The organism is Burkholderia sp. Bp9016 (assembly GCF_003857765.1).
Lineage (GTDB): Bacteria > Pseudomonadota > Gammaproteobacteria > Burkholderiales > Burkholderiaceae > Burkholderia.
In genome coordinates, this window is record NZ_QTPY01000002.1 from 226,703 (window position 1) to 284,373 (window position 57,671).

General features: G+C 64.6%; 48 protein-coding genes, 2 tRNA genes and 1 pseudogene (2 of these 51 running past the window's edge). 14 read left to right on the plus strand and 37 right to left on the minus strand.

Features of this window, described 5'->3' with window-relative positions; genetic code table 11:
* Together DIE13_RS03485 and typA are read right to left on the minus strand one after the other, a co-directional pair.
* Positions 1-2,697, minus strand: the 5' portion of a protein-coding gene (locus tag DIE13_RS03485) for a 2-oxoglutarate dehydrogenase E1 component (protein WP_124825843.1). Its footprint begins 168 nt before the window's first position; 2,697 of the gene's 2,865 nt are visible here — the first part of the coding sequence; its start codon is at positions 2,695-2,697; its stop codon lies beyond the left edge, outside the window.
* Positions 2,698-3,013: 316 nt separating this feature from the next.
* Complete coding sequence (gene typA, locus DIE13_RS03495; RefSeq protein WP_124825845.1) at positions 3,014-4,840, minus strand: translational GTPase TypA; 1,827 nt, start codon at positions 4,838-4,840, stop codon at positions 3,014-3,016.
* Between the two features lie 326 nt (positions 4,841-5,166).
* Between typA and DIE13_RS03505 the strand changes: the two genes are divergently transcribed.
* The 4 genes from DIE13_RS03505 to DIE13_RS03520 all read left to right on the plus strand — a co-directional run bounded on the left by DIE13_RS03505 (position 5,167) and on the right by DIE13_RS03520 (position 10,099).
* The gene (locus DIE13_RS03505; protein ID WP_124825846.1) at positions 5,167-5,661 is read left to right on the plus strand and encodes a MarR family winged helix-turn-helix transcriptional regulator; all 495 of its coding nucleotides are present in this window, start codon (positions 5,167-5,169) and stop codon (positions 5,659-5,661) included.
* Between the two features lie 84 nt (positions 5,662-5,745).
* On the plus strand, positions 5,746-7,242 hold the full coding sequence (locus tag DIE13_RS03510) for an efflux transporter outer membrane subunit (RefSeq protein ID WP_124825847.1): 1,497 nt from the start codon (positions 5,746-5,748) through the stop codon (positions 7,240-7,242).
* Between the two features lie 52 nt (positions 7,243-7,294).
* On the plus strand, positions 7,295-8,512 hold the full coding sequence (locus DIE13_RS03515; protein ID WP_124825848.1) for an efflux RND transporter periplasmic adaptor subunit: 1,218 nt from the start codon (positions 7,295-7,297) through the stop codon (positions 8,510-8,512).
* 27 nt (positions 8,513-8,539) lie between these two features.
* Positions 8,540-10,099 carry a DHA2 family efflux MFS transporter permease subunit gene (locus DIE13_RS03520; protein WP_124825849.1) on the plus strand — a complete coding sequence of 520 codons (1,560 nt, stop codon included), beginning with the start codon at positions 8,540-8,542 and terminating at the stop codon, positions 10,097-10,099.
* Between the two features lie 92 nt (positions 10,100-10,191).
* Here DIE13_RS03520 and truB read toward each other — a convergent pair whose 3' ends face one another.
* The 9 genes from truB to DIE13_RS03565 form a co-directional block, all read right to left on the minus strand.
* Positions 10,192-11,124, minus strand: coding sequence for a tRNA pseudouridine(55) synthase TruB (gene truB, locus DIE13_RS03525; protein WP_124825850.1), 933 nt, complete (start codon positions 11,122-11,124; stop codon positions 10,192-10,194).
* A gap of 13 nt (positions 11,125-11,137) precedes the next feature.
* Positions 11,138-11,536, minus strand: coding sequence for a 30S ribosome-binding factor RbfA (gene rbfA, locus DIE13_RS03530; protein ID WP_006495346.1), 399 nt, complete (start codon positions 11,534-11,536; stop codon positions 11,138-11,140).
* 113 nt (positions 11,537-11,649) lie between these two features.
* Positions 11,650-14,571 carry a translation initiation factor IF-2 gene (gene infB, locus DIE13_RS03535; RefSeq protein WP_124825851.1) on the minus strand — a complete coding sequence of 974 codons (2,922 nt, stop codon included), beginning with the start codon at positions 14,569-14,571 and terminating at the stop codon, positions 11,650-11,652.
* Between the two features lie 91 nt (positions 14,572-14,662).
* Positions 14,663-16,138, minus strand: coding sequence for a transcription termination factor NusA (nusA, locus tag DIE13_RS03540; RefSeq protein WP_096506826.1), 1,476 nt, complete (start codon positions 16,136-16,138; stop codon positions 14,663-14,665).
* Positions 16,138-16,596: a ribosome maturation factor RimP gene (gene rimP / locus DIE13_RS03545; protein WP_096506827.1), complete on the minus strand. Its 459-nt coding sequence runs from the start codon at positions 16,594-16,596 to the stop codon at positions 16,138-16,140. The genes nusA and rimP overlap by 1 nt, the downstream gene beginning before the upstream one ends.
* A gap of 400 nt (positions 16,597-16,996) precedes the next feature.
* Positions 16,997-18,727 carry a 23S rRNA pseudouridine(2605) synthase RluB gene (gene rluB, locus DIE13_RS03550; RefSeq protein WP_124825852.1) on the minus strand — a complete coding sequence of 577 codons (1,731 nt, stop codon included), beginning with the start codon at positions 18,725-18,727 and terminating at the stop codon, positions 16,997-16,999.
* 59 nt (positions 18,728-18,786) lie between these two features.
* Positions 18,787-19,791, minus strand: coding sequence for an SMC-Scp complex subunit ScpB (gene scpB, locus DIE13_RS03555; RefSeq protein WP_124825853.1), 1,005 nt, complete (start codon positions 19,789-19,791; stop codon positions 18,787-18,789).
* 272 nt (positions 19,792-20,063) lie between these two features.
* The gene (locus DIE13_RS03560; protein WP_124825854.1) at positions 20,064-21,266 is read right to left on the minus strand and encodes a pyridoxal phosphate-dependent aminotransferase; all 1,203 of its coding nucleotides are present in this window, start codon (positions 21,264-21,266) and stop codon (positions 20,064-20,066) included.
* 64 nt (positions 21,267-21,330) lie between these two features.
* Positions 21,331-22,233 (minus strand): LysR family transcriptional regulator, encoded by a 903-nt coding sequence (locus DIE13_RS03565; protein WP_124825855.1) that lies wholly within the window; start codon positions 22,231-22,233, stop codon positions 21,331-21,333.
* Positions 22,234-22,663: 430 nt separating this feature from the next.
* Between DIE13_RS03565 and DIE13_RS03570 the strand changes: the two are divergent.
* Both DIE13_RS03570 and DIE13_RS03575 read left to right on the plus strand, forming a co-directional pair.
* Positions 22,664-23,059 (plus strand): annotated as a pseudogene (locus tag DIE13_RS03570) (transposase); the annotation flags it as partial.
* 201 nt (positions 23,060-23,260) lie between these two features.
* Complete coding sequence (locus DIE13_RS03575) at positions 23,261-23,512, plus strand: hypothetical protein (protein ID WP_124825856.1); 252 nt, start codon at positions 23,261-23,263, stop codon at positions 23,510-23,512.
* A gap of 190 nt (positions 23,513-23,702) precedes the next feature.
* Here DIE13_RS03575 and DIE13_RS03580 read toward each other — a convergent pair whose 3' ends face one another.
* Positions 23,703-24,020, minus strand: coding sequence for a hypothetical protein (locus DIE13_RS03580; RefSeq protein WP_096506834.1), 318 nt, complete (start codon positions 24,018-24,020; stop codon positions 23,703-23,705).
* A gap of 157 nt (positions 24,021-24,177) precedes the next feature.
* Here DIE13_RS03580 and DIE13_RS03585 point away from each other — a divergent pair, with 157 nt between their 5' ends.
* From DIE13_RS03585 to DIE13_RS03595, 3 genes are all read left to right on the plus strand, one after another.
* Positions 24,178-24,894, plus strand: coding sequence for a YdcF family protein (locus DIE13_RS03585; RefSeq protein ID WP_124825985.1), 717 nt, complete (start codon positions 24,178-24,180; stop codon positions 24,892-24,894).
* A gap of 220 nt (positions 24,895-25,114) precedes the next feature.
* A complete protein-coding gene (locus DIE13_RS03590; protein ID WP_124825857.1) occupies positions 25,115-25,393 on the plus strand; it encodes a hypothetical protein in 279 nt (92 codons plus the stop codon).
* Positions 25,394-25,529: 136 nt separating this feature from the next.
* Positions 25,530-25,787 carry a DNA-binding protein gene (locus DIE13_RS03595; RefSeq protein WP_096506837.1) on the plus strand — a complete coding sequence of 86 codons (258 nt, stop codon included), beginning with the start codon at positions 25,530-25,532 and terminating at the stop codon, positions 25,785-25,787.
* A gap of 43 nt (positions 25,788-25,830) precedes the next feature.
* Here DIE13_RS03595 and DIE13_RS03600 read toward each other — a convergent pair whose 3' ends face one another.
* The 3 genes from DIE13_RS03600 to DIE13_RS03610 form a co-directional block, all read right to left on the minus strand.
* The gene (locus DIE13_RS03600; protein WP_124825858.1) at positions 25,831-26,121 is read right to left on the minus strand and encodes a putative quinol monooxygenase; all 291 of its coding nucleotides are present in this window, start codon (positions 26,119-26,121) and stop codon (positions 25,831-25,833) included.
* A 529-nt stretch (positions 26,122-26,650) separates the two neighbouring features.
* Complete coding sequence (bamC, locus tag DIE13_RS03605) at positions 26,651-27,862, minus strand: outer membrane protein assembly factor BamC (RefSeq protein WP_124825859.1); 1,212 nt, start codon at positions 27,860-27,862, stop codon at positions 26,651-26,653.
* A gap of 140 nt (positions 27,863-28,002) precedes the next feature.
* Positions 28,003-28,079: transfer RNA gene (locus DIE13_RS03610), tRNA-Pro, on the minus strand.
* A 419-nt stretch (positions 28,080-28,498) separates the two neighbouring features.
* On the opposite strand from DIE13_RS03610, the gene DIE13_RS03615 reads away from it, so the two are divergent.
* Positions 28,499-29,311: a tyrosine-protein phosphatase gene (locus DIE13_RS03615; RefSeq protein ID WP_233409972.1), complete on the plus strand. Its 813-nt coding sequence runs from the start codon at positions 28,499-28,501 to the stop codon at positions 29,309-29,311.
* Positions 29,312-29,649: 338 nt separating this feature from the next.
* Entirely contained in the window at positions 29,650-31,860 is a 2,211-nt protein-coding gene (locus tag DIE13_RS03620; RefSeq protein ID WP_124825861.1) for a hypothetical protein, read from the plus strand.
* Between the two features lie 78 nt (positions 31,861-31,938).
* On the opposite strand, the gene DIE13_RS03625 is transcribed toward DIE13_RS03620, so the two are convergent.
* From DIE13_RS03625 to DIE13_RS03695, 14 genes are all read right to left on the minus strand, one after another.
* Positions 31,939-32,352, minus strand: a complete 414-nt coding sequence (locus tag DIE13_RS03625) for a MerR family transcriptional regulator (protein WP_124825862.1) — start codon at positions 32,350-32,352, stop codon at positions 31,939-31,941.
* Positions 32,353-32,412: 60 nt separating this feature from the next.
* Positions 32,413-32,799, minus strand: coding sequence for an integration host factor subunit alpha (locus DIE13_RS03630; RefSeq protein WP_006486093.1), 387 nt, complete (start codon positions 32,797-32,799; stop codon positions 32,413-32,415).
* A 69-nt stretch (positions 32,800-32,868) separates the two neighbouring features.
* Positions 32,869-35,298, minus strand: a complete 2,430-nt coding sequence (gene pheT / locus DIE13_RS03635; RefSeq protein WP_124825863.1) for a phenylalanine--tRNA ligase subunit beta — start codon at positions 35,296-35,298, stop codon at positions 32,869-32,871.
* A gap of 95 nt (positions 35,299-35,393) precedes the next feature.
* Entirely contained in the window at positions 35,394-36,407 is a 1,014-nt protein-coding gene (gene pheS / locus DIE13_RS03640) for a phenylalanine--tRNA ligase subunit alpha (protein ID WP_006753318.1), read from the minus strand.
* A 149-nt stretch (positions 36,408-36,556) separates the two neighbouring features.
* Positions 36,557-36,916, minus strand: coding sequence for a 50S ribosomal protein L20 (gene rplT, locus DIE13_RS03645; RefSeq protein ID WP_004192938.1), 360 nt, complete (start codon positions 36,914-36,916; stop codon positions 36,557-36,559).
* A 30-nt stretch (positions 36,917-36,946) separates the two neighbouring features.
* The gene (gene rpmI / locus DIE13_RS03650) at positions 36,947-37,144 is read right to left on the minus strand and encodes a 50S ribosomal protein L35 (RefSeq protein ID WP_004191477.1); all 198 of its coding nucleotides are present in this window, start codon (positions 37,142-37,144) and stop codon (positions 36,947-36,949) included.
* Positions 37,145-37,334: 190 nt separating this feature from the next.
* Positions 37,335-37,859 carry a translation initiation factor IF-3 gene (gene infC, locus DIE13_RS03655; protein WP_080599380.1) on the minus strand — a complete coding sequence of 175 codons (525 nt, stop codon included), beginning with the start codon at positions 37,857-37,859 and terminating at the stop codon, positions 37,335-37,337.
* A gap of 49 nt (positions 37,860-37,908) precedes the next feature.
* Positions 37,909-39,816, minus strand: a complete 1,908-nt coding sequence (gene thrS / locus DIE13_RS03660; protein ID WP_124825864.1) for a threonine--tRNA ligase — start codon at positions 39,814-39,816, stop codon at positions 37,909-37,911.
* Between the two features lie 269 nt (positions 39,817-40,085).
* A tRNA-Val gene (locus DIE13_RS03670) sits at positions 40,086-40,162 on the minus strand.
* Between the two features lie 95 nt (positions 40,163-40,257).
* Positions 40,258-42,492, minus strand: a complete 2,235-nt coding sequence (locus DIE13_RS03675) for a bifunctional (p)ppGpp synthetase/guanosine-3',5'-bis(diphosphate) 3'-pyrophosphohydrolase (protein ID WP_124825865.1) — start codon at positions 42,490-42,492, stop codon at positions 40,258-40,260.
* Between the two features lie 40 nt (positions 42,493-42,532).
* Positions 42,533-42,886: a RidA family protein gene (locus DIE13_RS03680; RefSeq protein ID WP_027784253.1), complete on the minus strand. Its 354-nt coding sequence runs from the start codon at positions 42,884-42,886 to the stop codon at positions 42,533-42,535.
* Between the two features lie 81 nt (positions 42,887-42,967).
* Entirely contained in the window at positions 42,968-43,864 is an 897-nt protein-coding gene (locus DIE13_RS03685; protein WP_124825866.1) for an alpha/beta fold hydrolase, read from the minus strand.
* 196 nt (positions 43,865-44,060) lie between these two features.
* The gene (locus tag DIE13_RS03690) at positions 44,061-44,702 is read right to left on the minus strand and encodes a CoA transferase subunit B (protein WP_124825867.1); all 642 of its coding nucleotides are present in this window, start codon (positions 44,700-44,702) and stop codon (positions 44,061-44,063) included.
* A 1-nt stretch (position 44,703) separates the two neighbouring features.
* Complete coding sequence (locus DIE13_RS03695; RefSeq protein WP_012328363.1) at positions 44,704-45,408, minus strand: CoA transferase subunit A; 705 nt, start codon at positions 45,406-45,408, stop codon at positions 44,704-44,706.
* A gap of 224 nt (positions 45,409-45,632) precedes the next feature.
* Here DIE13_RS03695 and DIE13_RS03705 point away from each other — a divergent pair, with 224 nt between their 5' ends.
* Positions 45,633-46,178 carry a LuxR C-terminal-related transcriptional regulator gene (locus tag DIE13_RS03705; RefSeq protein WP_124825869.1) on the plus strand — a complete coding sequence of 182 codons (546 nt, stop codon included), beginning with the start codon at positions 45,633-45,635 and terminating at the stop codon, positions 46,176-46,178.
* 105 nt (positions 46,179-46,283) lie between these two features.
* On the opposite strand, the gene DIE13_RS03710 is transcribed toward DIE13_RS03705, so the two are convergent.
* Both DIE13_RS03710 and DIE13_RS03715 read right to left on the minus strand, forming a co-directional pair.
* A complete protein-coding gene (locus DIE13_RS03710; protein ID WP_124825870.1) occupies positions 46,284-46,715 on the minus strand; it encodes a thioesterase family protein in 432 nt (143 codons plus the stop codon).
* Positions 46,716-46,747: 32 nt separating this feature from the next.
* Positions 46,748-47,524, minus strand: a complete 777-nt coding sequence (locus DIE13_RS03715; protein WP_124825871.1) for an SDR family oxidoreductase — start codon at positions 47,522-47,524, stop codon at positions 46,748-46,750.
* Positions 47,525-47,702: 178 nt separating this feature from the next.
* Here DIE13_RS03715 and DIE13_RS03720 point away from each other — a divergent pair, with 178 nt between their 5' ends.
* Complete coding sequence (locus DIE13_RS03720; protein ID WP_124825872.1) at positions 47,703-49,376, plus strand: electron transfer flavoprotein-ubiquinone oxidoreductase; 1,674 nt, start codon at positions 47,703-47,705, stop codon at positions 49,374-49,376.
* A gap of 99 nt (positions 49,377-49,475) precedes the next feature.
* Here the strand turns inward: DIE13_RS03720 and DIE13_RS03725 are convergent, their stop codons facing one another.
* The 3 genes from DIE13_RS03725 to rbsK are packed head-to-tail and all read right to left on the minus strand — an operon-like array spanning position 49,476 to position 52,780.
* Positions 49,476-50,429: a dihydrodipicolinate synthase family protein gene (locus DIE13_RS03725; RefSeq protein WP_261323477.1), complete on the minus strand. Its 954-nt coding sequence runs from the start codon at positions 50,427-50,429 to the stop codon at positions 49,476-49,478.
* 44 nt (positions 50,430-50,473) lie between these two features.
* Positions 50,474-51,793: an MFS transporter gene (locus DIE13_RS03730; protein ID WP_124825873.1), complete on the minus strand. Its 1,320-nt coding sequence runs from the start codon at positions 51,791-51,793 to the stop codon at positions 50,474-50,476.
* 60 nt (positions 51,794-51,853) lie between these two features.
* Positions 51,854-52,780, minus strand: coding sequence for a ribokinase (rbsK, locus tag DIE13_RS03735; protein WP_124825874.1), 927 nt, complete (start codon positions 52,778-52,780; stop codon positions 51,854-51,856).
* A gap of 243 nt (positions 52,781-53,023) precedes the next feature.
* On the opposite strand from rbsK, the gene DIE13_RS03740 reads away from it, so the two are divergent.
* A complete protein-coding gene (locus DIE13_RS03740) occupies positions 53,024-54,103 on the plus strand; it encodes a LacI family DNA-binding transcriptional regulator (RefSeq protein ID WP_124825875.1) in 1,080 nt (359 codons plus the stop codon).
* An 84-nt stretch (positions 54,104-54,187) separates the two neighbouring features.
* Here the strand turns inward: DIE13_RS03740 and aroC are convergent, their stop codons facing one another.
* The 3 genes from aroC to DIE13_RS03755 form a co-directional block, all read right to left on the minus strand.
* Positions 54,188-55,288 carry a chorismate synthase gene (gene aroC, locus DIE13_RS03745; RefSeq protein WP_124825876.1) on the minus strand — a complete coding sequence of 367 codons (1,101 nt, stop codon included), beginning with the start codon at positions 55,286-55,288 and terminating at the stop codon, positions 54,188-54,190.
* A gap of 265 nt (positions 55,289-55,553) precedes the next feature.
* Entirely contained in the window at positions 55,554-57,488 is a 1,935-nt protein-coding gene (locus DIE13_RS03750; protein WP_124825877.1) for an MFS transporter, read from the minus strand.
* Positions 57,489-57,627: 139 nt separating this feature from the next.
* Positions 57,628-57,671, minus strand: the final stretch of a protein-coding gene (locus DIE13_RS03755) for a CBS domain-containing protein (protein ID WP_124825878.1). The gene runs 418 nt beyond the window's last position; the window shows 44 of its 462 coding nt (coding positions 419-462); its start codon lies beyond the right edge, outside the window — the gene reads right to left on this strand; the stop codon is at positions 57,628-57,630.

Genomic DNA, 57,671 nt, shown 5'->3' on the forward strand with positions numbered 1-57,671 from the left:
GACGTAGAACCAGGGGCCCTGGTTCTGCGGCTCGTCCTGCACCCAGACCACTTCAGTCGCGTTCTCGTACTTCTTCATCTCGGCTTCGAACTGCTTGTGCGCGAACGGATACAGCTGCTCGATACGGATGATCGCGACGTCGTTCGCCTTCGCTTCGCGGCGGTGCGCGACGAGGTCGTAGTACACGCGGCCCGAGCAAGCCAGCACGCGCTTGACCTTCTTCGCGTCGATGCCGCCGTCGGTTTCGCCCAGCACCGGCTGGAACGAACCCTTCGCGAGTTCCGACAGGTCCGACACCGCTTCCTTGTGGCGCAGCAGCGACTTCGGCGTAGCGACGATCAGCGGCTTGCGGAACAGGCGGATCATCTGGCGGCGCAGCAGGTGGAAAATCTGCGCCGGGGTCGTCGGCTGAACGACCTGCATGTTGTGGTCAGCACACAATTGCAGGAAACGCTCGATACGGGTCGACGAGTGCTCCGGACCCTGGCCTTCGTAGCCGTGCGGCAGCAGCATCGTGAGACCCGACACGCGGCCCCACTTCACTTCGCCCGACGAGATGAACTGGTCGATCACGACCTGCGCGCCGTTCACGAAGTCGCCGAACTGCGCTTCCCACAGCACGAGCGTGTTCGGCTCGGCGGTCGAGTAACCGTATTCGAAGCCCAGCACCGCTTCTTCCGACAGCACCGAGTCGATCACCGTGAACTTCGCCTGACCTTCGGCGATGTTCTGCAGCGGCACGTACGTGCCGTCGTTCCAGCGCTCGCGGTTCTGGTCATGCAGCACCGCGTGACGGTGCGTGAACGTGCCGCGGCCCGAGTCCTGGCCCGTCAGGCGCACCGAGTAGCCCGATGCAACGAGCGACGCGAATGCGAGGTGTTCGCCCATGCCCCAGTCGAGCGGCTGGTCGCCACGCGCCATGTTGCGGCGGTCGTTGATCACGCGCTCGACGAGCGGGTGAACCTTGAAGTTTTCCGGGACCGTCGTGATGCGTTCGCCTAGGCGCTTCAGTTCGGCGAGCGGCACGGCCGTATCGGCTGCGTCCGTCCACTTGCGGTTCAGGAACGGAACCCAGTCGACCGCGTATTTGCTCTTGTAGTTCGACAGGACCGGATCGACGGTGTGGTGGCCGTCGTCCATCGCCTTGCGGTACGCCTTCACGTAGTTGTCGGCGTCTTCCGCGGTGATCACACCCTGCTGCACGAGCTTCTCGGCGTACAGCGCACGGGTGCCCGGGTGCTGCGCGATCTTCTTGTACATCAGCGGCTGCGTGACCGCCGGCGTGTCCTGCTCGTTGTGACCCAGCTTGCGGAAGCAGACGATGTCGATCACGACATCCTTGTGGAACTGCATCCGGTAGTCGATTGCGATCTGGATCGCGAGAACGACAGCTTCCGGATCGTCGCCGTTCACATGCAGCACCGGCGCTTCGATCATCTTGACCACGTCGGTACAGTACAGCGTCGAGCGCGCATCGCGCGGGTCCGACGTCGTGAAGCCGATCTGGTTGTTGATGACGATGTGCAGCGTGCCGTGCGTGCCGTAACCGCGCGTCTGTGCGAGGTTCAGCGTTTCCATCACGACGCCCTGGCCAGCGAAGGCCGCGTCGCCGTGGATCTGCACCGGCAGCACTTGCAGGCCGTCTTCGTCGCCGCGACGGTCCATCCGCGCCTTCGCGGAACCTTCGACCACCGGGTTCACGATTTCGAGGTGCGACGGGTTGAACGCAAGCGACAGGTGGACCGGGCCGCCTTCGGTCGACACGTCCGACGAGAAGCCCTTGTGGTACTTCACGTCACCGGCCGGCAGGTCGTCGACGTGCTTGCCTTCGAATTCGGCAAACAGGTCGGCCGGCATCTTGCCCAGCGTGTTGACCAGCACGTTCAGGCGACCGCGGTGAGCCATGCCGATGATGATTTCCTGCACGCCGCTCTTGCCCGCGTGCTGGACGACTTCGTCCATTGCCGCGATGAAGCTCTCGCCGCCTTCGAGCGAGAAACGCTTCTGGCCGACGTACTTGGTGTGCAGGTAACGCTCGAGGCCTTCGGCGGCCGTCAGGCGATTCAGGATGTGCTTCTTCTTGTCGGCCGAGAAAGCCGGCGTCGCGCGGGTCGATTCCAGGCGCTCCTGCCACCAGCGCTTCTGCTCCGGATCGCTGATGTACATGTACTCGGCGCCGATCGTGCCGCAGTACGTGTCACGCAGGCCCTTGACGATATCGCGCAACGAAGCCTGGTCGAAACCGAAATACAGGTTGCTCGCGCTGTACGTCTGGTCGAGATCGCCTTCCGAGAAGTCGTAGAAAGCCGGTTCGAGTTCGGGAATGGCGGGACGTTCGCGACGCTTCAGCGGATCCAGATTGGCCCATTGCGAGCCGAGGAAGCGATATGCGCTGATCAGGGACTGGACGTGAACCTGCTTGCGCGCGGTTGCCAGATTGCTGGTGCTTTCGCGCGGGATGAAGGCATTGGCCTTCGCACGCTCGGCGAACGATTCGACGATCGGGAAATGAGCGACGTCATTGGCGTTCGACCCGTCGGTTGCAGGGACGTTCTGCAACGCGTCGAAATACTCACGCCAGTTCTCCGGCACCGATGCCGGATTGTTGAGGTATGCATCGTACAGTTCTTCAACGTACGAAGCATTGCCGCCGAACAGATAGGAGTTCAGCTGAAACTGCTTCATTACATCTGACATTTTACGCTCACCTTTCTTCGAGCTTCTCGAGAAATAGCGGGTTACTCAACCTTCCGCGACACGGCCTGACCGTTTAGCGGATTGCGAATCAAGTCTTGCTTGGAAGGACCTAAAACTTGCGTGCGCGCAGCATATCACAGAACCGATACCGAAGTTCACGACGAAATGTGCCTGAAAGCACCGCGCGACGGGGTTTTGCCCGATTGCAACGACCCGCGGGAACAGTGTTTTGCAGGCTATCCGGTTGCGCATTGCGCAGATGCGAAAAAGGCCGCCCGAAGGCAGCCTTTTTTGTCATGCACGGGAGCGATCGAGCTTAGTCGACCGCACCTTCGCGGCTCGCGCGACGACGCTCGTGCTCCTTAAGGAAGCGCTTGCGCAGACGGATCGACTGCGGCGTCACTTCGACGAGTTCGTCGTCGTCGATGAATTCGACCGCGTATTCGAGCGACATCTGGACCGGCGGCACGAGACGCACGGCCTCGTCGGTACCCGACGCGCGCACGTTCGTCAGCTGCTTGCCCTTGATCGGGTTCACGACGAGGTCGTTGTCGCGGCTGTGGATGCCGATGATCATGCCCTCATACAGCGCATCACCCGGCTTCACGAACATGCGGCCGCGATCCTGCAGCTTCCACAGTGCGTATGCGACCGCTGCGCCGTCGTCCTGCGAGATCAGCACGCCGTTGCGGCGCTCGAAGACCGAGCCGTCCTTGACCGGTGCGTACGAGTCGAAGATGTGGCTCATCAGGCCCGTACCGCGCGTGAGCGTCAGGAATTCGCTCTGGAAGCCGATCAGGCCACGCGCCGAGATCTTGTACTCCAGACGCGTGCGGCCGCGGCCGTCCGACGCCATGTCGAGCATCTCGCCCTTACGGCGACCGAGCTCTTCCATCACGCCACCCTGGTGCTCGTCTTCGACGTCGACGGTCAGCAGCTCGTACGGCTCGTGCCGCACGCCGTCAACCTCCTGCATCACGACGCGCGGACGCGACACGGCCAGCTCGTAACCCTCACGGCGCATGTTCTCGACGAGAATCGTCAGGTGCAGTTCGCCACGGCCCGACACCTCGAACACCGTTTCGTCGCCCGTGTCCTTCACGCGCAGCGCAACGTTGTGGTTCAGCTCCTTCATCAGACGATCGCGGATCTGGCGGCTCGTCACGAACTTGCCTTCGCGGCCGGCCAGCGGCGACGAGTTGACGAGGAAGTTCATCGTCAGCGTCGGCTCGTCGACGGTGATCATCGGCAACGCTTCCGGCGTATCGACTGCGCAGATCGTCGCGCCGATACCGACGTCTTCAATACCGTTGATCAGCACGATGTCGCCCGCTTCAGCCGATTCGACCTGCACGCGCTCGAGACCCTTGAACGACAGCACCTGGTTGATCTTGCGGTTCAGCACGTCGCCTTCCGGGCCGAAGCGCATCACGACCGGCTGACCCGGCTTGATGCGGCCACGCGTGATACGGCCGACGCCGATCCGGCCGACGTACGTCGAAAAGTCGAGCGACGTGATCTGGAGTTGCAGCGGCGCTTCCGGGTCGGCCGGGCGAACCGGCACGTGCGCGAGGATCGCCTCGAACAGCGGGCGCATGTCGCCTTCGCGGGCGGCCGGGTCGAGCGACGCGTAGCCATTCAGGCCCGACGCGTAGACGATCGGGAAATCGAGCTGCTCTTCGGTCGCGCCGAGCTTGTCGAACAGGTCGAAGGTCTGGTTGATGACCCAGTCGATCCGCGCGCCCGGACGGTCGATCTTGTTGACGACGACGATCGGCTTCAGGCCGAGCGCCAGCGCCTTCTTCGTAACGAAGCGCGTTTGCGGCATCGGGCCTTCGACGGCGTCGACCAGCAGCAGCACCGAGTCGACCATCGACAGCACGCGCTCCACCTCGCCACCGAAGTCCGCGTGCCCCGGCGTGTCGACGATGTTGATGTGCGTGCCTTCGTATTCAACCGCGCAGTTCTTCGCGAGAATCGTGATCCCGCGCTCTTTTTCGATGTCGTTCGAGTCCATCACGCGCTCGGCAATCTGCTGGTTCTCGCGGAAGGTGCCGGACTGGCGGAGCAGTTGGTCGACGAGCGTAGTCTTGCCGTGGTCGACGTGAGCGATGATGGCGATATTGCGAAGGGCGCGGGTCATAGAAACCTGGAAATCGTTGAACGCGCAAACGCGCACGCTCGTTCGACACGTGCGCGCGCATTGCAGCTTGGAAACCACAAATTATAGCACGTGCGAATGACGAGAGCCGGGCTGCCCGCTGCAACGCAACAAGCAGCGCGCCTCCGCCCCTTCCCTTGCGCACCAAATCGACCGCTCGAAGCTGCCGCCAGTCGACCAAAAACCCTTACTCCCGCAAGGGGATTTTGACCCGCGGAGCGCACCCTGGTCGGTTCGATTAACATTTGCCGCGGCAAGCAATTGTGCCTATACTGCTGCCTAGTCAACTATTGCAGCTTCAGGGTTTTATGTCGGATTCTCCTTCCCAACCGCCCGTTTCGCCGCTGTCGTCGTATCAGATGAACGATAGCGTCGGTTATTTGATGTCGCGCGTGAAGTCGGTCATGACCAACCTCGTCACGCAACGCACGCAGGAAGAACTCGGCATCACCGGCACGCAGGCGAGCATGCTGTTCATGATCGCGGTCGGCAAATGCTCGACGGCCGCCGAACTCGCGCGGGAATACGGAATCGACGCGAGCGCGGTCACTCGCCTGCTCGACCGCGTCGAGAAGCGCGGCCTGCTGTGCCGCGTGCGCAGCATCGAGGATCGGCGGGTCGTGCGTCTCGAACTGACTGACGAAGGCCGTGCGCTCGCCGAGCGGCTGCCGCCGGTGTTCCGCAGCGTGCTCGACGAACTGCTGGGCGGATTTACGCCGGAGGAAGTCGGGTTCCTGAAGAGCATGCTGCGCCGCATTCTCAGCAACTATTGCGAGACGGCAGGTGGCAGTGTCACGCAATAGTTGCCATAACAATTACTTTTGACAGATTAATGTAAGGAAATCCTTGCAGTGTCCATTATTCATTCCGAGTCAGGGATCAGCGCGATGAAATCCACCCCGTTGTCCGTGCGCGCCGGTTCGTGCCGCGCCGCCGTCGCCGCCGCGGTTGCCGCGCTGGCACTGGCTGGCTGCGCGAACTACATCGGCATCAAGAGCGACAAGCAGATCGCTCCCGCGTCGCAATTCGAAACCGCCCAGAGCCTGCCGGCCCAGGACGGCCACTGGCCGGCGCTCGACTGGGCCAACCAGTTCGGCGATCCGCAGTTGCCGAAGCTGATCGACGAGGCGCTCCAGGGCAACCCGTCGATCGCGCAGGCGCAGGCGCGCATCGCGAAAGCGTCGTCGTATATCGAGACGTCGCGCTCCAACCTGATGCCGAAGGCCGAGGCCAGTTACTCGTGGACGCGCGAGCTGTATTCGTCGAATGCACTGTTCCCGCCGCCGTACGGGGGGCAGTGGTACAGCGAGAACAACGCGCTCGCAAGCGCATCGTGGGATCTCGACCTGTGGGGCAAGAACCGCGAACGCCTGCACACGGCCGTGTCGCAGGAAAAGGCCGCCGAAGCCGACATGCAGCAGGCGCGCATCACGCTCGCGTCGTCGGTCGCCCGCACCTACAACTCGCTCGCGCAACTCTATGCACTGCGCGACATCGCGCAACGCGAGATCACCAACCGCCAGACGGTCGGCAAGATCACCGACGGGCGGGTGTCGGCCGGCCTCGACACCAACGTGGAACGCCAGACCGCACGCGGCAATATCGCGACGACCCAGGCATCGCTGTCCGACCTCGACGGCCAGATCACGACGGTGCGCTACCAACTCGCCGCGCTGCTCGGCAAGGGACCGGATCGCGGGTTGCAGATCGCCGAGCCGGTGATGAACCCGAGCGCCGATGTGGCCCTGCCCGGCAACCTGCCGGCCGACCTCGTGTCGCGACGCCCCGACATCGTTGCCGCGCGCTGGCAGGTCGAGGCCGCGATGCATGACGTGAAGGAAGCGAAGGCGGAATTCTTCCCGGACGTGAACCTCGCGGCCGGCTTCGGCTTCGATGCATTCGGCTGGGGCAAATTCCTGAACTTCGCGAGCCGCCAGGCGCAGCTCGGCCCGGCGATCCACCTGCCGATCTTCGATGCCGGCGCGCTGCGCGCGCAGCTCAAGGGCCGCTACGCGGACTTCGACCTGTCGGTCGCGAACTATAACCAGACGCTGATCAACGCGCTGAACGATGTCGCGACGCAAGTTGCCTCGATCCGCGCGGTCGATCGCCAGATGGACGACGCACAGCGCGCGCTCGACGCGTCGACGCGAGCGTACGACCTCGCCGTGATCCGCTACAAGGCCGGTCTGTCGCCGCAGCTTCAGGTGCTGACCGCAGACAGCAACCGCCTCGCATCGGAACAGACCGTGACCAACCTGAAGATGCGCCGGCGCGACATGCAGCTCGCGCTGATCAAGGCGCTCGGCGGCGGGTTTGACGCGACCGGCACGCGACTCGCCGCGCCCGACGCGGACAAGCAGACAAAACAGGCCGCCAACTGATCCGGCGCCATCACTACGCAGACACTCGAAATAACGGACGGAGAAAATCGCCATGAGCGACGCTCAACAAAACGCCGCCAGCGCACAGCCGCAGAACAACGGGAAGCGCAAACGGATGATGACGCTGCTGATCGCGGTCATCGTGATCGCGGCCATCGCGTACGGCCTGTACTACTTCCTCGTCGCACGCTTCCATGAAGAGACCGACGACGCATACGTAAACGGCAACGTCGTGCAGATCACGCCGCAGGTCACGGGTACCGTGATCGCCGTGAAGGCCGACGATACGCAGACGGTCAAGGCCGGCGATCCGCTGGTCGTGCTCGATCCGGCCGATTCGCAAGTCGCCCTGCAGCAGGCAGAGGCCAACCTCGCCCAGACGGTGCGCCAGGTCCGCGGCCTGTTCGTCAACGACGACCAGTACCGCGCGCAAGTCGCACTGCGCGAGTCCGACCTGTCGAAGGCGCAGGACGACCTGCGTCGCCGCCTGGCTGTCGCGCAAACGGGCGCCGTGTCGCAGGAAGAAATCTCCCACGCACGCGACGCCGTGCGCGCTGCGCAGGCGTCGGTCGACGCGGCCCAGCAGCAGCTCGCATCGAACCGCGCGCTGACCGCGAACACGACGATCGCATCGCATCCGAACGTGCTGGCTGCCGCCGCGAAGGTTCGCGACGCGTATCTCGCGAATTCGCGTAACGTGCTGCCCGCCCCGGTCACCGGCTATGTCGCGAAGCGCTCGGTGCAAGTCGGTCAGCGGGTGTCGCCGGGCAATCCGCTGATGTCGGTCGTGCCGCTGAACGCGGTGTGGGTCGACGCGAACTTCAAGGAAGTCCAGCTCAAGCACATGCGCATCGGCCAGCCGGTCGAACTGACGGCCGACATCTACGGCTCGTCGATCGTCTACCACGGCAAGGTCGTCGGCTTCTCGGCCGGCACGGGCTCGGCGTTCTCGCTGCTGCCGGCGCAAAACGCGACGGGCAACTGGATCAAGGTCGTGCAGCGCCTGCCGGTGCGTATCGAAATCGATCCGAAGGACCTCGAGAAGCACCCGCTGCGCATCGGCCTGTCGATGCAGGTCGACGTCGACATCAAGGACGAGCGCGGCGACCAGCTCGCAAATGCGCAGAACACGGTCTACGAGACCGACGTGTTCGCAAAGTACGGTGACGAAGCCGATGCCGAAATCGCTCGCATCATCGCGGCGAACGCCGGCGGCAACGCGGCGGCACCGGCCGCGGCGAAGTCGAACGGCACCGCCAAGATGATGTAACGGCTCGATTCCGGAAAAACTACCGACATGGCACAGGCTCCTGTCTCCCACCCGCCCTTGCAGGGCGGGCAACTCGTGCTCGGGACGATCGCGGTATCGCTCGCGGTGTTCATGAACGTGCTCGACACGTCCATCGCGAACGTCGCGATCCCGACCATCTCGGGCGACCTCGGCGTGTCTTCCGACCAGGGTACGTGGGTCATCACGTCGTTCGCGGTCGCGAACGCGATCTCGGTCCCGCTGACGGGCTGGCTGACCGACCGTTTCGGGCAGGTTCGCCTGTTCCTCGCATCGATCATCCTGTTCGTCATCTCGTCGTGGATGTGCGGGCTGGCGCCGAGCCTGCCGTTCCTGCTCGCGTCGCGCGTGCTCCAGGGCGCGGTCGCCGGGCCTATGATCCCCCTGTCGCAATCGCTGCTGCTGTCGAGCTATCCCCGTGCGAAAGCGCCGATGGCGCTCGCCCTGTGGTCGATGACGACGCTGATAGCGCCGGTCGCAGGGCCGATCCTCGGCGGCTGGATCTCGGACAATTATTCGTGGCCGTGGATCTTCTACGTGAACATCCCCGTCGGCATCGCCGCGGCGCTTGCCACATGGTCGATCTACCGCACGCGCGAATCGACGGTGCGTCGCGCGCCGATCGATGCCGTCGGCCTCGCGCTGCTCGTGCTGTGGGTCGGCTCGCTGCAGATCATGCTCGACAAAGGCAAGGATCTCGACTGGTTCGCGTCGACCACGATCGTCGCGCTCGCGCTGATTGCGATCATCTCGTTCGCGTTCTTCGTGATCTGGGAGCTGACCGCGGAACATCCGGTCGTCGACCTGTCGCTGTTCCGGATGCGGAACTTCACCGGCGGCACGATCGCGCTGGCGGTCGGCTACGGGCTCTACTTCGGCAACCTCGTGCTGCTGCCGCTGTGGCTGCAGACCCAGATCGGCTATACGGCGACCGATGCGGGCCTCGTGATGGCACCCGTCGGGCTGTTCGCGATCCTGCTGTCGCCGCTGACCGGCAAGTTCCTGCCCCGCACCGACCCGCGCTACATCGCAACCGCCGCATTCCTGACGTTCGCGCTGTGCTTCTGGATGCGCTCGCTCTACACGACCGGCGTCGACGAATGGTCGCTGATGCTGCCGACGCTCGTGCAGGGCATCGCGATGGCCGGCTTCTTCATCCCGCTCGTGTCGATCACGCTGTCCGGCCTGCCCGGCCACCGCATTCCCGCGGCATCGGGCCTGTCGAACTTCGTGCGGATCATGTGCGGCGGCATCGGCACGTCGATCTTCCAGACCGCGTGGGATCATCGGAACAACTTCCACCACGCACAACTGGTCGAGCAGGCGAATCCTTACAACCCGACGTTCAACCAGGCCGTCACGCAGATGGGCAACCTCGGGCTCACGCCGGAGCAGGCGCATGGCCTGATCAACAACATGGCCACCCAGCAGGCTGCGCAACTCGGCGTGAACGATCTGTTCTACATTTCCGCGGCGATCTTCGTGCTGCTGATCGGGCTGATCTGGATCACGAAGCCCGAACGCGCGGGCGGTGGCGATGCGGGTGCGGCTGCGTCGGCCGCGCACTGAGCACCACGCTCAAGGCCACGCTCCAAACAAAAAGCCCGGTCGATTCGACCGGGCTTTTTTTCGTTCCGCCAACGGCGCCTGCGCGCCTCACATCACTCAGCCGTCACGACGAGACGTTCGGGAGCGAGCACGCCGTTGGCCTTGCGCGCCACGCCAAGCAGGCGTCGTGCGTCGTACACGCGCACCCGATCGCCTTCTGCCGCGTCGATCGAATCAAGCGCCGACAGCGGCAGGCGCTGGCCGTGCAGGAAGCGCTTCGCACAGGCGTCATCGAGACGCACCAGCGGAAACGTCGACAGCAGCGCATCGACCGGCTGAAGCCACACGTCGCGTGCCGCTTCCGCGGCATCGGACAGCGTGTCGAGCGTCACCGCATGCTCGAGCGTCAGCGCACCGACACCCGTGCGGCGCAGCATCGTCAGATGCGCACCGCAGCCGAGCGCTTCGCCGATATCTTCCGCGAGCGTGCGCACGTAAGTGCCCTTGCTGCAGGTCACGCGAAACGTCACGTCCGGCAGTTCGCAGGCGAGCAGATCGAGCACATGAATCGTCACGTTGCGGCCTTCCCGCTCGACGGTCTGGCCCGCGCGCGCGTATTCATACAGCGGCTTGCCGTCGCGCTTGAGCGCCGAATACATCGGCGGCACCTGCACGATCTCACCGGTAAAGCGCGCCAGCGCTGCTTCCACTCCCGCGAGGTCGCATTCGACGGCACGCGTGTCGAGCACGTCGCCTTCCGCATCGCCGGTAGTCGTGCGCACGCCGAGACGCATCGTCGCTTCATAGGTCTTGTCGGCTTCGAGCAAGTCCTGCGAAAACTTCGTCGCCTCGCCGAAACACAGCGGCAACAACCCCGAGGCCAGCGGATCGAGCGTGCCGGTATGACCGGCCTTCTTCGCGAGCAGCAGGCGCTTCGCGCGAATCAATGCGTCGTTGCTCGACAAACCGACAGGCTTGTCGAGCAGAAGGACGCCGTCCAGTGCGCGCCGCGGCACACGTGGACGCTGGTTTGCTGCAGTCGTCATAGGGCGCGCGAGCTCAGTCGTCCTTCGCGGGCGCGTCGGCTTCGTCGTCGTCCTTCGCGCGCGTCGAGTTGGCTTCCTTGATCAGGCGCGACATTTCGACCGCCTTCTCGATCGTCTGATCGTAGTGGAAATGCAGCGTCGGCACGGTATGAATGTGCAGGCGCTTGAACAGCAGGTTGTGCAGGTGACCCGACGCATGGTTCAACGCTTCCTGCGTCTTGTCCGGATCGCCGGTGAGCGCCGTGAAATAGACCTTCGCGTGCGCGTAGTCCGGCGTGAGCTCGACGCTCTGGATGGTCACGATACCGATCCGCGGGTCTTTGACCTCGCGCATGATGAGTTCGGACAGATCGCGCTGAATCTGATCGGCAATCTGAACGTTGCGATTGGGGGAAGTACGCTTCCTGGACATGATCGATCCGTGATCCGTTTATCAGGATAAAGCGGCGCGCCGTTGGCACGCCACCATGAAAATGGGCGGGACAGGCCCAAGCCTGCCCCGCCCCATGAGCCGATACGCGACGATTACAACGTACGTGCGACTTCGGTCACTTCGAAGACTTCGAACTGGTCGCCTTCGATGACGTCGTTGAAGTTCTTCACCGACATACCGCACTCGAAGCCTTGCTTGACTTCCTTCACGTCGTCCTTGAAGCGCTTCAGCGATTCGAGTTCGCCCGTGAAGATCACGACGTTGTTGCGCAGCACGCGAACCGACGACGAGCGCTTGACGATACCGTCGGTGACCATACAGCCGGCGACCGTGCCGATCTTCGGCACCTTGAACACCTGGCGCACCTCGACCATGCCGGTGATGACTTCGCGCTTCTCCGGCGCCAGCATGCCCGACATTGCCGCCTTCACCTCATCCACTGCGTCATAGATGATGTTGTAGTAGCGAATGTCGATACCGTTCGACTCGGCCAGCTTGCGCGCCTGTGCATCCGCACGCGTGTTGAAGCCGATGATGACCGCCTTCGATGCCGTTGCCAGGTTGACGTCGTTTTCGCTGATGCCGCCCACCGCGCTGTGCACGATCTGCACACGCACTTCGTCGGTTGACAGCTTGAGCAGCGACTGCACGAGTGCTTCCTGCGAGCCCTGCACGTCCGCCTTGATGATGAGTGGCAGGTTCTGCACTTCGCCTTCGCCCATCTGCTCGAGCATGCTTTCCAGCTTCGCGGCCTGCTGCTTCGCCAGCTTGACGTCGCGGAACTTGCCCTGACGGAACAGCGCGATTTCGCGCGCCTTGCGCTCGTCCGGCAGCACGATCACTTCCTCGCCTGCGCCCGGCACTTCCGACAGACCCTGGATTTCGACCGGGATCGACGGGCCAGCTTCCTTCGTCGGCTTGCCGTTCTCGTCGAGCATTGCACGCACGCGGCCATAAGCCGTGCCTGCCAGCACGATGTCGCCACGGTTCAGCGTACCGGACTGCACCAGGATCGTCGCGACCGGGCCCTTGCCCTTGTCGAGCTTCGCTTCGATCACGATGCCCTTGGCCGGCGCTTCGATCGGCGCCTTCAGTTCCAGCACTTCGGCTTGCAGCAGCACGTTTTCGAGCAGGTCGTCGATACCGGCGCCCGTCTTTGCCGACACCGGCACGAACGGCGAATCGCCACCGTATTCTTCCGGCACGACGCCTTCGGCGACCAGTTCCTGCTTGACGCGGTCCGGGTTCGCTTCCGGCTTGTCGATCTTGTTGATCGCCACGACGATCGGCACGCCACCCGCCTTCGCGTGAGCAATGGCTTCCTTCGTCTGCGGCATCACACCGTCGTCGGCAGCCACCACCAGCACCACGATGTCGGTCGCCTTCGCGCCGCGTGCGCGCATTGCCGTGAACGCCTCGTGACCCGGCGTATCGAGGAACGTGATGACGCCGCGCGGTGTATCGACGTGGTAAGCGCCGATGTGCTGCGTAATGCCGCCCGCTTCGCCCGCTGCAACCTTCGCGCGGCGGATGTGATCGAGCAGCGAGGTCTTGCCGTGGTCGACGTGACCCATCACCGTGACGACCGGCGGACGCGGCAGCTGCTCCGCATCGGTACTGGTCTCGCCTTCGACCAGCAGCGCTTCCGGATCGTCCAGCTTTGCCGCGACTGCGCGGTGGCCCAGTTCCTCGACGACGATCATCGCCGTTTCCTGATCCAGCACCTGGTTGATCGTGACCATCTGGCCCATCTTCATCATCACCTTGATGACTTCAGAGGCCTTGATCGACATCTTGTGCGCGAGATCGGCAACCGAAACGGTTTCCGGCACGTGCACTTCACGCACGATCGGTTCGGTCGGCGCCTGGAACGTCGATGCGCTGTCCTGGTGACGGCCGCGACCCTTCGGGCCGCCGCGCCAGCCGCGGTCGACACCGCCGCTCGAATCTCCACGCGTCTTGATGCCGCGGCGCTTCGCTGCGTCGTCCTGCCAGCCGCCCTTGCCGCCGCCCGGCTTCTTGTTGCGGTCGCCCGCACCTGCCGGAGCCTGCGTCGTAGCCGGCGCTGCACCTGCCGGCTTCTTCACGGCCGGACGTGCTTGCGCGCCCGCGCCAGCCGGCTTGGCCGGCTTGTGCAGCGTGCCCTTCGCTTCGGCCGGCTTCGGCGGTTCCACCGGCTTCGGCGGCTCGACCGCCTTGACCACTGCCTTGCGCGGCGTGTTCATCATTTCGCGGATCGCGCGTGCTTCGGCTTCTGCCGCCGCGCGACGCTTGCTGATCTCTTCCTGCTCGGCGCGCGCCTTATCCGCCGCCTCGCGGGCAGCGTCTTCGGCCTTCTTCGCCGCTTCACGCTGCGCCGCACGTTCTGCGGCTGCGCGTGCTTCGTCCTGCGCGGACTGCGTACCTGTCGCTTCCTGCTTGGCCTCGGCGGCCTGCTGGGCAGCAGCCTGCTGAGCCGCAGCGGCTTCGGCCGCAGCACGCTTCGCCGCAGCTTCTTCCTCGGCACGACGACGCTCGGCTTCAGCCGCTTCCTCGCGGGCACGACGCTCGGCTTCTTCACGCTCGAGGCGCTCTTGACGCTCGCGCAGTTCCTGCGCCTGCTTCTCGAGCAGTTCGGCCTCGCGGCGCGCCTCTTCCTCGCGACGCTTCAGTTCTGCGTCATCGTCCGCTTCGGCGACCTGCGCCTGACCCTGTTCCGCACCCTCGCTCACTTCGTCGCGCTTGACGAACGTGCGCTTCTTGCGGACCTCGACCTGAATGGTGCGAGCCTTGCCCGTCGCGTCAGATTGCTTGATCTCCGACGTATGCTTGCGGGTCAGCGTGATCTTGCGCTTGTCGCCGTCGGTTGCGCCGTGCGACTTGCGCAAATGATCGAGCAGACGCGCCTTGTCCGCTTCGGACAGCGCATCGTCTTCACTCGCTTTCTGGACGCCCGCTGCCTGCAGCTGCTCGAGCAGCACACCAGCAGGCATTTTCAGTTCCGCGGCAAATTGGGCTACGTTGTTACTCGCCATTCATTCCTCTTAGTGCAAGGACCGATTCCTTGCGGTTAGCATCGGGTCAGGCCATACGGCCGCCATCAAATCAGTGCGCCATGGTCATTTCTCACTGGAACCAATGTTCACGTGCTTTCATGATCAACGCCTTAGCGGCATCCTCTTCCATCCCGGTCATGTCGACCAGTTCATCCACAGCCAGCTCGGCGAGATCATCCCGCGTCTGCATGCCATGTTCGGCCAGCTTCGCGAGCAACTCCGGCGTGACGCCGTCGAGGCCCTTCAAATCCAGCGCTGCATTCTCGACCTTTTCTTCATTCGCGATCGCCATCGTCAGCAATGCGTCGCGCGCGCGGTTGCGCAGCTCATGCACGGTGTCCTCGTCGAATGCCTCGATTTCGAGCATTTCGTTGAGCGGCACATAAGCGATTTCTTCGAGACTCGTGAAGCCTTCGTCGATCAGGATGTCGGCAACTTCTTCGTCGACATCGAGACGCGCCATGAACAGCGCACGCAGGCGGTCGCGTTCCTCGCCCTGCTTCAGGGCGGACTCGTCCGGCGTCATGATGTTGATCTGCCAGCCGGTCAGTTCGCCGGCAAGGCGAACGTTCTGACCGCTGCGGCCGATCGCGACAGCCAGCTCGTTCTCGTCGACGACGACGTCCATCGAGTGCTTTTCTTCATCGACGACGATCGACTGGACAGCTGCCGGCGCGAGCGCGCCGATCACGAACTGGGCGGGATCCTCCGACCATAGCACGATGTCGATATTTTCGCCACCGAGCTCGTTGCGCACGGCCTGCACGCGCGAGCCGCGGATGCCGACGCAGGTGCCGATCGGATCGATCCGCTTGTCGTAGGCGATCACGCCGATCTTCGCGCGCACACCCGGATCGCGAGCGGCTGCCTTGATCTCGAGCAGGCCCTGCTCGATTTCCGGCACTTCCATCTCGAACAGCTTCATCAGGAATTCCGGCGCCGTACGCGACAGTTCGATCTGCGGACCGCGCGCGGTACGGTCGACCTTCGCGATGTACGCACGCACGCGGTCGCCCACGCGCAGGTTTTCCTTCGGGATCAACTGGTCGCGGCGCAGCAGCGCTTCGACACGGCCCGATTCGACGATGAAGTTGCCCTTGTCCAGGCGCTTCACCGTTCCCGTCATGATCTTTTCGCCACGCTCGAGGTAGTCGTTCAGGATCTGCTCGCGCTCGGCATCGCGCACCTTCTGCAGGATCACCTGCTTCGCAGCCTGCGCACCGATACGGCCGAACTCGATCGACGGCACCGGCTCCTCGATGAATTCGCCGACTTCGACGTCGGATTTCTGCTCACGCGCTTCGAACAGCAGGATCTCGCGATCCGGCTCCTGCAAGCCCGCCTCGTCGGGTACGACGAGCCAGCGACGGAAGGTTTCGTGCTCGCCGCTTTCGCGATCGATATGGACGCGAATTTCGGCGCCTTCGTCGAACAGCTTCTTGGACGCGGACGCGAGCGCAGCCTCGAGGGCGCCCAGCACCACATCCTTGTCGACGTTTTTCTCGCGCGCCAGCGCATCCACCAGCATCAACACTTCGCGACTCATTATTTGCGGCTCCTAAAGTCAACTTGCGGAATCAGGCGGGCTTTATCGATATCGGCCAGCGTGAAATCCAGCATGGCTGCCTCGCCCTTCTCCCTCTCAAATTCCAAACCGATCGTTTCGCCATTCGGCGCGTGCAGAATGCCACGGTACGTCTTGCGCCCGTCCAGCGGCTTTTTCAAGGTCACGGAAGCCTCGCTGCCGGCGAAGCGCTCGAAGTCGGCCAGCTTCTTCAACGGGCGGTCGAGCCCCGGGGACGAGACTTCAAGCCGTTCGTAATCGATGTTTTCGACCGTCAAGACGTGCTGGAGCTGACGCGTGACCTTTTCGCAATCTTCGAGCGAGATGCCGGCAAGCTGATCGATATAGATGCAAAGCATGCCGCGCCCGGTGCGCTCAAGATCCACCAGCTCGTAGCCGAGCCCGGTGACCGTGGTTTCTATCAGTTCCGTCAGTTGCACAGTGTCCTCTCAGGTGTTCGCGCCCGCCGCTCGCGATTCACCCGCGGGCGCGCGCCTTAGCCGGCGCAGGAAGCGCTACCCGAGATGCCTAACCGTTTCAGCAAAAAAAAATGGGCGGAACGCCCATCTTCTTACTGGTGGTCGCACCTGAGCCGCACATTGAATCCGTACGCCCAGCGACTCCGCGATTATAGCGATTTTTGGCGCAAACGCCAAGCCAGCCGGTAAAAGCGGCGCCCAGCCCGCCTTTACCGACCAAAAATGCGAAACCGGACCGTCCGACGAAGCGGAACAATCCGGCTGCGCTACATATATACAGTCAGCGACGTGCCGACAAAACCGAAACGACGTCGATTCCGTCGGCACACCGCAGCCTCACGCTGCGGTACGCCAGAAGCGCTTAGCGACCGCGCGAGCGATTGCGCTGCGGACGCTGCTGACCGCTGCGCGCACCGCCACCACCGTTACCGGCGCCTTCGGCGCGATTGCCGTTCGGATTGCGGTTGCCACCCTTGCCGCCGCCGCGCTTCCCGCCGGCGCCTTCACGCTTCGGACCGGCGCCATACGACGCGCGGTTGCCGTCGACATCGCGACCGCCGCCCGAGCGATTGCCGTAACCCGACGGCGCAACCGGCAAGCTGCCGTAGCCGCTCAGACCCGGCAAGCCCGGGCCACCGCGACGACCGCCGCCACCGCCGCGACGCGGCTGATCGAGCTGACCGTGCGTCGTCAGCACCGGCTCACGGCCGATGAAGCCCATCGACGTCTGCATCGGATCCGGCTGGCGGCGCTCGGCCTGGCCACCCGCACCGCGCTTGCCCCTTTCCTCGGTCGGCGCCTTCAAGCCGACGGTCGCCATCAGCTTGCGCACCTGCGCCTCGTCGAGTTCCTCCCAGCGACCGCGCTTCAGGCCGCGCGGCAGCGGAATCGGGCCGTGGCGCGTACGAATCAGGCGGCTCACCATCAGGCCGGCCGCCTCGAACATCCGGCGCACTTCGCGGTTGCGGCCTTCGGCCAGTGCGACGTGATACCAGTGGTTCGTGCCCTCGCCGCCGCCATCCCGGATGCGCAGGAAGTTTGCCGGACCGTCATCAAGTTCAACGCCGTGCAGCAGCTTCTGCCGCATGCCTTCGGACAGCTCGCCGACGACGCGCACCGCATATTCGCGCTCGACGCTGTAGCGCGGATGCATGAAGCGGTTCGCGAGATCGCCCGAAGTCGTCAGCATCAACAGACCTTCGGTATTGAAGTCGAGACGGCCGACCGCGAGCCATTTCGCGGTCTTCATCGGCGGCAGGCGGTCGAACACCGACGGACGGCCTTCCGGATCCGCGTGGCTGACGATCTCGCCGGTCGGCTTGTGGTACAGCAGTACACGCGGCGGCTTGTTCGGCAGTTTGCGCTTGACCGGCTTGCCGTTGATCCGGACCTGATCGGTCGGCATGATGCGCTGGCCAATGTGCGCGGGTTCACCGTTCACCGACACGCGACCGGCGACGATCAGCTCTTCCATTTCGCGACGCGAGCCCATGCCCGCTTCCGCGAGCACCTTGTGAAGCTTCGGCGCGTCGTCGTCCGGCGACAGCACGCGCTTGCTCGTCGGCTGGCTACGGCCGCGGCGCAGCATCGGCGCGCGCACGCCGCCGCCGCCCGCCGCGTTGTCCGCGTCGAACGCCGGCGACGTCACATAGGCGAACAGCTCGTCCTGCGACGCCTCGCCGTCAGTCTTCGCTGCGCCGCCTTCGGCTTTCGCCGCACCGCCGCGCCGCCCCTGGCCGCCTTGCGCACTCTGGGTACCCTGGACACCCTTGGCTGCGCCTTCGCGCTTGCCGGCCGGCTTGCGCACGCCACGGGCCGCACCTTCCTTGCGCGGCGCACGGGCGGGCTGTTGCGCTTCCGCGGTTTCGGCCGGCTGCGCTTCCGCGCCATCGCCGCCCTGCGGCTCGCCATCGGCGCCCTTCGACTTGGCCGCCGCGCGGCGACGTGCGATCAGGCTGCGCGGGCCGCGTCGCAGACCGCGGCGGGGACGCTCGTCACCACCCGCGGCCTGAGCGTCCTGCTCCGGCGCATCGTCGGCACGCGCTGCCTGCACGGCAGGCGCGGACGATTCAATATCGTGGATATCTGTCAAAACAACCTCAAAATGTCAGGTCTCGCGCCCGGCGGGGCGCGGCAAGAAGTCGGCCGCGATCAGGCGCGGCGCTGTTCGGGTTCTGCTTCGTCGTCCGGCAGCGCGTCGGCGCCGATGGGCGCACTGGCACTGCGTACGGCATCGGCAAGACTGTCGGACGTATCGTCCAGCATCTCGCCGTCCGCGGGACGGGAGCGCGAGGCGTCGGCCTGACAAGCCTTGTCCGGCATGTCACCGGCCGCTTCCACTCCATTTCCGGCAACCGCGTCGGCGGCCGGCTTGCGATCTTCCTCGTTCCATTCCGCGCGCAGCGGCTCCGGCCGCACGCCGGCCGGCGCTGCTTCGGCGCCGCCCTGTTCCATTTGCACGCGATCAGCTTCCAGCGTATCGCGGTTCGGCATTTCCTGCGTCGCCGAGATATCGGTCGCGGCGTCGCTCAGCTGCGCCTCAGCCGCTGCTTCACCTGCTTCCGGCAGATCGTCGGCAACCGGCGCCGCATCGCCGTCGAAGTCCATCGCCTGCTGTGCGAGCAGCGCGGCCTCGATGTTCGCGGCAGGCTCCTCGAGCGCGGGCAGGTCGTCGAGCGCCTTCAGGCCGAGATCGTCGAGGAACTGCTTGGTCGTCGCGTACAGCGCCGGGCGCCCCGGCACGTCGCGATGCCCGATTACTTCGATCCAGCCGCGATCCTCGAGCTGCTTGACCACCTGCGTATTGACCGTGACGCCGCGAATCTCCTCGATGTCGCCACGCGTGACGGGTTGCCGATACGCGATGATCGCGAGCGTTTCGAGCACCGCACGCGAATATTTCGGCGGCTTCTCGGGATGCAGGCGGTCCAGAAAATGGCGCATCGCCGGCTTGCTCTGAAAACGCCACCCGGTTGCCAGTGCCACCAGTTCGACGCCGCGACCGGACCAATCCTGTTTCAGATCTTCGAGCAACGTGCGGACCGTGTCAGCCGACACGCCGTCGGCAAAGAGCTTGCGCAAATCGCCAAGCTTCAGCGGTTCCTGCGCGCAGATCAAAGCAGTCTCGAGGACGATCTTCGCCTCTTGGGTATTCATGCAGCTAGGCCAGACCCTGTGGTCAAACGAACCGGATCAACAAACAGACGAAAGGAACGGAAGACGCGCTCGCCCGATTCTGATCGGTCATATTGATGGGAGCACGAACCGGGGGCGGCGAACCAACTTCAGGCCAGGCCCAAACCGGACGGAAACAGCACGGCTCAACGGCGGAACCGCGTGACTGAGCGCCATATTACGCAAAATTGCCCGGTGCGTAAAGACAAGCCGAACACCCCCCGCCCGCACGCCGCGCCCGCTCCGTCCCCGCTTCAGCACAGGGCCCCGCCGCGCGCGAGGAAGTTGCGCAGGCGCTCGACGCCCGCGTCGAGCCGAGCGGGATCGCACGCGTAGCACCAGCGCACGAAGCCCTCTCCCTCGGAGCCGAATGCGCGTCCGGGCGCCAGTCCGAGTCCGGCCTCACGCACCAGCGCCTTGCAGAACGCAAGGCTGTCATCGGCGCCCGGCAAGCGCAGGAAAAGATACATCGCACCCGGCGGAGGCGGCACGTCGACGCCCGGCAACGTCCGCAGCGCGGCAACCAGATGATCGCGTGCACCGCGCAGCGACGTGACGAACGACTGCACGAACGGCTCGCCGTCACGCAACGCGACCTCGCCCGCGGCCTGCACAAAACCCGGCGCACACGACGTGTTGTACTCGACCAGCTTCGACAGGTCACCCATGACCGACGCCGGTGCGACGAGCCATCCGAGCCGCCAGCCCGTCATCGCCCACGCCTTCGAAAACGAATTCAGGACGACCACCCGGTCGTCACGCGATGCGATATCGAGGAACGACGGCGCACCGCCCGGCCCGAACGCAAGCCGTTCGTACACTTCATCGGCGACCAGCCAGATTCCATGCCGCTGGCAATGCGCGAGCACGGCCTGCTGGTCGTCGCGCGACATCGTCCAGCCGGTCGGGTTGTTAGGCGAATTGACGAGCAGCATCCGCGTGTCGGGCGTCAGCGCCGCGAGCAAGCGATCGACGTCGAGCTGCCAGCCCGCATCGCCATAGTCAAGCCGCACGCATTCGACATGCGCACCGAGGATCTTCGGGATTTCGACGAGATTCGGCCAGAGCGGCGTGACGGCGACGACGCGGTCGCCTGGACCGACCAGCATCTGCGCGGCCAGCATCAGTGCGCTGACGCCCGAACTCGTGACGGCGACCGTATCGGCCGACGTCGCGCCGTGACGCGCGCTCACGTAGGCCGCGATCACATCGCGCAGCGGCGCAGTGCCGAGATTGTGCGTGTAGAAGGTCGCGCCGTCGCGCAGCGCCGCGGAGGCCGCGTCACGAATGAACGCCGGTGTCACGCGATCCGATTCGCCGAACCAGAACGGCAGCACGCCGGGCACGCCGACGCCCGCGTTCGCGACGTCCCTGATCAGCGACGCACGCAGCGCCCGGACTGCGCCGCGTGCGGCCGGCTCGCCCGTCGCCGGGTCGAAATCTGCGGAATGCGCCATCGAGAACCACCGCCGAGGAACACGATCCGCGTAGTGTACCGGCCCGCGCACCAGACCGGTGCCGTCAGTCGAGGTCTTCCGCTCGCGCCGGCATCTGGCGCGCAAGTTCCCAGATCGCCTGCGCAGCCGGCGACAACGACCGATCGCGGCGGCGCACCAGCTCGACGGTGCGCTCGGTGCGCGGCGTCAACGGCCGCGCGACCAGCGTCGATCCGGCCGGCAGCGGCAGCGACAGCCACGGCTGCACGCTCACGCCGACGCCGGCCTCGACGAGGCCGAACACCGTCGCCGAATGTCCGAGCTCCTGCATGACCGTCGCGCTCACGCGATGGGCGGCCAGCGCTGCATCGATCAGCGGCCGGCTTCCGGACGCATGGTCGAGGAGCACGAGGCGCTCACCGTCGAGCGCGGTCCACGGCACCTCGGCACGTGCCGCGAGCGGATGATCGGCACGTGCGACGAGGCAGAACGAGTCGGTCATCAGCGGCTCGCACACCAGATCGGCGACAGCGAGCGGCCCGATCACGACGCCGAAGTCGACCTCGCTCGACTTCACCTTGCGCAGCACATCGCTCTGCACGTCGTCGCGCAGGCCGAGCGTGACGAACGGAAACTGGCGCTCGCACGACGCGACGACGCGCGGCATCAGCCGGCACGCGATCGTCGGGCTCGCCGCGACGATCACGCGCCCGCGCCGTTGCTCGCCGATTTCGCGAATCTCCCGCAGCGTGTCGTCGAGATCGTCGATCAGACGCGACACGCTGGCGATCAGGTTCGCACCGACGTCGGTCAGTTGCACGTCGCGAGTCGTCCGGTCGATCAGCTTCAGCCCGAGTTCGGCCTCCAGTTCGCGCACGCAGCGGCTGACCGCAGACTGCGTCAGGCCGATCTCGTCGCCCGCGCGACTGAAGCTCTTCAACCGCGCAACCTCGATGAATACGCGAAGCTGGCGCAGCGTAACGTTCATCACCCTACCTCATCAATCGTAGATACCGATGCGCGATTTTAATGCGCGAAACCGGCGTCGATGCGCAATTCCGGCACCGGCCGCACATGTTTCGCTGCGGTGCAATATTCGCGCAAACGCACGTGGTGCGGGCGAATTGCACAAGATTGGTGATTGTCCCGATTTGCTGCACGGTTATTTTGGCGTCTTATACGCCCCTAGCTGACTTAGCCGTTAGCTCGCTGCCAAGCGGCTCTCGAGGGAATCGCCCCCGACGTGGCACGCTTCGTGCATTACCTGGCGCACAGGGCGCAGGTTTCGTCGGACGGAAGGCAGTAACGCCGCTGCCGGCCAACCGGACGCCCCCACCCGGCACTCGACGCTCGAGTGCTTGAAGAGTGCGCGGCGCAGGGCAGCGCACCGGAGTTAGCTTCGCTGAGGTGAGGACATGATGCTGTTCGACGATTTGAGAGATAACGAGTGGGCGCTGGTCGAGGGTCTGTTTTGCTCGGAACCCGAACGGAGCGAACGGCGCGGCCGTCCCCGCGTGGAGGCCCGTTCGGTGGTAAATGCAGTGCTGTGGGTGCTGTCAACGGGTGAAGGCTGGTCGAAGCTGCCGGGCCGCTATCCGTCCCCGCCGACCTGCCGCCGCCGCTTCGATGAATGGCAGGCAGACGGCACGCTCGCCGAAATCGTCAAGCGACTCGGCACGAGCGGCCGCCAGATTTCGCTGCGCGGACGCATTGGCGCGAGTGCGGCAAAGCCGCCCGCACCGCCGAGTCGCGACCGGCTGCGCGGCGCCTTCTGGACCAACCCCGAATCCTGGCGCGCCCCTGTGAAGATGGCGTAACGCATGCTCGATCGGGCGGCTTCGGCCGCCCGGTTTCTTTTCGGCCCCACGCGTTTGCGCGGCACGCGCGTTGCCATCGATTACCGTTGTCGTGCAGCGATACATCTATTTACCAATATTTACAGCAACCCTGCACTCCCACGCTTACCTTAGCGGAATATCAACAGGCCGCACCGACGGCTTGAAGGGAGCCCCGCCATGAAATCAATGTCACTGCTCGTCGCATGCGGCATTGTCATTTCGCTGGCGCTGACCACCCCCGCTCACGCAGACGATCGCGCGAAGCCGCCTCACCGCCAGCAGGATCACCGAAATACCCTCCGCCAGCAGCAGCCCGTTGCGCCGCCGAACCGACAGACAGTGCCGCGTGGCGACCTGCGCGGCGACATTGCGAGCAATGCACGCGCGCGTATCGGCTCACAGCCGTCCGACATGCCGCGTCACCCGTAACGCAGGTACTTCTCCAGGATTTCGTCAAAGAAAATTCCCGGATCCGGGAACTGCCAGGCATACGATGAGTCACATCGTTGCCATGAGCACAGCGTGGCAACAGCAAAAGTATCCGGTACGCCCGTATCCTCGTGATACGGGCTTTTTTTGGCGCCGGCGACGGCGCTCACGAGGACAGGAAGATTCGCCTCTACAGGCGGCTTTCGAGGATCGCCACGGCGCTTGCGTCGCTCAGCACGTAGTCGTCCGTGCGGCGATCGGTCCAGGACAGCAATTTCTCGTCGCGCTCGAGGCGCGCACATTCCGCTCGACCGTTGTCGGTGAGCACCGCGATGTCGACCGGCGCATGAAAACCCGGCGCGGGCGCAACGGTCTTCTGCCTGACCGTGTCCATCAGCCCAAGCGACCGAAGATACTCGAACACGCCCGGGCGGCGCGCCCACGGTACCTGGCGGTACTGCACTCGTCTCAATGCGTCGAGCACCGCTTCGTTGGAATACGTGGCCATCTCGATTCTTTCTTAAAGTGCAGCGACAATGCGAAGCGGTGCGCCGGGCAGGGTCTCCACCCGCCGATACCGCCACCGATTCTGGAAGCCGACGTTCGGCGTCGCGTCAGGGCCGGATCGTCAGCCGTCCATAAAAAGACACCATACCCCAATCAAATTGATTCTGTTCGATTCATTTGTACTTCTCTTCATCTGTTTCATGCTCTGCCGCAAGCGGCGTCGACTCATTGCAATCGTCGCTGCCGCCCTGTTCTGGCTGCTCGCGACAGGCTGGCTCGCCGCACCGCTCATCGCATGGAGCGAAGCAGGTGTCACACCGGTCGAGCACCCCGACATGCACGGCAATACCACGCTGATCCTGATCGGCGCCGGTACCCGACGCGCCGATTCCGGGCTACGGCCACCGCCCGACGGCGACGCACGCATCCGCAAGACCGCGGCGCTCTACCGCACGTGCCGGCAACAGGCCACCCGCTGCACCGTCGTGATGTCGGGCGGAGATCCGCAACATCACGGCGACACGGAAGCGGCCGTCTACGGGCGCCAGCTCATCGCGCAGGGTGTCGATTCCCGGGATCTCGTTCTCGAGCCGAAGAGCCGCACGACCTATGAAAACGCGCAATTCACTGCGTCTATACTACGCTCACAACATGACGACTCGCTCATTCTCGTTACGTCGTCATACCAGATGCGTCGCGCGCTGCTCGATTTCCGCCGTTTCGGCCTCGATCCGCAACCCGTGTACTCGAATCGCCGCCGTGCGCAGACCGGTTGGCTGCCCCGCCGGCACAACCTGTCCGACGCCGAACAGGCACTGCACGAACTGATCGGCATCGCACAATTTCACGTGTACCGGATGCTCGGATGGTTTTGACAGGTGACACGCACCGGACGCGCAACGGCAGCCCGGCCCGCGATGGCATCCGCGTGACGGAATGCCCGAAGTGTTGCGCGACTTCAACGGGGCCTTGCGCGGCGCGGCGATCCGGTGCACATTGATCCGTCACTTTTGTTACACTCGACACGCACTCGATTGCAGTCGCCAGACAAAACGGCAACACTCGGGTTCATCACCACTTAGCGGAGGTAAAGCAATGAAGAAGACGTCCCTGGCTATCCTGGTTGCGATGTCGGCGCTGACTGGCGCAGCGTATGCGCAAGAGAGCACGCAAATCCAGACCATCACCGACCCGGCCAAGATCGCCGAGATCGAGCAGCGCGCACAAGCCCTGCAACAGCAGCAAGCAGCCGAGGCTGCACAGCCGGCGGCGCGCGAAGAAGAGCATCACCATCATCACGCCAAGAAGGCTGCTCACCACAAGGCAGCCAAGAAGGCCGGCAAGGCCGCGCCGGCAGACGCCGCAAGCCAGTAAGTTCGGCGGCACCGCACAAGCGAAAAGCCGAATCCGGGCAACCGGATTCGGCTTTTTTGGTTGCGGCGCCTGCGCGCTGTGCTAAAGTCGCGCACCGAAATTTTCCACCCGTGCGCACCCCGGTGCGGAGGACAGCATGAGCAACATTCAACTCGACATCGAGTGGACCGAAGCCGCCACTCGCAAGATCAAGCAACTGATGCCGCGCGGCTCGGAGGACGCATTCCTCGCATTGCCGCCGATCGAGTGCCTGCCGATGGAAGGCGACGTGCTTTTCCTCGGCCCGCAAGGCAAGCAGCAGCCGTTCATCGTGGCCGAACGCCAGTATCACCACGATGGCGATGCCGACTGGACGATCATCCTGATCCTGGACGTACCCAGCGCGTCGCACTGACGCGCCGTGGCGGCCGGCAATACGTCCGGCCGCACCGCCCTCCTCACGCGAGCTTCGACAGCACGCGGATCTCGGAACGATCAATCCAGTCCGCGGCCACCTCCCGATAGGCCAGAATATGCGCGGAACGCGCGTGCGCGGCCAACGCCTCCTCGCTCTCCCAGCGCTCGACGAATACAAACCGTGCCGGCTCCTTCAGGTCCCGGTGCAAGTCGTACTGCAGCGCGCCCGCTTCCGAGCGGGTCGGCTCGACGATCCCCTCGAGCACGGCGCGCAACTTCTCTTCCGCGCCCGGCGTTGCCACGATCAGCGCGACGACTGCGATTTCCGCCATTCCCGGCTCCTTCATTCAGAAAGACCCGAAAATACGCGAATCCAGCATCGGCCGGATCGGCACATCTTCGATGACGGTCTCGCAAAAAAAATTGCCCGCGCTTCAGACGAAGCGCGGGCGAAACCGTCGCCCTACGAGGATAGGCGACGGGGCCATCGGGACCCGCGCATGGCACGGATCGTCATCGGTTGTACCGGCGCTCGTTGCGCCGGCGCTTGAAGGCGCCAGTACCGTCGGTCGCGCGCTCGCAACGCACGCCCGGTATCTGACACCGTCCTCCCTGTTCCAACAATTCCGATTTATAAAGCAGGTTGCGTGCCAACTTCAAATACGCCGACACACCATTGATCCATAAGGATATTTTCTAAAACCTTGACGATGTAACACCCGTTCCGCCGTCGTAACGCGCGGATGTTACGTAACGTCACACGGAGGGACCGAACCTCGCGCACACGCCAATACCGACGCGCGCGGACATAAAAAAGCCCGCCGGATGGCGGGCTTTTTCAGGAGCGGGAGCGAGCCGCGATCAGCGCAGCTGATTCACGAGCAGCGCCATGATCTGCCGGGCCGGCGACGACGTATCGATCGCACCCGAATCGTCGATGACCGCGACACGCGTCTGATCCGGCGTCAACGCCTTCACGTTCACGCGATATTGCTTCGCCTGCTTTTCCTTCTTGCCGTGGAACAACTGGCTCCAGAAGCCCTGCTCGGCCGCGCTCAGATCCTTCGGATCGACATAGCGCACGAAATACAGGCCCTTCGTGCGATCGCGATCGTCGACCGTGAAGTTCGCACGGTCGAGCGCGAGGCCGACGTGCAGCCACGACCGGTCGTACGGCTCGCCGAGCGTGACTTCGGGCGGCACCGAGCCGGACGAGTCGACGTCGCTTCCTTGCGACGACGCGCGCGCGACGTTCTGCGCGGCAATCGCCGCGGCGGCGGCCTTCGATGCGTCCGTGTCAGCCTTCTTGTCCTTCGACACCGCGTTGTCGTTGATGTTGGCGATCGGCGGCTCGCCGTTCTTCGCACGCTGCTCGTTCTGCGCGAGCACCGCCATCAACCTCTTCAGGTATTCCGTCTCGAGCGCCGGATCGTTCGGCTTCGCTTCCCACTTGCTCGAATCGTTGTTCGCACCGGTGAGCGCCTCGCGCATGCCCTTCTGGCTGATGAACACGTAGGTGCCGCCGTTGGGCGCCGAATCGAGACGCGTGCGGTACTTGTTGCGCTCTGCCGTCACGTACGAGTTGCCCATCGCTTTCGAAATCACGCCACGGATCAGGCCGTCGTTGATCTGCGGATGAGTTTCGTTCCAGTCGGTTTCCATCACACCCTTGTCGCGCTGGTCGACGACCAGCAGGAAGCCCTGCTCCTGCCAGAAACGGCGAACCTGCGGCCAGATGTCGGCGGGCTTCTTGCCGTCGATCACGAGCCAGCTCTCGGTGCCGTCACGCTGGATATGCATGCCCGAAACGGCTGGAACGACGGTGTCCGTCGCGGGCGCCGCCTGCTGAACCTGCTGGAGCGCGGACAGGGAAGTCGCGCCACCCTGCGGCGGCAACGAGCGCTGATCGGCCGTCTCGTCGAGCATGTTGGGCGGCACTGCGAGCGACGCTTCCTTCGATTTCGAATCGCTCTTGTAGTCCACTTTCGTGGGCGACGACGTACCGCAACCGGCAACGAGCGCGCCGGTGGCGAGCACTGCAGCGAACCGCATGGTAAGACGAAGATCAGTCATGTTCGGGGAATCCTCTTCCGCTAAATCACGGCGCTTTCCGTGGATCAACCTTGCATTTTACCGGGGCCGCGCCGGGATGTGCAAAAAAGCGACGGGCAAGAAAAAACCCGCGTCAGCCTGAACTGACGCGGGTTCTTGTCTGGTCGGGGCGAGAGGATTTGAACCTCCGACCACCTGCACCCCATGCAGGTACGCTACCAGGCTGCGCTACGCCCCGAAAGAAAAAAATTATAACAGACAGTTGTCCCGTTTAGAACGGGTCATATGCATTTTGTGATCGTTCTCGTGAAATTTTTCGACGGGTACGCCCATGACCGACGCCCACACAGTGTCGCAGCGAAGCCCTTCTCCCATTCCCGCCTAATCAAAAAGGACGATGGCCGTTTCGCCACGGATCGCTACCGTGCGCTTACCCGGCGCGAGCGCGGCGCGCACGGCGAATCGTCCGACCGCATGTCGATCGACGCGGCCTATCCGCGCTTCGCCGCGTCGTGCGGAAAGCGTCGGCAGCGATCCCGATCGCAACCGCGATCGCGACTTCCTGTAACAGTCTCCGACAAAGGCCAGTGAATGAACCAGAAAAACGAATTTTCCCGTCGACATTTTCTTCGGCTGGGTGCCGGCACTTTGGGCATCGTGCTCGGAAGCACGCCGCTACTGTCCGCGTGCGGTGGCGACTCGATCTCGGTCGCCCCGGTCACGACGCCCAGACTCGGTTCGGCGGCGAACTTTCGTGACGCCGCGGGACCCGATGGAACGGGCTACGCGTCGACAAGCGGCGCAGCGATGAAAAAAGGCGTGGTCTACCGGTCGTCGGCACTCGCATTGTCCGCTGCCGACGTTGCGACGGTCGACACGCTCGGCATCACGCAGGTCTGCGACCTGCGCACGACGTCCGAGATCCACGCGCAGCCGGACGTGCCGCTGGCCGGCGCCACATGGCAGAACCTCAACGTGCTCGGCGTCACCGACATCGGTCCGCTACCGACCAACGGTGCGACCGCAGCAGCCTTCATGCAGACCATGTACCGGGCATTCGTGACGACGGAAACGGCGCGGACGGGTTACCACACGCTGTTCGCCGGATTTGCCGCGTCCGGCGGCAATCTTGTCTTTCACTGCACGGCCGGCAAGGATCGCACCGGCTGGGCTGCAGCCATTCTGCAAACGATCGTCGGCGTCCCGCAACAGACGATTCTCACGGATTACCTGCTGACCAACGTCTACAGCGCATCCGAAATCGCCGCCTATGTCGCGCAGGCGCAGAGAAGCGGCGGACAGGATGCGGCCGACATGATGGCCGCATTGCAGGGCGCGCGAACGGCCTATCTGCAAGCGGCATACGACCAGGTCGCCACGTCGTACGGGTCGATGGCGTCGTACATCGACAACGGCCTGCAGCTCGACCAGGCAACGCAAAATGCGATCCGGCAGCGCCTGCTGGTCTGAGCGACTCCACCGGCGCCGATAGCGAAATCGCCCGATTGCCATTTCCGAATCGGTCGCGCGGTTCGGCCGATACGCAACCCGGCGCCGACCAACGCCGGGTTCGCCGATCCGGCACCTGACGGGTTGCCTCCCCGAAAACAAAAACCAAACGACCGTTTGATCCTGTCACCCCGCCGCCGCGAGTCCGTTGTCCTGCCGCGCGCCGGCCGGTCCCGCTCCGGCTCCCGCTGTTTGGTAACGCGGCTCTAGCGCGCTATGACACACTGCACGGCATCGACGTCCGCGCCGTGCATCGGCCGCGTGCGCTCGTCGATCATGACAAGACATGGAGACAGACGATGCGGAATGCGGTCCGGCACGGCCATCGCTCGCCTTTGGCAGTTTTCGACTGGATGTTCGGCCCGCGGCGCGCGGCCATTTCGATTTCATATGGCACGCCCCGTGCGCTCGGCTGCGGCGCGCTTGCGCTCACGCTGCTCTGCGCCGGCTGTGCGGAACCTGCCGCGCAGCGTGACGGCAACGCATCGAGTGCGTCGACGAAGATCGAACGCGCAAAAGCCGAACGTCTCGCGCAAGAGCAGCAAATCGCCCGCACCGTGCCTTCGCTCGCATCGATCAGCCTCACGCAACCGCGCCCGTTCACGCTGCGCGACTCGGGTCAGAGCGGTGCAATGACGTTTCTGCGCGACGTCGATTTCCGCATCGTCAACAACCTCGGCTTCTTCATCCATCAGTTATCCGCAACGCTCGTACCGACGCAGGCCGGCGCGCCAATCGTGTTCGACGATCCGACGAGCTTCGAGATCGACGTGCATGAGGGCGCCGTCACGCTCGACAACGCGAAGCTGACGGCGCTGTTCAATACGTACATCTTCGGTTATCGCAACGCACCGCTGCGCAAGCTCGTCGTATCGGCCGGCGACGGCGTGATCCACCTGCAAGGCGAGATGCAACGCGACGGCTGGGTGCCGTTCTCGCTGACCGGCACGCTCGCGATCCGCGACGGCAGCCAGCTCGTGTTCCACCCGACCGGCGTGCGCGTGTCGGGCATCAACGCACAGCCGGTGATGCGCGCGGCCAACGTGAAGATGGCCGATCTGCTGAAGGTGGAAACGCCGATCGCTCGGCTTGCCGGCGACGACCTCGTGATGTCGGTCGACAAGCTGATGCCGCCGCCGCGGCTGAAGATCAGGATCACCGCGCTGCGCGTGACGCCGGCCGGCCTCGACCTGACGCTCGACGACGGCACGCGTGCCGGCTTCGCGCTGCCCGCGAACGCACCGCAACAGGCGATGTACATTCGCGGCGGCGACGTGAAGTTCATGCGCTCGATGCCGATGAACGCCGATATCCTGATCGGCCCCGTCGATCCGACCCGGCGTAACCTGAACTTCGTGTTCGACCTGTACCACTATCGCGATCAGGTGTCGGCCGGCTATTTCAATTTCAACGAAAACGGCGCGATGACGATCCGAATGCCGTCGTACGCGGGCCCGGCCAGCGGCGCCCCGCTCGGCAATGCGGCCGCTCGCCTGAACGACAGTTTCCTCGCCGCCCAACAGAACGCGCTGCACGATTCGCGCGAGCACTGGGAAGCGTTTGCGCTCGCGGCCGGCGCCACGCAGCCGGGCATGCAGAAAGTCGCGATGCGGCGTTCGTCGACGACACCGTTCAACGAACGGCACGTATCGAACCGCAACCCGACGATCCATCTGCACAACGTCGACTTCAACCTGTCCGGCGACATCGGCTTCCATGTCGAGGATCTCGACGCGCAACTCGTCGCTAAACGCCCCGGCGAACCGGTCGACCTCGACGATCCGAACCAGTACGACATCCGCATTCTCGGCGGTACGGTCGTCGAGTCTTGGAAGGCGATGTCGGCACTCTTCAACAACTATCTGCTCGACTACTCGCCGCGCTCGCTGAACGACCTGCAATTGAGCGCGGACGGCCAGAACCTGCGCGTCCAGGGCGGCATCAAGCTGTGGAATCACGTGCCGGGCGTGTGGCTGCCGACCGACATGAAGGGCTCGCTGTCGGTACTGGACGACCGCCACCTCGCGTTCAAGCCGTCGCAGGTGTCGGTGCTCGGCGTCCCGCAGGCGAAGCTGTTGCGCTCGCTCGGCATCGAGCTCGCGTCGCTGACGCCGCTGCAGCGCCGCGGTGCCGAATTGCGCGGCGACACGCTCGTGCTCGACCAGTACACCGTGTTTCCGCCGCCGATGCTGAACGGCAAGCTCGGTCAGGCGACGGTCGAGCGCGACGGGCTGCGCCTCACGTTCCGGCGCGCCGCCGACGCGCCTGCGCCGAAGCGGCCGCAGATCGACGCGCCGAGCTACATGTGGATGGAAGGCGGCGACATGAAGATGTTCAACGTGCTCGAACTCAACGTGCGCGCGTTGATCCGGAACTCCGCCGAGGCCGGTCCGATGCGTTTCGACCTCTACGGCTACCGCAGCCAGGTCGCGCAGGGTTCGGTGCGGATGCTGCCCGACGGCACGCTGGTCGTCGACATGGGGCAGCCGAATCCGCTCGCGTCGCGCTGACGAATGCAGCTCGCATGCATCAAAAAAGCCCGGTGGCGCTTCGCCAACCGGGCTTTTTACTTGATTCGCGCGTCTCGCTCAGTCGTGCTTCAGTCCGTCGATCACGTCGAGCAGCGCCTGCCGCAATGCGATGACGTCGACCGTCGTTCCCTGCTTGCCCGGTGCGCGCGCGTCAGCGGCCGGTGCTTCAGGGGCGGCCGGTGCCGCAGCAGCGCGTTCGCTGCCGGGCGAGTCGAGCCGGTTGCGCGCCCCGTTGATCGTGAACCCTTGTTCGTACAGCAACTCGCGAATCCGCCGGATCAGCAACACTTCGTGGTGCTGGTAGTACCGGCGGTTGCCTCGCCGCTTCACCGGCCGCAACTGCGTGAATTCCTGTTCCCAATAACGCAGCACGTGCGGCTTGACCCCGCATAGTTCACTGACTTCACCGATCGTGAAGTAGCGCTTCGCGGGAATCGGAGGCAAGACGACTTTCTCAACCGTAGTGGTCATCGTCGGTTAACCGTCGGTAAAGGGTGCGCGGCGGCCGCGCGGAGACGTCGGCGCGCGGCTTTACTCCGCGCCGTTTTCGACCAGCGCCTTCAGCTTCTGGCTTGCGTGGAAGGTTACCACCCGGCGGGCCGCGATCGGAATCGCCTCGCCCGTTTTCGGATTACGGCCCGGACGCTGCGGCTTGTCGCGCAGCTGGAAGTTGCCGAACCCCGACAGCTTGACACTTTCACCGTTTTCGAGCGCGTCGCGGATCACTTCGAAAAACGCCTCGACCATGTCCTTCGCTTCACGCTTGTTCAGCCCGACGCTGTCGAACAGCAGCTCCGCCAGTTCCGCTTTCGTCAGCGTCGGCGTCTCGGTGGACGCCGGCGCCGAAGCGTCGCGGTTCATGGCGCTGCGTTGCGCCGTCAGGAGGGCTTCGAATTCACTCGAGGTCATGTCGTTCATATCTGCCATACAGCGCGTTAAACCAAAACTCACGATGGGGAAAAGCCACCCACGAACGGGCGGCTCTCCTTAGCCGCGCAGACGCGCACCAGCACGAGCCATCCGCTCGACCAGCGTCTGGATCGCCTGATCGACGACCTCGTCCTGTAGCGTGCCAGCCGCGTCCTGCAGCGTCACGCGAAAGGCAAGGCTCTTCTCGTGCGCGGCAAGACCACCGGAAGTATTTGATTTTGCACGAAATTCGTCGAAGAGTACAACCTTCTGAACGAATCGGCAGGCGTCTTCGGCCAGCGCCTTCTTCATTTCGTCGAAAAGTGCCTGAACCTCGACTGCCTGGTCGACCACTACGGCGATATCGCGGCGAACCGGCGGGAATTTCGACACGTCGGTCGGCGCCGGCAGCGCACGCGCGATCAGCGCGTCAGCGTCGATTTCGAACATCACCGGCGCGTGCGGCAGCTCGTACTTCTGCATCAGGCGCGGGTGCAGCTCGCCGATCCAGCCGACCAAGCGACCATCGATTTCGATGTGCGCGCTGCGGCCCGGGTGGAGGGCCGGATGTTCGGCCTTCACGAAGCGCGCAGCCGCCGGCGCGAGCAGCGCCTCGAGATCGCCCTTCACGTCGAAGAAATCGACCGCGCGAGTGGTCACGCCCCATTGCTCGTCGACCGCCGGCCCGTAAGCCAGTGCGCCGACACGCTTCGGTTGCGTGTACCCTTCGACCGTCAGCTCGCCCGCCTTCACCGACGGATCGGCAAGGAACACGCGGCCCGCCTCGAACACGCGCACGCGATCCGCGCGACGGTTCAGGTTGTGGCGCAGCACCGAGATCAGGCTGCCGAACAGGGTCGTGCGCATCACCGAAAGCTGGCTCGCGATCGGGTTCAGCAGGCGGATCGGGTTGTCGTTGCCGGCGAAATCGTGCTCCCACTCCGCATCGACGAAGCTGAAGTTGACCGTTTCCGCATAGTCGCGCGCCGCGAGCGCATGACGGATATCGTGGATCGAGCGTTGCGTCTCGTTGGTCGCACGCATCTCGCTCGTCGCGACCGGCGGACGCGCCGGGATCTTCTCGAAACCGTAGATACGCGCCACTTCCTCGATCAGGTCTTCCTCGATCTCGATGTCGAAGCGGTGCGACGGCGGCGTGACCAGGAACGCGTCATCGTCGCGCTCGAACGGCAGGCCCAGGCGCGTGAAGATGTTCGCGATCTCGTCGGCTTCGATCTTCACGCCGATGATGCGATTCGCGCGCGAGACCCGCATCTTTACCGGAGCGCGCTGCGGCAGGTTCACCGCCTGATCGTCGACCGGGCCGGCCTTGCCGCCGCAGATCTCGAGAATCAACTGCGTGATGCGCTCGACGTGCTCGACAGTCGTCGCGTAGTCGACGCCGCGCTCGAAGCGATGGGCCGCATCGGTCGAGAAGTTGTACTTGCGCGCACGGCCGCGGATGCTGTCCGGCCACCAGAACGCCGCTTCCAGGTAGATGTTGGTCGTATCGAGCGTGACGGCCGTGCTGTCGCCGCCCATGATGCCCGCGAGGCTTTCGACCTGGTGATCGTCCGCGATCACGCCGACCGTTTCATCGAGCTCGACGGTGTTGCCGTTCAGCAGCTTCAGCGACTCGCCGCGCTTGCCCCAACGCACCTCGATGCCGCCGTGGATCTTGTCCAGATCGAACACGTGCGACGGACGGCCAAGCTCGAACATCACGTAGTTCGAGATGTCGACGAGCGCCGACACGCTGCGCTGGCCCGAACGTTCGAGGCGCTCCACCATCCACTGCGGCGTCTTCGCGCGTGCATTCACGCCACGAATCACGCGACCCGAGAAACGGCCGCACAGATCAGGCGCGGCAATACGCACCGGCAGCGTCTCGTCGAGTTCGGCGCGCACCGGGCGGATGTCGACCGGCGTCAGCGGAGCGCCCGTGATCGCGGCCGTCTCGCGTGCGATGCCGAATACCGACAGGCAATCGGCCTTGTTCGGCGTCAGCTTGATTTCGAAGACCGTGTCGTCGAGATTGAGCGTATCGCGGATATCCTGGCCGACCGGCGTGTCTTCCGGCAGGATCAGCAGGCCGCTGTGGTCTTCGGACAGTTTCAGCTCGCGTGCCGAGCACAGCATCCCCTGGCTCTCCACGCCGCGCAGCTTCGACAGCTTGATCGCGAACGGCTTGCCGCCCTCTTCTGCCGGCGGCAGTTCCGCACCGACCAGCGCGACCGGCACCTTGATGCCGGGCGCCACGTTCGGCGCACCGCAGACGATGTTCAGCGTCGCGCCGGTGCCGGCGTCGACCTGGCAGACATTGAGCTTGTCCGCATCCGGATGCTTGACGACTTCGAGCACGCGGCCGACGACGATCTTCGACGTCGGCGGCGCAGCCTTGCTCAGCGATTCGACTTCGAGCCCCGCCATCGTCAGCGCGTGCGACAGCTCGTCGGTCGTCAGCTGCGGGTCGACAAAGGTTCTCAACCAGGATTCAGGGAATTGCATGGATGTCTACGTTCGAAACAGGTTAGATCGACGCCCGGGCCCTGCGGAAACGTCCGGCGGGGCATGCACGGGCACATGTCGGCACGGCGCGTGCGTTATGCGAACTGGCGCAGGAAACGCAGGTCGTTCTCGAAGAACAGCCGGAGATCCTGGACGCCGTAGCGCAGCATCGTCAGGCGCTCGAGGCCGCTGCCGAACGCGAAGCCGATGTAGCGCTCGGGATCGAGGCCCATATTGCGGATCACGGTCGGATGCACCTGCCCCGAGCCGGAGATCTCGAGCCACTTGCCGGCATTCTTGCCGTGCTCGAACATCATGTCGATCTCGGCCGACGGTTCCGTGAACGGGAAATAGGACGGCCGGAAGCGCACGAGGATGTCGTCGCGCTCGAAGAATTTCTTCAGGAAATCGGTATAGACGCCCTTGAGGTCGGCGAAGCTGATGTTCTCGTCGATCCACAGCCCTTCGACCTGATTGAACATCGGCGAGTGGGTCGCATCGCTGTCGACGCGATACGTGCGGCCCGGCGCGATGACCTTGATCGGCGGACGGTTCATGCGCGCGTAACGCACCTGCATCGGGCTCGTGTGCGTGCGCAGCAGCAGCTGGCGGCCGTCGGCATCCTTGCCTTCGACGTAGAAGGTGTCCTGCATCGAACGCGCCGGATGGTTCTCCGGGCTGTTCAGCGACGTGAAGTTGTACCAGTCGGTCTCGATTTCGGGACCGTCGGCCACATCGAAGCCGATCGAGCGGAAAATCTGTTCGACGCGTTCCCACGTGCGCATCACGGGGTGCAGGCTGCCTGCACCGGCGCCGCGACCCGGCAACGTGACGTCGATCGCCTCGGCGGCGAGGCGCTGGTTCAGGAGTGCGTCGGCGAGCGCCTGGCGACGTGCGGTCAGCGCGGCTTCAACCTGCTGCTTCGCGACGTTGATGCGTGCGCCTTCGGTCTTGCGTGCTTCGGGATCGAGCTTGCCGAGGCCCTTGAGCAACTCGGTCAGCGCACCCGACTTGCCGAGGAATCGTGCTTTCTCGTTTTCGAGCGTGGTGATGTCGGCAGCCTGTTCGAAGGACTGCTGCGCGTCGGCGACAATCTGGTCCAGATCCATAGATCCCATCATTTCCAACGTCATTCGATCTTGGCGTGCGAAATCGCCCCGCCAAACAAAAAAGGGGCTCGGAAGAGCCCCGTTTTCGCTGCAGCGGCCGAGACTACCGGAACATCGCTGCAACTAACCACGCAGTGCTAATTTCTCAATTAGGCTGCAACGGCGGCTTTCACCTGCTTGACGATCGCAGCAAAAGCAGCCTTGTCGAACACCGCCATGTCGGCCAGGACCTTACGGTCGAGTTCGATCGACGCCTTCTTCAGGCCGTTGATGAACACGCTGTAGGTCATGTCGTGCTGGCGAACTGCCGCGTTGATACGCGTGATCCACAGTGCGCGGAACACACGCTTCTTGTTGCGGCGATCGCGGTACGCGTACTGACCAGCGCGCATCACCGCTTGCTTGGCGATGCGATAGACGTTATTGCGACGGCCGCGATAACCCTTGGCCAGGTTGATGATCTTCTTGTGGCGGGCCCGTGCGGTTACCCCACGTTTGACTCGAGGCATGTTTCTCTCCTTAGAGTATCAGTTGAGGGGTTACGCGAACGGCAGCATCGCGCGGACGGAGTTCAGATCGGAATCATGAACTGCCGTTGCGCCGCGCAGGTGACGCTTGTTCTTCGTGGTTTTCTTGGTCAGGATGTGACGCTTGAAGGCTTGACCGCGCTTGACGGTACCGCCCGGACGCACCACGAAGCGCTTTGCAGCACTCTTCTTGGTCTTCATCTTAGGCATGACGAACAACTCCAGTTTATTAGATGGCGATGGGTGTGCGGTTGGCTTGCGCCCTTGACCCGCCCTTCGAAACCCAGTCCACTTGTGTACGGCGAACCGCTTGCGCAGCCGCCGTCATTGCTGGCGCGCCGCCCTGACCGGGCCACGCACCGAACCACTTTCGAACCTGCGCGCGTCGCGCGCGGGCCCGTTACTTCTTTTTCTTCGGCGAGAGCACCATGATCATCTGGCGCCCTTCCATCTTCGGCATCTGCTCAACCTGGCCGACTTCCTCAAGATCCGTGCGCAGACGCTCAAGCATCCGCATACCGATCTCCTGGTGAGCCATTTCACGGCCGCGGAAACGCAACGTGATCTTCGTCTTGTCGCCCTCTTCGAGGAAGCGCACGAGATTGCGGAGCTTGACGTTGTAATCCCCGTCATCGGTACCCGGGCGGAATTTGACTTCCTTCACCTGGATGACCTTCTGCTTCAGCTTCGCTTCGTGCTGCTTCTTGGACTCCTGATACTTGAACTTGCCGTAGTCCATCAGACGGCAGACCGGCGGAACCGCTTGCGGCGCGATTTCCACCAGATCGACATCCAGCTCTTCCGATTTACGGAAAGCATCAGCGAGTTTTACGATACCGAGCGGTTCGTTCTCGAGCCCGACCAGACGCACTTCCGGCGCAGTGATTTCACCGTTGATGCGATGCGACGACTTATCAGTAGCGATGTTACGTTTCCTCTAAAAATTAAAAAAACGAGCCGCGCTGCCAGGGCGGTTACTTGAACGAGCGCAGGTCTTCCTGCAGACGCTCAACGAAGGCTTCGATCGGCATAACGCCAAGATCGACGCCGCCACGGGCACGCACGGCTACCGTTTGCGCATCACGCTCCTTATCGCCCACGACGAGGAGATAAGGCACCTTTTCCAGCGTGTGCTCGCGTATTTTATAGCTAATCTTCTCGTTGCGCAAATCGGCCGCCACTCTAACCCCTTGTTTTTGCAACGTTTGGGCCAGAGATTGTGCATATTCCGCCTGACTTTCGGCGATATTGAGCACAACTGCCTGGAACGGCGCGAGCCAGACCGGCATCGCACCAGCATGGTGCTCGATCAGAATGCCGAGGAATCGTTCCATCGAACCGACGATCGCACGGTGCAGCATCACGGGCCGGCGGCGGCTGTTGTCTTCCGCGACGTACTCGGCGCCGAGGCGCTCCGGCAGCACCATGTCAAGCTGCAGCGTACCGCACTGCCACGAGCGACCGAGCGCATCCTTGATGTGGTATTCGATCTTCGGGCCGTAAAACGCACCCTCGCCCGGCAGCTCTTCCCACGACAGGCCGCACGCCGTCAGCGCGTCGCGCAAGCCCTGCTCGGCGCGATCCCAGGTTTCGTCCGTGCCCGCACGCTGCTCAGGGCGCAGCGACAGCTTGATGTCGATATGCTCGAAGCCGAAATCCTTGTACACGCTCATCGCCAGCGTATTGAACGCGATCGACTCGGCAATGAACTGCTCTTCCGTACAGAAGATGTGCGCATCGTCCTGCACGAAACCGCGCACGCGCATCAGGCCGTGCAGCGCGCCCGATGCCTCGTTGCGATGGCACGAACCGAATTCCGCGTAACGCAGCGGCAGGTCACGGTACGAGCGCAGGCCGTGCTTGAACACCTGGACGTGACCCGGGCAGTTCATCGGCTTGATCGCGTAGTCGCGCTTCTCCGACTCCGTCGTGAACATGTTCTCGCGGTAGTTCTGCCAGTGGCCCGACGCCTCCCACAGCGAGCGATCCATGATCATCGGCGTCTTGATCTCGAGGTAGCCGGCATCGTTCACGCGGCGGCGCATGTACTGCTCGACCTGCTGCCACAGCGCCCAGCCCTTCGGATGCCAGAACACCATGCCCGGCGACTCTTCCTGCATGTGGAACAGGTCGAGCTGCTTGCCGAGCTTGCGGTGGTCGCGCTTCTCCGCTTCCTCGAGCATGTGCAGGTATTGATCCTGGTCTTCCTTCCTGGTCCAGGCCGTCCCGTAGATGCGCTGCAGCTGCTCGTTCTTCGAGTCGCCGCGCCAGTACGCGCCCGCGACCTTCATCAGCTTGAAGACCTTCAGCTTGCCGGTCGACGGAACGTGCGGGCCGCGACACAGGTCGGTGAAGCCGCCGTGCGAGTACAGCTTGATTTCGTCGCTTTGCGGAATCGACTCGATGATCTCTGCCTTGTACTTCTCGCCGATGCTGCGGAAATAGCCGGCCGCCTCGTCACGCGACACGACACGACGCGTGACCGGCTCGTCCTTCTTCACGAGCTCCTGCATGCGCTTTTCGATCTTTTCCAGATCTTCGGGCGTAAACGGGCGGTTGTACGAGAAGTCGTAGTAGAAACCGTTGTCGATCACCGGGCCGATCGTCACCTGCGCGTCCGGATACAGCTCCTTCACGGCATACGCGAGCAAGTGCGCGGTCGAGTGACGGATGATGTCGAGACCGTCGGCATCCTTGTCCGTGACGATCGCGAGCGATGCGTCGCGATCGATGACCGTGGACGTGTCGACGAGCTCGCCGTCGAGCTTGCCGCCAAGCGCAGCTTTCGCAAGGCCGGGACCGATCGAGGCAGCAACCTCGGCAACTGTCACCGGATGCTCGTATTGTCGAACTGAGCCGTCAGGCAAGCGTATCGAAACCATAGCAATCTCCGTGATACCAACAGTGGGCGGCAAACCAGGCACGCGATATAAAAGTCACGCGCAAAATTTCGCGACAAAAAAAATGCGGCCCCGCTTTCGAGGGGCCGCATTCGATACTTCACTCAGACTGAAAGGGCGAAAACGTTCCTCGACTAGCGTCGCTCCGAAAAGGTTTCGGTCAACGTTCGCGGTGTCATAACCGTATTCGCCTTGTTCGCGTTGAGTTATTACTGCATCGAACACCCGGAAGCCGGGCATTCTCAATTCGTTGGTAGGCTCGATTGGACTCGAACCAACGACCCCCACCATGTCAAGGTGGTGCTCTAACCAGCTGAGCTACGAGCCTAGTGAAGCTAAGATTATATGGAGCACCCGCTAACTTGGCAAGTGTTTTATGCGGTCGCAGCAAAACAACGATGTTCCAACCCCATTACAGGGCCGTCACGCCTTCCGCCCCGCCCGCACGACGCCCGGCACTTCGCCGAGCAGCGTACAGGCGCGCTGCACCTGCGCCGAGTTCGACACCTCGACCGTGAACTGCATGAATGCCGCATTGCGGCGACTCTGCGTCTTCACGCCGACGACGTTCATCTTCTCGCGTGCGAACACTTCGGAAATATCGCGCAGCAATCCCTGGCGATCGCTCGCCTCGATCATCAGGTCGACCGGATAGACGGACGCGCCCCGCCCGCCGAGCACGTCGGCCGACCAGGTGGTCTGGAGCACGCGCTCCGGCGCGCGGTCGGCCATCCGCTGGAAAGTCGGGCAGTCGCTGCGGTGGATCGACATCCCCTTGCCGCGCGTCACGAAACCGCTGATCGGATCGGGCGGCGCCGGACGACAGCAGCGCGCAAGCTGGGTCAGTAGCGCATCGACGCCGACCACCAGTACGCCGGTCGACGCGCCATGCGCAACGCTCGCCCCGCTGCTGCGCTTCTCGAAATCGGCGGGCGCCTCGGGAGCATGCTCCGGCGGCGGCGCATCGGACAGCGCCTGCTCGACGTTGCGCAGGCTGAACTCTTCCTTACCGACCACCGAGAACAACTCGTCGGGCGACTTGAAGCCCAGCTTCGCGGCAAGATTGTCGAGATTGACCGACGTCTTGCCCTCGCGCTGCAGCGTCTTTTCGACGAGCGCGCGGCCGTGCGCGATGTTCTCTTCCTGCTCGATCGAGTTGAACCATGCACGCACCTTCTGGCGCGCGCGCGGGCTCTTCAGGTAGCCGAGCTGCGGGTTCAGCCAGTCGCGGGACGGGCCACCCTCCTTCACCGCGACGATCTCGACCGTCTGGCCGTTCGCAAGCGACGTATTCAGCGGCACCATCACGCCGTCGACGCGTGCGCCGCGGCAGCGATGACCCAGCTCGCTGTGCAGGTGATACGCGAAATCGACCGGCGTCGCGCCCTGCGGCAGCGCGATCACGCGCGCCTGCGGCGTGAGCACGTAGATGTGGTCGTCGTCGAGCGACGTCTCGCGCAGTTGCGCCCACGCCTTGTCGCCCGACACCTCGGCGCCGTCCTCGACGTCGTCCTTCCATGCGAGCAACTGACGCAGCCACGCGATCTTCTCGTCGTACTTGTCGCTCGCGGAGAACTGGCCGCCGTAGCCGCGCGCGCCGGCTTCCTTGTAGCGCCAGTGCGCGGCGACGCCGTACTCGGCGAAGCGGTGCATGTCCTGCGTGCGGATCTGCACTTCGAATGCGCGGCCATCGTCGCCGATCACGACCGTATGCAGCGACTTGTAGCCGTTCGGCTTCGGCCGCGAGATATAGTCGTCGAATTCCTTCGGAACCGGCTGCCACAGGTGATGCACGATGCCGAGCACCGCGTAGCAATCCTTGATGTCCGGCACGATCACGCGGAATGCGCGCACGTCGTACAGCTCGGAGAAATCGAGCTCCTTGCCGCGCATCTTGCGCCAGATGCTGTAGATGTGCTTGGGCCGCCCGCTCACGTCGGCCGGGATATGCGCTTCCGCCAGTTCGTGCTGCAGCCGCTCGATCGCCTGCGCGACGTACGCTTCGCGCTCGATGCGCTTCTCGTCGAGCAGCTTGGCGATACGCTTGTAGGTGACCGGATCCTCGAAGCGGAACGCGAGATCCTCGAGCTCCCACTTCAACTGCCAGATGCCGAGACGGTTCGCGAGCGGCGCATAGATCTCGAGCGTCTCGCGCGCGACGTCGGGTGGCGGGTCGATCTTCGCAGCCGCGTAGTAGCGCAGCGACTGCAAGCGCGACGCGAGCCGGATCAACACCACGCGAATGTCCTGCGCAAACGCGAGCAGCATCTTGCGCAGCGCTTCGATCTGCGTGCGCCGCTCTTCCGCCGCGTCGCGCCCTGTGTCGGGCATCGCGTTCTGCGCGGCGCGCAGGCTGACGGTGCCGAGCCGCAGCAGCTTGCGCACATCGGCCACGAGCCGCGCGACCTCTTCGCCAAAGCGTTCGGTCAGCTCGCGCTCAGGATCGCTCAGATGCGGCGTCAGCACGAACAACGCCGCCGCCTGCATCGCGTGCGGATCGACGTTCAGCGTGCGCATGATCGACGCCGTGCCCGCCGAGTGATCGGCAAGCAATTCGCCCGACGACAGACGCGCGTCGCCGGCCCGCTCGCGCACGAACGCGAGCACGTCGTCGAACGACGGCGTCGCGACGGAAGAAACGGAAGCAGACTCGGTCATCGTACGGCTTGGCGCAATGCGGTCATCGTCGGTGTTTCGCTCAGCTCCGTTGCGCGGCGACGACGACGATCTCGACGAGCAGCGCGGGATCCGCGAGCTTCGCTTCGACGGTGGCTCGCGGCGGCGTGTTGCCCTGCGCGACCCACGCGTCCCACTCCGCGTTCATGCCTTCGAAGTTCGCGAGATCGGAAATGTAGATCTGCACCGACAGCAGATGCGCCTTGTCGCTGTTCGCTTCCGCGAGCAGGCGATCGATGTGGCCGAGCACTTCGCGTGTCTGGCCCCGGATGTCCTGCGTGGTGTCTTCGGCGATCTGGCCGGCCAGATACACGGTACCGTTGTGGATCGCGGTTTCGGAGAGACGGGCCCCGACGTGGTGACGAATGACTGCCATGGAATGTTCCGGTCTGAATGAGTGAAGAAGAATCGGCGACAACGCGGCCCGCGTGCCGCCGAACCGCATATTATGACGCGATTATGCGTCGCCTTCGACGAAAAACCGGCGCGCAAGCGCAATCTGGTCGGCGCTGATGAACGCAGGCGCATGGCCGGCACCCGCAATCTCGACCTGCTTCACATGCCGGCCGCGACGCACCATCTCGGCCGCCGTCTCGCGCGACAGCAGGTCGGAGCTTTCGCCTCGCACGACCAGCAGCGATGCGTCGGTCGTCTCGATCGCACGCCACAACGCGGCTTCGCCGAGCGCGGCCAGCTCCGGCGTCGTCGCCTTGAACGGTTCGGCGATACGCGGATCGTAGCGCATCGTCCAGCGGCCGTCGGGCAGCTCGCGCAGCAACGGCCCGTTGATTTCGCGCCACTCGTCGCCGCTCAGCGCGCCGAACGGCAGCGACAGCGACGTCAGGTAGTCGACGCCTTCCTGCTCGGTCGAAAAGCTCGGCTGCACGCCGAGGTATTCGCCGATGCGCGCGAGCGAGTCGGGCTCGATGCGCGGACCGACGTCGTTGACGATCATCCGGTGCAGCGGTGAGCCGGGCAGCCCCGCGAGCGCCATGCCGATCAGCCCGCCCATCGACGTGCCGAACCAGTCGACCGATTCGACATCGAGCCGCGCGATCAGCGTCACCATGTCGGCCGCATATTGCGGAATCGCGTAAAGCCGCGGGTCGGCAAACCAGTCGGACCGGCCGCGCCCGACGACGTCGGGACAGACGACGCGATACGTGTCGGACAACGCCGCGGCAAGCCGGTCGAAATCGCGCCCCGAGCGGGTCAGGCCGTGTACGCACAGCAGCACGCGCGGATTGGCGGGGTCGCCCCATTCCGTATAGGCGACATGATGAAGGCCGGCGGCGCTTGCACACTGCACGCGTCGCAGACGGGGAACCGGAGGATTCGCTGAGGTCGTTGGCATCGTTGGCATCCTGTCGAACGTGGGCGGCGCGGCGGGCAACGCACGCATTGCCCGATGCAGACGATTGTAAACCGCTTCGCCTGCGCGGGTCGGCACGCGCGGGAAGCATCGGCATGCGCACGCCGCCAAAGACAAACGCCCCGCATGCCGTCGTCCGGCATGCGGGGCGTCGCGACCGCGCTCGCGCGCGGCGAACTTATGCGACCGCGCTCACGTCGAGCGGCGCGCCCGTCTTCGTCTGAATCTCTTCGGCGCTCACGCCGTCGGCGAGTTCCAGCACCTTCAGGCCGTTCGGCGTCACTTCGATCACGCCGAGATCGGTGATGATCAGGTCGACCACGCCGACGCCCGTCAGCGGCAGGTTGCATTCGTCGAGAATCTTGTGCTGGTCGCCCTTCGCGACATGCTCCATCAGCACCACGACGCGCTTCACGCCCGCAACGAGGTCCATCGCCCCGCCCATCCCCTTGATCATCTTGCCCGGGATCATCCAGTTCGCGAGGTCGCCGCTCTTGCTGACCTGCATCGCACCGAGGATCGCGAGGTTGATGTGGCCGCCGCGGATCATCGCGAACGAATCGGCCGACGAGAAGATCGACGAGCCCGGCAGCGTCGTGACGGTCTGCTTGCCGGCATTGATCAGGTCGGCGTCGACTTCGTCTTCGGTCGGCGACGGGCCGATGCCGAGCAGGCCGTTTTCCGACTGCAGCCACACCTCGACGCCTTCCGGCACGTGGTTCGCGACGAGCGTCGGCAAGCCGATGCCGAGATTCACGTAGAAGCCGTCCTGCAGTTCCTTCGCCGCGCGCGCGGCCATCTGGTCACGATTCCAGGCCATGTCAGTCTCCTTTCGCGCGTACGACGCGTTGTTCGATGCGTTTTTCAGGCGTCGCGTTCAGCACGATGCGCTGCACGAAGATCCCCGGCGTATGGACCTGGTCCGGATCGAGTGCGCCGTTCTCGACGATCTCCTCGACTTCAACCACGGTGATCTTGCCCGCCATCGCGCACATCGGGTTGAAGTTGCGCGCGGTACGGCGATAGATCAGGTTGCCGGACTTGTCGGCCTTCCATGCCTTCACAAGCGCGACGTCGGCCGTCAGCGACGGCTCGAGCACGTAGTGGCGATCGCCGAACTGGCGCGTTTCCTTGCCTTCCGCGATCACGGTGCCGTAGCCCGTGTTCGTGAAGAACGCCGGGATGCCCGCGCCGCCGGCGCGCAGCTTCTCGGCGAGCGTGCCCTGCGGCGTGAATTCGAGCTCGAGTTCGCCGGCCAGGTACTGGCGTTCGAACTCCTTGTTCTCGCCGACGTACGACGAGATCATCTTCTTGATCTGGCGCGTTTCCAGCAACAGGCCGAGACCGAAGCCGTCGACACCCGCATTGTTGCTGATGCAGGTGATGCCCTTGACGGCGGAATCGCGCAGCGCGGCGATCAGCGCCTCGGGAATCCCGCACAGGCCGAAGCCGCCCACCGCGAAGGTCTGTCCGTCGCGGACGATCCCTTCCAGCGCGGCAGCCGCGCTGGGATAGACTTTGTTCATCTGTATGTCCCTTCCTCTATGGAAACCAGCAAAACCGGTTCGCGCGCCTACACGGCCCGCAAGCCTGCCGCATCATTCTATGCATGCGTCGCGATGCGTGCGTCGAAGCGCGCTGTTTTTATATCGCGGCAAACCGCCGCGAGATGCCTGAAAGGGTACGATGCGGCGCGGATGCGGCACAATACGCAAAAATACATAAGCGTTTGCCTCCGCTTGCCTGCGCCATGCCCGCTCTCGATTACCAGACTGCCTTCCACCTCGCGCCGCTCGGCCTCGTGCTGTCGCGCGACCGCGTGATCGAGGACTGCAACAACGCGCTCGCGTCGATCTTCCGCTGCGCGCGGGCCGATCTGATCGGAAAATCCTACGAAGTGCTCTATCCGTCGCCGGACGAATTCCAGCGGATCGGCGAGCGCATCTCGCGCGTGATGATCGCGAACGGCATCTACTCCGATGACAGAATCATGAAACGGGCGGACGGCGAGCTGTTCTGGTGCCACGTGACGGGCCGCGCGCTCGACCGCACCGCGCCGCTCGCGGCCGGCGTGTGGACCTTCGAGGATCTGAGCGCGACGCGCCGGGTCGCCGTCGAACTGACGCCGCGCGAACGCGAGATCGCCGCGCAGCTCGCCACCGGCAAGACGAGCAAGCAGATCGGCCGCGTGCTCGATATCAGCTCGCGCACCGTCGACATCTACCGCGCGCGGCTGATGCGCAAATACGGAACGAACAATACGCCGGAACTGCTGCAGCGCCTGCTCGGCCAATGAAAGCGCGGCCGCAATGACAATCGGCCGCATGACGCGGCCGATTCGGGGATCATCCAGACATGACGACACACCGGCACGCCGGCACCGGGTGCGTCGCTGCCGCGCTCAGTCGACCTTCGTCGCCAGCGCGCGCTCGATCGTGTCGCGCAGCAGTTGCGGCAGCGGTACCGACTTGCCGAGCGCGTAGTCGACCCACACGCAGCGCGCGTTCCCGCGCGCATAGACGTGGTGCGGATCGTCCGCACGCGTGAGCTCGAAACCCGTGTCGAAGCTGCTGCGGCCGGGCTTCGCGGCCGACATCCTCGCGATCACGTTGCCCGGATAATGCAGTTGCTTCAGGAACTCCATCGACGCGGTGACGATGACAGGCCCCTGCCCCTCGCCGTTGCCGCCCGCGATGCCGAGCTCCTCGAACCACGAGATCCGGGCCTGCTCCATGTAGCGAAAATAGACCGTGTTGTTCACGTGGCCGAACGCGTCCATGTCGCCCCAGCGAATCGGCATCGACATTTCAAAAACGGGGGAGTAATCGCTCATTGCTGCCTTCTTTGTTGCTGAATGTCATCCGCTCACGCGACGCCGAAGCCGTCGTCGGCGGAGATAATCGAGCCATTGATGAACTGCGACTCGTCGGCCGCGAGCAGCAACAACAGCCCGTCGAGATCCTGCGGCTTGCCGACGCGCCGGCGCGGCAGCATCGACTGCAGCTTCTGGCCCTGCTCGGTTTCCCACAGGTAGTGATTGATTTCGGTATCGATATAACCCGGGCAGATCGCGTTGACGTTGATCCCGTGGCGGCCCCATTCGAGTGCCATCGCGCGCGTCATATGCACCACCGCGGCCTTGCTCATCGCATACAGCCCGATCTGCGGAAACGCGCGCAGGCCGGCCACCGACGCGATGTTGATGATCCGGTACGGCGGCTTGCCGGTGCCGTTCGAGCGCATGATCATCCGCTTCGCGACTTCCTGCGCGACGAAGAATGCGCCGCGCGTGTTCGTATCGAACACGAACTCGAAATCGGCCGGCGTCACGTCGACGAGCTTCTGCATCGTCGACACGCCCGAATTGTTCACGAGGATGTCGATCGTGCCGGCTTCCGTCTCCGCATGCGCGACGGCCGCCTTGATGCTCTGCACGTCGGTGACGTCGAGCGACACGACATGCGCGGCGCCGCCCGCCGCCTCGATCTCCGCACGCAGTTCCTTCAGACGCTCGACACGGCGGCTCGCGAGCACGACCTTTGCGCCGGCCTGCGACAGCACCTGTGCGAAGCGTTGCCCGAGGCCGCTCGATGCGCCCGTGACCAGCGCGACCTTGCCTTCCAGATTGATCGATCGACCCATTGCACATCCCCTTTCGATGTCATTTCGCCACGACGGACGCCCTGTCCCGTGCAGCATAACCCTAGCATAAAAAATAGAACGATCGTGCCAATCTATTCGCATGCTGTTGCGGCAAGCGTTTCGTTTCGCAGACAATACGGTCCCGAATAAAAGCATTCTAACGGTTAGAGGAACGCCAATGACCCCCGCAAGCCTCATCGAGCAATACGGCCCGCGCGAATCGATGGAATACGACGTCGTGATCGTCGGCGGCGGCCCCGCCGGGCTGTCTGCGGCGATCCGGCTCAAGCAGCTGGCCGCCGAGAAAGGCACCGAGATCGGTGTGTGCGTGCTCGAGAAGGGTTCCGAGATCGGCGCGCACATCCTGTCGGGCGCGGTGATGGACCCGCGCGCGATCACCGAACTGTTCCCCGACTGGAAGGAGCGCGGCGCACCGCTCGATGTCGAGGTGACGGAAGACCGCTTCCTGTTCCTGTCCGAGAAGAGCGCGATCACCACGCCGAACTGGGCGCTGCCCGCCAACTTCCAGAACCACGGCAACTACGTGATCTCGCTGGGCAACGTCACGCGCTGGCTGGGCCAGCAGGCCGAGGCGCTGGGCGTGGAGATCTTCCCGGGCTTTCCGGCCGCGGAGATTCTCTACAACGACGACGGCTCGGTGAAGGGCGTCGCCACCGGCAACATGGGCGTGGGCAAGGACGGCGAGCCGACCGAGAACTTCCAGCTCGGCATGGAGCTGCACGCGAAGTACACGCTGTTCGCCGAAGGCTGCCGCGGCCATCTGGGCCGCCAGCTGATCTCGAAGTTCAAGCTCGACGCGAACGCCGATCCGCAGGCGTACGGGATCGGCATCAAGGAGCTGTGGGAAATCGATCCGGCGAAACACAAGCCGGGCCTGGTGATCCACACGGCCGGCTGGCCGCTGAAGTCCGATACGTACGGCGGCTCGTTCCTGTATCACATGGACAATAACCAGGTCGTGGTCGGCTTCGTGGTGGGCCTGGGCTACACGAACCCGTACCTGTCGCCGTTCGAGGAATTCCAGCGCTACAAGACGCACCCGTCGATCCGCGCGTTCCTGGAAGGCGGCAAGCGCGTGTCGTACGGCGCGCGCGCGATCACGGCTGGCGGGCTGCTGTCGCTGCCGAAGACGGTGTTCCCGGGCGGCGCGCTGATCGGCGACGACGCGGGCTTCCTGAACGCATCGCGGATCAAGGGCAGCCATGCGGCGATCAAGACCGGCATGCTGGCGGCGGACGCCGCATTCGACGCGGTGCAGGCCGGCCGGCAGTCGGACGAGCTGAACGCGTACCCGGATGCCTTCAAGCAATCGTGGCTGTACACGGAGCTGTACCGCGCGCGCAACTTCAAGCAGTGGATGGCCAAGGGGCTGTATCTCGGCACGCTGATGGTGGGGCTCGAGCAGAAGGTGCTGGGCGGCAACGTGCCGTGGACGCTGCATCACCGGCACGCGGACCACGAGATGCTGAAGCCGGCGTCGCAGTGCGCGCCGATCGAGTATCCGAAGCCGGACGGCAAGCTGACGTTCGACCGGCTGTCGTCGGTGTTCATCTCGAACACGAACCACGAGGAGAACCAGCCGGCGCACCTGACGCTGAAGGATGCGAGCGTGCCGGTGAACGTGAACCTGCGCACGTACGCGGGGCCGGAGGGGCGTTTCTGCCCGGCGGCGGTGTACGAGTTCGTGAAGAACGACGACGGCAGCGACCGGCTGGTGATCAACGCGCAGAACTGCGTGCACTGCAAGACCTGCGACATCAAGGACCCGACCCAGAACATCGTGTGGGTCACGCCGGAAGGCGGCGGTGGGCCGAATTACCCGAACATGTAACCCGCCGCAAGAACGCCGCCTCGCGCGGCGTTTTTTCGTCCGTTTGGCGTTGCGCACCGCCCTGCCCGCGTTCGCGCGCAACGATGTGCGCCGCCTGAGCTAGCGCGCCGCGATCCGCCGACGGAAGTGTTCGGTACCGGACACGATCTTGTCGAGCACCGCATCGAGCGCCCAGAACCGCTCGCGTACGTCGTAGTCGATCGCACGGCAACGGATCGATCCGAACGTGCCGATCCGCTGGTGATAAATCTTCGCGAGCGCGGGGTAGCCGAGTGCTTCCGACACCGCAGAGACCACCAGGAACGTCGACAATTCGTCGGCCAGCTCCGGATCCGAGTCGCCTTGCGTGCGCAGCCACTGATACAGATCCGGGTGGAAGTTGGTGAACACGCCGTTGAAGCCGGCGGAACCCGCCTTCATCGCATCCCATGCGATCGCCGCGTTGGCGTTCAGGATCTTCAGCGGCGAACCCGCAGCGAGCGCGACGCGCCGCTTCACCGTCTCCAGATCGCAGCTCACGTCCTTCAACATCACGAAGCGACCGGTGTCGATGCACGCGCGCAACTCATCGTCGGACAGCAGTCGCCGGTAAGGCGCCGGACATTCATACAGGCCGAGCGGCAGATCCGACGGCAATCGGGCCAGCAGCGCGTGGAGATTGTCGAGAAACGCGGCAGTGCCCTTGCGCTGCGGGTCGAGCCGGTTGGTCACGAGCACGACGCCCTGCGCACCGGATTCGGCCGCCGCACAAAGCTCGGCGGCCTGCGCGTCGATATCTTCGCTGATGTGCCCGGACGCGACGACCGGCACCCGCCCGGCCACCCGCTCGACCACGAAGCGCGCGAGCTCCGCTCGTTCGGCGAGACTCAGGAATTGCATCTCGCTCGATTGCGCGACCGCGAACAACGCGTCCGAGCCGTGCGCCAGATACCATTCGATCAGCCGCTCGAGCCCGGCGTAGTCGATCGCGCCGGCGTCGTCGAACGGCGTCAGCATCACCGGCACGATTCCCTCGATCGTCGTGCCCGAACGCTGATGGGGTTGGATCTGCATCTGTTTCTCCTTGCTTGGGTAAAGGCTGCGGCCACGCCGCACGCTCAGGCCGGCAACGCTCCGGGCGCCGCGCTCGCGGATTGCTCCGGAATCGGCTTGCGCACCAGCAGCAGGTAGGCGATCGCGCCAGCGAATGCGATCGCCGCTGCCGTCAGCAGCGCCGGCACGAACGACCACTTCTGCGCAATGACGCCCGTCAGGATCGGGGCGAGCGCACCGCCGATAAAGCCGCCGAAATTCTGGATCGCGCCGAGCGATGCGATGCGGCTCGGCGGGGCCGCCGCCGTTGCGAGCGCCCACGAACATGCGGAAGCCGCATTGGCCAGAAAGATCACGACCGAAATGCACGCAAGCGCGACCGTATTGCTTTGCACGAGCGCGGCCGGAATCGTGAACGCGACCATCCCGAGCATCGCGACGACCACCGCATTACGCCGGCTCACGACGGGCGAGCGGCTGTGCCGCGTCACCAGATCCGACAGCCAGCCCGCGATTAGCGAGCCGACGAAGCCGCACAGGAACGGCACGGACGCCGCGAACCCGGTGCGAATGAGGCTCATGTGCCGCTCCATCGTCAGGTATCCGGGCAGCCAGGTCAGATAGACCCAGTTCAGATACACGGAGCCGAAGAAGCCGATCAGCATGCCCCAGGTCGTGCCGTGCGAAAACAGGCTGCGCCACTCGGTGAAGGTCAGTTTGGGCGCTGCAACGGCAGTCTGCGCATCGGCATCGAGATAATCGCGTTCGGCTGCGGTCAATTGCGCACGCGCCGGATCGCGGTACAGCGCGAACCACACGACCGCGACGACGAGACCGAGCGCACCGGTCGCGATGAAGGCCCAGCGCCAGTCGAACGACGCGACGAGAATCGACAACAGCAACGGCGCAAGCGCGGTTCCGAGCGGCGATGCCGCGTTGAAGATCCCGGTCGGCGTGCCGCGTGCGCGCAACGGAAACCAGTTGCTCACCACCCGAGCCGCCGACGGAAACTGCGGCGCCTCGCCGATGCCGAGCGCGATGCGCGCGACAATGAACCAGCCGAAGGTGCCCACGATACCGCCCGCCGCCTGCGCAAACGACCAGACGATGAGGCCGATGCCGAGCAGCCGGCGCGGCCCGATCCGATCGACCAAGCCGCCGACCGGGAACTGGCACAGCGCATAGCTCCACGAGAACGCCGACAGCAGCAGCCCCATCTGCGCGAGCGACAACCCGAGATCGTTCCGGATGGCCGAACTCGCGACGGCCAGCGTACCGCGATCGAGATAGTTGACGATCCCGCTCGCCATCAGCAACGCGAGCGCGATATGTTGTCCGCGCCGGATACGGGGCGGCGCACTCGGAACAGCCTGGCTTTCGTTCATTGCGTTTGTCTCCATGTCATCGACGGGTGCGGGCCGCACCCTGTCCGTCGTGCGCGGCCTCTAGCGGGCCATGCGCTCCACTTCTTCGCGCGTCGGAATCGACGTCTGCGCGCCTCGGCGCGTCACGCTGATCGCGGCGGCACGCTGGCCGAAACCGATTGCGTCGTCCATCGACGCGCCGCCCGCGCGGGCCGTCGCGAACCCGCCGACGAACGTGTCGCCGGCCGCCGTCGTATCGACCGCGACCACCGCCATCGCGTCATGACGGCCGCTGCCCGCGCTGCCGCGCCAGCAGACGCCGCGCGCACCGAGCGTGACCAGCACGTTGCCGACGCCCTTCGCGCACAGCGCGTCGGCCGCGCGTACCGCCGATGCATCGTCGCCGACGGCGATGCCGGTCAATGACTCCGCTTCCGTTTCGTTGACGACGAGGTAGTCGATCCGGGCGAGCAATGCATCGAACAGCGGCTGCGCCGGCGCAGGATTGAGCAGCACCGGCGTGCGATGCGCGATCGCCCGGGCAATGGCGTGCGCAACGGTCGCGATCGGCACCTCGAGCTGGCACACCATCAGCGCGGCCGCCGCGATCGTGTCGCGAGCCGCGTCGATCCGCGCGGTCCCGAGGCAGTCGTTCGCGCCGGGCACGACGACGATGCTGTTCGCGCCATGCGCATCGACCGTGATCGTCGCGACCCCGGTCGCTTCTCCTGCGATCCGGTGCAGGTGCGTCACGTCGATGCGTTCCGCGGCGAGCGCGCCGTGCAGGCGCGTCCCGAACGCGTCGTCGCCGACGCAACCGATCATCGCGACCGACGCGCCAAGGCGCGCAGCCGCCACGGCCTGGTTCGCGCCCTTGCCGCCGTGGACCGTCTGGAACGTGGTGCCGAGCAGCGTTTCGCCCGGCACGGGCAGCCGCGGTGCGTGCGTGACGAGATCGACGTTGACGCTGCCCACGACAGCGATCCGGGGTGACTTTGCTTCGTTCATTTACCTATGTAACCGCTTACATTCGCGACAAACAAAATGGCCGAACCGGCCATCGTCGACGACTAAAATTTCATGACACGCACGGACCACGAGTCTGACATAATGCAGAACAGCATTAAGATAGCGCTTACATTCGCATAAGCAACAATAAAAATGCAAGCGGAACCGCGATGACCGAGGGTAAACGATGGCATTTTTGACGACAGGCTGCCCGCACAGGGCAGCCGCACACGGAGATGTTCGATGAGCACGCCCCCGCCCCGCGGCGGCACGGCGCGCGCGCGCCGCGGCAACGGCCGCTCGGTGCTGGGCGACGTGGCAAAGCTCGCCGGCGTGTCGACCGCGACCGTTTCGCGGGTGTACAACGATCCGGGCAAGGTTTCGGCCGACGTACAGCAACGCGTGCGCGACGCGGCTCGCGCGCTGAACTGGATTCCGAATGCGGCGGGCCGCGCGCTCGCGTCCACCCGTACCCATATCACCGGCGCGATCATCCCGACGCTAGACGACCAGGTGTTCGCATCGCAGGTCGCGGGCATGCAGACGGTGATGGCCGAACGCGGCATCACCCTGTTTCTGGGTTGCTCGAATTACGATCCGGCACAGGCGCTCGCGCAGGTGCGCGCGATGCTGTCGCGCGGCGTGGAAGCCGTGTCGCTGGTCGGCGAAGCGTATCCGCCGGAGGTGTTCGAACTGCTCGACCTGCACCGGGTGCCGTATGTCGTTACCTACGCGTATCGAGACGACAGCCCGCACTGCTGCATCGGCTTCGACAATTGCGCGGCATTCGCGCGCCTGACCACTCACCTGATCGACCTCGGACATCGCGATTTCGCGATCATCATGCAGCCGTCGGCGGACAACGACCGCGTGCAGGCGCGCCTGCGCGGCATTCACGACACGCTTGCCGCGCACGGACTCGCGGTGCGCCCGGTGCATCTGCACGAAGGCGCGGCCACGATCGCGTTCGGACGGGAAAGCCTGCGGGCGATCGCGCACGGCGCGGCGGCGCGGCCAACGGCGGTGATCTGCGGCAACGATGCGCTCGCGCTCGGCGCGCTGCTCGAAGCACAGGCGCTGGGCCTCGACGTGCCGTCGCAATTGTCGATCACCGGGTTCGATGATGTCGCGCTGGCTCGCGAGATCCGGCCGTCGCTGACGACCATGTGGGTCGACACGGATGCGATCGGACGCAAAGCCGCGCACGCATTGCTCGATGCGCTCGAGAACGGCGAGCCGGGGCCCGGCTGCGCGGTGCAGCCCGAGTTGCGCGTGCGGGAATCGGCCGCGCCGCCGGCGCTGACCAGCAGCGCCCGCGAGTAAGCGGCGGCCCAATGAAAACGGGGCGCCGCAAGCGCCCCGTTTCGCATCGGATCGGTCGAGGCGGCAAGCGCCGGCGCCGTTTTATCAGGTCGCGCTGCCCGCGATCTTCGGCGTCGGCGTCTCGACGTCGCCGCACTGCGCACGATGACGCAGCGCATGATCGATCAGCACCAGCGCGAGCATCGATTCGGCGATCGGCGTTGCGCGAATGCCCACGCACGGATCGTGGCGGCCGAAGGTTTCCACCGTCGCCTCGTCGCCGGATTTCGTAATCGAGCGGCGCGGCGTGCGGATGCTCGACGTCGGTTTGATCGCGATCGACACGGTGATGTCCTGCCCGGTCGAAATGCCGCCGAGCACGCCGCCCGCATGGTTGCCGACGAAGCCGCCCGGCGTCAGTTCGTCGCCGTGCACCGAGCCGCGTTGCGCGACGCTGTCGAAGCCCGCGCCAATCTCGACGCCCTTCACCGCGTTGATGCTCATCATCGCCTTCGCGATGTCCGCGTCGAGCCGGTCGAACACCGGCTCGCCCCAGCCGACCGGCACACCCGATGCGACGACGTCGATGCGCGCGCCGATCGAATCGCCGTCCTTGCGCAGCGCGTCCATGTACGCCTCGAGTTCCGGGACGATCGCCGCGTTCGGCGAGAAGAACGGGTTCTCGTACACGTGCGACCAGTCGACGAACGGCACGTCGATATCGCCGAGGCCGCTCATGTAGCCGCGCACCTCGACGCCGAAGCGCTCGCGCAGCCATTTCTTCGCGACCGCACCCGCGCCGACGATCGGCGCGGTCAGGCGCGCGGACGAGCGGCCGCCGCCGCGGTAGTCGCGGATGCCGTACTTCTGCCAGTACGTGTAGTCGGCGTGGCCGGGGCGGAACGTCTCGACGATGTTGCCGTAATCCTTGCTGCGCTGGTCGGTGTTGCGAATCAGCAGCGCGATCGGCGTGCCGGTCGTCACGCCTTCGAACACGCCGGACAGGATCTCGACCTCGTCGGCCTCCTGGCGCTGCGTCACGTGCCGCGACGTGCCGGGCTTGCGGCGATCGAGCTCGAGCTGGATGTCGGCTTCGGTCAGCCCCATTCCCGGCGGGCAGCCGTCGATCACGCAGCCGATCGCGGGACCGTGCGATTCGCCGAAGGTCGTGACAGTGAAAAGCGTGCCGAGGGTATTGCCGGACATGATGGAACCGCCCAAAGAGAAATGGGCAAACCGATGCGCTGCTCGGGCTGCGGGCAGTCGATCGTTTGCCGGTCGAAAAAAGAAGTGAGCCGCTATTATGCCAGCCGTCCCGGCCCCGCGGGCCGTGTGAACCGTTCAGGCCACATGCGCCGCCGGGGCGGACGCGCCGTTGCGGCCGCCGGCGGACGGCGTCGAGCGCCGGCGGCGCCCGGCTCGCGGCCGTCATCCGGACCCGGCGCAATACCGCCGCGCCCGGCCGCCCCGCTCACTTGCGCGCGCCGCGCAGCTCGGTCACCGCGGCCTGCAGCACTTCGGGCGTCGCGACCGATGCGGGAATCGGCTCGCCGACCGCGAGCGTCAGCCGGCTCATCACGCCGCGCTTGATGGGTCGCGGCATGCGCGCGTCGGCATGACGGGAGAAATAGCTGCCCCAGAGCCCGCGCAGCGCCATCGGGATTACGGGCGCCGGCGTGCGGGTCAGGATCTCGGTAATGCCGTGATGAAAGGTGTTGATGTCGCCCGTCTTGGTCAGCTTGCCCTCGGGGAAAATGCACACGAGTTCGCCGTCCTTCAGGGCGGCCTCGCACGCGTCGTACGCACGGGCGAGCATCTCGGGATCCTCATGGCGCGGCGCGATCGGAATCGCCTTCGCATGGCGGAACACCCAGCTGGCAAAGCGCGTCTTGAAGATCCGGTGATCCATCACGAAACGGATCGGCCGCGGGCTCGCGGCGGCCAGCACGAGCGCATCGACATAGCTCACGTGATTGCACACGAGCACGGCCGCGCCCTCCGCCGGGATCCGCTCCCCATGCACGAGACGAATCCGGTAGAACGTGTGCACGAGCACCCACGCGACGAAGCGCAGCAGAAACTCGGGAACGAGCAGGTAGATATACGTCGCGACCACGACGTTCAGCAGCGCGGTGACGAGGAACAGGCCCGGGATGTCGACGCCGGCCTTGGTCAGCCCCATCGCCATCAACGCGGACAGGATCATGAACAGCGCGTTCAGTATGTTGTTCGCGGCGATGATTCGCGCACGGTGGGTCGGCGCGCTGCGGCTCTGGATCAGCGCATACAGCGGCACGCTGTAGAAGCCGCCGAACATCGCGAGCAGGAACAGGTCGGCCAGGATGCGCCAGTGGCGCGTACCGGCCAGGAATTCACCGACCGACAGGAGATGGCCCGGCGACGGCAACGCGTGACTCGCGAAATACAGCTCGATCGCGAACACGCTGATGCCGATCGAGCCGAGCGGCACGAGGCCGATCTCGACGCGCCGCTGCGACAGCCGCTCGCACAGCAGCGAGCCGAGGCCGATCCCGACCGAGAACGTCGCGAGCAGGATCGTGACGACGTCGGGGCTCGCGGACAGCACATCCTTCGCGAAATTGAAGAACGACGTGAGGAACGTCGCGCCGACGAACCACAGCCACGAAATGCCGAGCAGGCTCAGGAACACGGTGCGGTTCTGCCGCGCGAGGCCGAGATTACGCCAGGTCTCGCTGAACGGGTTCCAGTTGATCGCAAGATCGGGCTGCGGCGCGGGCGTCGTCGGCACGCGCTGCGCGACGAGCCGCCCCGCGAGCGCGATCACGACGACACTGACCGCCAGCACGCGCTCGCCGCTGCCTTCGATGCCCGCGGCCGCGCCGCCGATGATCGTACCGATCAGGATCGCGATGAACGTGCCCATCTCGACGAGGCCGTTGCCGCCGACCAGTTCATGGTCGCCGAGATGCTGCGGCAGGTACGAGTACTTGACAGGGCCGAACAGCGTCGAGTGCATCCCCATCATGAACGTGCACAGATACAGCAAGGTCGCGCTGTGCGTGACGAAGCCCGCTGCGCCGACCAGCATCAGCGCGATCTCGAACGTCTTCACGAAGCGCGTGAGCATCGCCTTGTCGTATTTGTCGGCGATCTGCCCGGACGTGGCAGAGAACAGCACGAACGGCAGGATGAAGATCGCGGAAATCAGGAATGCGGCCGTCTTCGCGTCGACGCCGGAGAACCGCGCGGTGTGATACGTGACGAGCGACGTGAAGCCGATCTTGAATACGTTGTCGTTCAGCGCGCCGAGGAACTGGGTCGTAAAGAACGGCGCGAAACGACGCTGGCGCAGCAGGTCGAACTGTGACGCGTGCTCGCGGCGTTCGCCGCGCGAGCCGGAGGAGACTTGCGTGTGATCGCTCATTCGGAATACGCGCGCATCGTCTGGGCGAGGCTGCGCGGGCCTTGTGTTGTCGTTGAAAAAACGGCGGCGCAGGCTGAACCTGCGCCGCCGTGCGCCGGATGGCAGCGCCCGCGCGTCATGGCAACGGGCGCGACGGGTTTCACGGCTTGTGCGCTTCGGTTTCCGATTCGGATTCCGGCCAGT

Coding starts and splice junctions, on each gene's coding strand:
- typA (WP_124825845.1), bottom strand. CDS start 4,840: ATGACCCGCGCCCTTCGCAATATCGCCATCATCGCTCACGTCGACCAC.
- DIE13_RS03505 (WP_124825846.1), top strand. CDS start 5,167: ATGTCGGATTCTCCTTCCCAACCGCCCGTTTCGCCGCTGTCGTCGTAT.
- DIE13_RS03510 (WP_124825847.1), top strand. CDS start 5,746: ATGAAATCCACCCCGTTGTCCGTGCGCGCCGGTTCGTGCCGCGCCGCC.
- DIE13_RS03515 (WP_124825848.1), top strand. CDS start 7,295: ATGAGCGACGCTCAACAAAACGCCGCCAGCGCACAGCCGCAGAACAAC.
- DIE13_RS03520 (WP_124825849.1), top strand. CDS start 8,540: ATGGCACAGGCTCCTGTCTCCCACCCGCCCTTGCAGGGCGGGCAACTC.
- truB (WP_124825850.1), bottom strand. CDS start 11,124: ATGACGACTGCAGCAAACCAGCGTCCACGTGTGCCGCGGCGCGCACTG.
- rbfA (WP_006495346.1), bottom strand. CDS start 11,536: ATGTCCAGGAAGCGTACTTCCCCCAATCGCAACGTTCAGATTGCCGAT.
- infB (WP_124825851.1), bottom strand. CDS start 14,571: ATGGCGAGTAACAACGTAGCCCAATTTGCCGCGGAACTGAAAATGCCT.
- nusA (WP_096506826.1), bottom strand. CDS start 16,138: ATGAGTCGCGAAGTGTTGATGCTGGTGGATGCGCTGGCGCGCGAGAAA.
- scpB (WP_124825853.1), bottom strand. CDS start 19,791: ATGAATACCCAAGAGGCGAAGATCGTCCTCGAGACTGCTTTGATCTGC.
- DIE13_RS03560 (WP_124825854.1), bottom strand. CDS start 21,266: ATGGCGCATTCCGCAGATTTCGACCCGGCGACGGGCGAGCCGGCCGCA.
- DIE13_RS03565 (WP_124825855.1), bottom strand. CDS start 22,233: ATGAACGTTACGCTGCGCCAGCTTCGCGTATTCATCGAGGTTGCGCGG.
- DIE13_RS03575 (WP_124825856.1), top strand. CDS start 23,261: ATGAAATCAATGTCACTGCTCGTCGCATGCGGCATTGTCATTTCGCTG.
- DIE13_RS03580 (WP_096506834.1), bottom strand. CDS start 24,020: ATGGCCACGTATTCCAACGAAGCGGTGCTCGACGCATTGAGACGAGTG.
- DIE13_RS03590 (WP_124825857.1), top strand. CDS start 25,115: ATGAAGAAGACGTCCCTGGCTATCCTGGTTGCGATGTCGGCGCTGACT.
- DIE13_RS03595 (WP_096506837.1), top strand. CDS start 25,530: ATGAGCAACATTCAACTCGACATCGAGTGGACCGAAGCCGCCACTCGC.
- DIE13_RS03600 (WP_124825858.1), bottom strand. CDS start 26,121: ATGGCGGAAATCGCAGTCGTCGCGCTGATCGTGGCAACGCCGGGCGCG.
- bamC (WP_124825859.1), bottom strand. CDS start 27,862: ATGACTGATCTTCGTCTTACCATGCGGTTCGCTGCAGTGCTCGCCACC.
- DIE13_RS03620 (WP_124825861.1), top strand. CDS start 29,650: ATGCGGAATGCGGTCCGGCACGGCCATCGCTCGCCTTTGGCAGTTTTC.
- DIE13_RS03625 (WP_124825862.1), bottom strand. CDS start 32,352: ATGACCACTACGGTTGAGAAAGTCGTCTTGCCTCCGATTCCCGCGAAG.
- DIE13_RS03630 (WP_006486093.1), bottom strand. CDS start 32,799: ATGAACGACATGACCTCGAGTGAATTCGAAGCCCTCCTGACGGCGCAA.
- pheT (WP_124825863.1), bottom strand. CDS start 35,298: ATGCAATTCCCTGAATCCTGGTTGAGAACCTTTGTCGACCCGCAGCTG.
- pheS (WP_006753318.1), bottom strand. CDS start 36,407: ATGGATCTGGACCAGATTGTCGCCGACGCGCAGCAGTCCTTCGAACAG.
- rplT (WP_004192938.1), bottom strand. CDS start 36,916: ATGCCTCGAGTCAAACGTGGGGTAACCGCACGGGCCCGCCACAAGAAG.
- rpmI (WP_004191477.1), bottom strand. CDS start 37,144: ATGCCTAAGATGAAGACCAAGAAGAGTGCTGCAAAGCGCTTCGTGGTG.
- thrS (WP_124825864.1), bottom strand. CDS start 39,816: ATGGTTTCGATACGCTTGCCTGACGGCTCAGTTCGACAATACGAGCAT.
- DIE13_RS03675 (WP_124825865.1), bottom strand. CDS start 42,492: ATGACCGAGTCTGCTTCCGTTTCTTCCGTCGCGACGCCGTCGTTCGAC.
- DIE13_RS03680 (WP_027784253.1), bottom strand. CDS start 42,886: ATGGCAGTCATTCGTCACCACGTCGGGGCCCGTCTCTCCGAAACCGCG.
- DIE13_RS03685 (WP_124825866.1), bottom strand. CDS start 43,864: ATGCCAACGACCTCAGCGAATCCTCCGGTTCCCCGTCTGCGACGCGTG.
- DIE13_RS03690 (WP_124825867.1), bottom strand. CDS start 44,702: ATGGCCTGGAATCGTGACCAGATGGCCGCGCGCGCGGCGAAGGAACTG.
- DIE13_RS03695 (WP_012328363.1), bottom strand. CDS start 45,408: ATGAACAAAGTCTATCCCAGCGCGGCTGCCGCGCTGGAAGGGATCGTC.
- DIE13_RS03705 (WP_124825869.1), top strand. CDS start 45,633: ATGCCCGCTCTCGATTACCAGACTGCCTTCCACCTCGCGCCGCTCGGC.
- DIE13_RS03710 (WP_124825870.1), bottom strand. CDS start 46,715: ATGAGCGATTACTCCCCCGTTTTTGAAATGTCGATGCCGATTCGCTGG.
- DIE13_RS03715 (WP_124825871.1), bottom strand. CDS start 47,524: ATGGGTCGATCGATCAATCTGGAAGGCAAGGTCGCGCTGGTCACGGGC.
- DIE13_RS03720 (WP_124825872.1), top strand. CDS start 47,703: ATGACCCCCGCAAGCCTCATCGAGCAATACGGCCCGCGCGAATCGATG.
- DIE13_RS03725 (WP_261323477.1), bottom strand. CDS start 50,429: ATGCAGATCCAACCCCATCAGCGTTCGGGCACGACGATCGAGGGAATC.
- DIE13_RS03730 (WP_124825873.1), bottom strand. CDS start 51,793: ATGAACGAAAGCCAGGCTGTTCCGAGTGCGCCGCCCCGTATCCGGCGC.
- rbsK (WP_124825874.1), bottom strand. CDS start 52,780: ATGAACGAAGCAAAGTCACCCCGGATCGCTGTCGTGGGCAGCGTCAAC.
- DIE13_RS03740 (WP_124825875.1), top strand. CDS start 53,024: ATGAGCACGCCCCCGCCCCGCGGCGGCACGGCGCGCGCGCGCCGCGGC.
- aroC (WP_124825876.1), bottom strand. CDS start 55,288: ATGTCCGGCAATACCCTCGGCACGCTTTTCACTGTCACGACCTTCGGC.
- DIE13_RS03750 (WP_124825877.1), bottom strand. CDS start 57,488: ATGAGCGATCACACGCAAGTCTCCTCCGGCTCGCGCGGCGAACGCCGC.